The 56,536-nt window shown below is 62.7% G+C and carries 52 protein-coding genes and 2 pseudogenes (2 of these 54 cut by a window edge); 41 read left to right on the top strand and 13 right to left on the bottom strand.

The window, feature by feature from the left end:
- The 3 genes from HDC32_RS06450 to HDC32_RS06440 all read left to right on the top strand — a co-directional run.
- Positions 1-721, top strand: the 3' portion of a protein-coding gene (locus HDC32_RS06450; protein ID WP_145336257.1) for an iron chelate uptake ABC transporter family permease subunit. Its footprint begins 248 nt before the window's first position; only the last 721 of its 969 coding nucleotides appear in the window; its start codon lies off the left edge, out of view; it ends in the stop codon at positions 719-721.
- Positions 722-725: 4 nt separating this feature from the next.
- Positions 726-1,517, top strand: coding sequence for a Fe(3+) dicitrate ABC transporter ATP-binding protein FecE (gene fecE / locus HDC32_RS06445; protein WP_131698257.1), 792 nt, complete (start codon positions 726-728; stop codon positions 1,515-1,517).
- A 62-nt stretch (positions 1,518-1,579) separates the two neighbouring features.
- Positions 1,580-2,194, top strand: coding sequence for a TetR/AcrR family transcriptional regulator (locus tag HDC32_RS06440; protein WP_131698256.1), 615 nt, complete (start codon positions 1,580-1,582; stop codon positions 2,192-2,194).
- A 49-nt stretch (positions 2,195-2,243) separates the two neighbouring features.
- Here the strand turns inward: HDC32_RS06440 and HDC32_RS06435 are convergent, their stop codons facing one another.
- Positions 2,244-4,994, bottom strand: coding sequence for a glycoside hydrolase family 3 protein (locus HDC32_RS06435; RefSeq protein WP_184743043.1), 2,751 nt, complete (start codon positions 4,992-4,994; stop codon positions 2,244-2,246).
- Between the two features lie 507 nt (positions 4,995-5,501).
- On the opposite strand from HDC32_RS06435, the gene HDC32_RS06430 reads away from it, so the two are divergent.
- From HDC32_RS06430 to gspD, 12 genes are all read left to right on the top strand, one after another.
- Entirely contained in the window at positions 5,502-5,726 is a 225-nt protein-coding gene (locus tag HDC32_RS06430; RefSeq protein ID WP_027607412.1) for a hypothetical protein, read from the top strand.
- A gap of 93 nt (positions 5,727-5,819) precedes the next feature.
- On the top strand, positions 5,820-7,550 hold the full coding sequence (gspE, locus tag HDC32_RS06425) for a type II secretion system ATPase GspE (protein ID WP_184743040.1): 1,731 nt from the start codon (positions 5,820-5,822) through the stop codon (positions 7,548-7,550).
- Complete coding sequence (gene gspF / locus HDC32_RS06420; protein ID WP_145336251.1) at positions 7,547-8,749, top strand: type II secretion system inner membrane protein GspF; 1,203 nt, start codon at positions 7,547-7,549, stop codon at positions 8,747-8,749. Before gspE ends, gspF begins: the two co-directional genes overlap by 4 nt.
- A 20-nt stretch (positions 8,750-8,769) precedes the next feature.
- Complete coding sequence (gspG, locus tag HDC32_RS06415) at positions 8,770-9,195, top strand: type II secretion system major pseudopilin GspG (protein ID WP_024076412.1); 426 nt, start codon at positions 8,770-8,772, stop codon at positions 9,193-9,195.
- A 9-nt stretch (positions 9,196-9,204) separates the two neighbouring features.
- Positions 9,205-9,636, top strand: coding sequence for a type II secretion system protein (locus HDC32_RS06410; RefSeq protein ID WP_184743037.1), 432 nt, complete (start codon positions 9,205-9,207; stop codon positions 9,634-9,636).
- Complete coding sequence (locus HDC32_RS06405; RefSeq protein WP_131698251.1) at positions 9,633-10,001, top strand: type II secretion system protein; 369 nt, start codon at positions 9,633-9,635, stop codon at positions 9,999-10,001. Before HDC32_RS06410 ends, HDC32_RS06405 begins: the two co-directional genes overlap by 4 nt.
- Positions 9,998-10,627, top strand: a complete 630-nt coding sequence (locus HDC32_RS06400; RefSeq protein WP_167656342.1) for a prepilin-type N-terminal cleavage/methylation domain-containing protein — start codon at positions 9,998-10,000, stop codon at positions 10,625-10,627. The genes HDC32_RS06405 and HDC32_RS06400 overlap by 4 nt, the downstream gene beginning before the upstream one ends.
- On the top strand, positions 10,624-11,349 hold the full coding sequence (locus HDC32_RS06395) for a general secretion pathway protein GspK (RefSeq protein WP_184743034.1): 726 nt from the start codon (positions 10,624-10,626) through the stop codon (positions 11,347-11,349). Before HDC32_RS06400 ends, HDC32_RS06395 begins: the two co-directional genes overlap by 4 nt.
- Positions 11,346-12,389 (top strand): type II secretion system protein GspL, encoded by a 1,044-nt coding sequence (locus HDC32_RS06390; RefSeq protein ID WP_184743031.1) that lies wholly within the window; start codon positions 11,346-11,348, stop codon positions 12,387-12,389. The genes HDC32_RS06395 and HDC32_RS06390 overlap by 4 nt, the downstream gene beginning before the upstream one ends.
- Positions 12,364-12,975, top strand: a complete 612-nt coding sequence (gene gspM, locus HDC32_RS06385) for a type II secretion system protein GspM (protein ID WP_024076406.1) — start codon at positions 12,364-12,366, stop codon at positions 12,973-12,975. The genes HDC32_RS06390 and gspM overlap by 26 nt, the downstream gene beginning before the upstream one ends.
- Complete coding sequence (locus HDC32_RS06380; RefSeq protein ID WP_184743028.1) at positions 12,972-13,496, top strand: general secretion pathway protein GspN; 525 nt, start codon at positions 12,972-12,974, stop codon at positions 13,494-13,496. Before gspM ends, HDC32_RS06380 begins: the two co-directional genes overlap by 4 nt.
- Positions 13,493-15,715 carry a type II secretion system secretin GspD gene (gspD, locus tag HDC32_RS06375; RefSeq protein ID WP_131698245.1) on the top strand — a complete coding sequence of 741 codons (2,223 nt, stop codon included), beginning with the start codon at positions 13,493-13,495 and terminating at the stop codon, positions 15,713-15,715. Before HDC32_RS06380 ends, gspD begins: the two co-directional genes overlap by 4 nt.
- Positions 15,716-16,002: 287 nt before the next feature.
- Here gspD and HDC32_RS06370 read toward each other — a convergent pair whose 3' ends face one another.
- The 4 genes from HDC32_RS06370 to HDC32_RS06355 form a co-directional block, all read right to left on the bottom strand.
- Entirely contained in the window at positions 16,003-17,466 is a 1,464-nt protein-coding gene (locus HDC32_RS06370) for an aldehyde dehydrogenase family protein (protein ID WP_184743026.1), read from the bottom strand.
- 143 nt (positions 17,467-17,609) lie between these two features.
- A complete protein-coding gene (locus HDC32_RS06365) occupies positions 17,610-18,782 on the bottom strand; it encodes an FAD-binding oxidoreductase (protein ID WP_184743023.1) in 1,173 nt (390 codons plus the stop codon).
- Positions 18,779-19,186: a RidA family protein gene (locus HDC32_RS06360; RefSeq protein ID WP_184743020.1), complete on the bottom strand. Its 408-nt coding sequence runs from the start codon at positions 19,184-19,186 to the stop codon at positions 18,779-18,781. Before HDC32_RS06360 ends, HDC32_RS06365 begins: the two co-directional genes overlap by 4 nt.
- On the bottom strand, positions 19,176-20,312 hold the full coding sequence (locus HDC32_RS06355; protein WP_184743017.1) for a DSD1 family PLP-dependent enzyme: 1,137 nt from the start codon (positions 20,310-20,312) through the stop codon (positions 19,176-19,178). Before HDC32_RS06355 ends, HDC32_RS06360 begins: the two co-directional genes overlap by 11 nt.
- A gap of 95 nt (positions 20,313-20,407) precedes the next feature.
- Between HDC32_RS06355 and HDC32_RS06350 the strand changes: the two genes are divergently transcribed.
- Positions 20,408-21,292 (top strand): LysR family transcriptional regulator, encoded by an 885-nt coding sequence (locus HDC32_RS06350; protein ID WP_167656334.1) that lies wholly within the window; start codon positions 20,408-20,410, stop codon positions 21,290-21,292.
- 1 nt (position 21,293) lies between these two features.
- On the opposite strand, the gene HDC32_RS06345 is transcribed toward HDC32_RS06350, so the two are convergent.
- Both HDC32_RS06345 and HDC32_RS06340 read right to left on the bottom strand, forming a co-directional pair.
- Positions 21,294-22,007, bottom strand: a complete 714-nt coding sequence (locus HDC32_RS06345) for a cupin domain-containing protein (RefSeq protein WP_184743015.1) — start codon at positions 22,005-22,007, stop codon at positions 21,294-21,296.
- A gap of 22 nt (positions 22,008-22,029) precedes the next feature.
- Positions 22,030-22,881: a GNAT family N-acetyltransferase gene (locus HDC32_RS06340; RefSeq protein WP_184743012.1), complete on the bottom strand. Its 852-nt coding sequence runs from the start codon at positions 22,879-22,881 to the stop codon at positions 22,030-22,032.
- 1,375 nt (positions 22,882-24,256) lie between these two features.
- Here HDC32_RS06340 and HDC32_RS06335 point away from each other — a divergent pair.
- From HDC32_RS06335 to HDC32_RS06280, 12 genes are all read left to right on the top strand, one after another.
- Positions 24,257-24,925 carry a haloacid dehalogenase type II gene (locus tag HDC32_RS06335; RefSeq protein ID WP_065924408.1) on the top strand — a complete coding sequence of 223 codons (669 nt, stop codon included), beginning with the start codon at positions 24,257-24,259 and terminating at the stop codon, positions 24,923-24,925.
- Between the two features lie 23 nt (positions 24,926-24,948).
- Positions 24,949-26,223, top strand: a complete 1,275-nt coding sequence (locus HDC32_RS06330) for an FAD-binding oxidoreductase (RefSeq protein ID WP_184743009.1) — start codon at positions 24,949-24,951, stop codon at positions 26,221-26,223.
- A 95-nt stretch (positions 26,224-26,318) separates the two neighbouring features.
- Positions 26,319-27,956, top strand: a complete 1,638-nt coding sequence (locus HDC32_RS06325; protein WP_131698236.1) for an ABC transporter substrate-binding protein — start codon at positions 26,319-26,321, stop codon at positions 27,954-27,956.
- Between the two features lie 13 nt (positions 27,957-27,969).
- On the top strand, positions 27,970-28,926 hold the full coding sequence (locus tag HDC32_RS06320; protein WP_090406235.1) for an ABC transporter permease: 957 nt from the start codon (positions 27,970-27,972) through the stop codon (positions 28,924-28,926).
- Positions 28,923-29,798 (top strand): ABC transporter permease, encoded by an 876-nt coding sequence (locus tag HDC32_RS06315; RefSeq protein ID WP_131698235.1) that lies wholly within the window; start codon positions 28,923-28,925, stop codon positions 29,796-29,798. The genes HDC32_RS06320 and HDC32_RS06315 overlap by 4 nt, the downstream gene beginning before the upstream one ends.
- A gap of 1 nt (position 29,799) precedes the next feature.
- The gene (locus tag HDC32_RS06310; RefSeq protein ID WP_184743006.1) at positions 29,800-31,641 is read left to right on the top strand and encodes an ABC transporter ATP-binding protein; all 1,842 of its coding nucleotides are present in this window, start codon (positions 29,800-29,802) and stop codon (positions 31,639-31,641) included.
- Positions 31,638-31,946 carry a (2Fe-2S)-binding protein gene (locus HDC32_RS06305; protein WP_184743003.1) on the top strand — a complete coding sequence of 103 codons (309 nt, stop codon included), beginning with the start codon at positions 31,638-31,640 and terminating at the stop codon, positions 31,944-31,946. Before HDC32_RS06310 ends, HDC32_RS06305 begins: the two co-directional genes overlap by 4 nt.
- Entirely contained in the window at positions 31,928-33,307 is a 1,380-nt protein-coding gene (locus HDC32_RS06300; protein WP_167657071.1) for an NAD(P)/FAD-dependent oxidoreductase, read from the top strand. Before HDC32_RS06305 ends, HDC32_RS06300 begins: the two co-directional genes overlap by 19 nt.
- Positions 33,304-34,458 carry an FAD-binding oxidoreductase gene (locus tag HDC32_RS06295; RefSeq protein WP_167657070.1) on the top strand — a complete coding sequence of 385 codons (1,155 nt, stop codon included), beginning with the start codon at positions 33,304-33,306 and terminating at the stop codon, positions 34,456-34,458. Before HDC32_RS06300 ends, HDC32_RS06295 begins: the two co-directional genes overlap by 4 nt.
- Positions 34,455-35,612 carry an acetylornithine deacetylase gene (gene argE / locus HDC32_RS06290; RefSeq protein ID WP_167657069.1) on the top strand — a complete coding sequence of 386 codons (1,158 nt, stop codon included), beginning with the start codon at positions 34,455-34,457 and terminating at the stop codon, positions 35,610-35,612. Before HDC32_RS06295 ends, argE begins: the two co-directional genes overlap by 4 nt.
- Positions 35,613-35,729: 117 nt before the next feature.
- Positions 35,730-37,190 carry an NAD-dependent succinate-semialdehyde dehydrogenase gene (locus HDC32_RS06285; protein WP_131698230.1) on the top strand — a complete coding sequence of 487 codons (1,461 nt, stop codon included), beginning with the start codon at positions 35,730-35,732 and terminating at the stop codon, positions 37,188-37,190.
- 20 nt (positions 37,191-37,210) lie between these two features.
- On the top strand, positions 37,211-38,296 hold the full coding sequence (locus HDC32_RS06280; RefSeq protein WP_184743000.1) for a tartrate dehydrogenase: 1,086 nt from the start codon (positions 37,211-37,213) through the stop codon (positions 38,294-38,296).
- 683 nt (positions 38,297-38,979) lie between these two features.
- On the opposite strand, the gene HDC32_RS06275 is transcribed toward HDC32_RS06280, so the two are convergent.
- Positions 38,980-39,906: a glyoxylate/hydroxypyruvate reductase A gene (locus HDC32_RS06275; RefSeq protein WP_184744116.1), complete on the bottom strand. Its 927-nt coding sequence runs from the start codon at positions 39,904-39,906 to the stop codon at positions 38,980-38,982.
- A 193-nt stretch (positions 39,907-40,099) separates the two neighbouring features.
- Here HDC32_RS06275 and gabT point away from each other — a divergent pair, with 193 nt between their 5' ends.
- The 6 genes from gabT (at position 40,100) to HDC32_RS06245 (ending at position 46,460) form a co-directional block, all read left to right on the top strand.
- Positions 40,100-41,392, top strand: a complete 1,293-nt coding sequence (gabT, locus tag HDC32_RS06270; protein WP_184742997.1) for a 4-aminobutyrate--2-oxoglutarate transaminase — start codon at positions 40,100-40,102, stop codon at positions 41,390-41,392.
- A 48-nt stretch (positions 41,393-41,440) separates the two neighbouring features.
- Positions 41,441-42,085, top strand: a complete 645-nt coding sequence (locus HDC32_RS06265; protein ID WP_131698227.1) for a 2-haloalkanoic acid dehalogenase — start codon at positions 41,441-41,443, stop codon at positions 42,083-42,085.
- A gap of 45 nt (positions 42,086-42,130) precedes the next feature.
- Complete coding sequence (locus HDC32_RS06260; RefSeq protein ID WP_010449292.1) at positions 42,131-42,619, top strand: Lrp/AsnC family transcriptional regulator; 489 nt, start codon at positions 42,131-42,133, stop codon at positions 42,617-42,619.
- Positions 42,620-43,045: 426 nt separating this feature from the next.
- The gene (locus HDC32_RS06255; RefSeq protein WP_237683117.1) at positions 43,046-43,816 is read left to right on the top strand and encodes a DUF4198 domain-containing protein; all 771 of its coding nucleotides are present in this window, start codon (positions 43,046-43,048) and stop codon (positions 43,814-43,816) included.
- A gap of 28 nt (positions 43,817-43,844) precedes the next feature.
- Entirely contained in the window at positions 43,845-45,050 is a 1,206-nt protein-coding gene (locus HDC32_RS06250; protein WP_167655757.1) for a DUF1624 domain-containing protein, read from the top strand.
- A gap of 69 nt (positions 45,051-45,119) precedes the next feature.
- Positions 45,120-46,460: an OprD family porin gene (locus HDC32_RS06245; RefSeq protein ID WP_221461918.1), complete on the top strand. Its 1,341-nt coding sequence runs from the start codon at positions 45,120-45,122 to the stop codon at positions 46,458-46,460.
- 7 nt (positions 46,461-46,467) lie between these two features.
- Here HDC32_RS06245 and HDC32_RS06240 read toward each other — a convergent pair whose 3' ends face one another.
- From HDC32_RS06240 to HDC32_RS06230, 3 genes are all read right to left on the bottom strand, one after another.
- A complete protein-coding gene (locus tag HDC32_RS06240; protein WP_145336238.1) occupies positions 46,468-47,292 on the bottom strand; it encodes a 5'-nucleotidase, lipoprotein e(P4) family in 825 nt (274 codons plus the stop codon).
- A gap of 135 nt (positions 47,293-47,427) precedes the next feature.
- Positions 47,428-48,636, bottom strand: coding sequence for a DUF1835 domain-containing protein (locus HDC32_RS06235; protein WP_184742991.1), 1,209 nt, complete (start codon positions 48,634-48,636; stop codon positions 47,428-47,430).
- Between the two features lie 310 nt (positions 48,637-48,946).
- Positions 48,947-50,023, bottom strand: a complete 1,077-nt coding sequence (locus HDC32_RS06230; protein ID WP_145336234.1) for an aldo/keto reductase — start codon at positions 50,021-50,023, stop codon at positions 48,947-48,949.
- A 164-nt stretch (positions 50,024-50,187) separates the two neighbouring features.
- Between HDC32_RS06230 and HDC32_RS06225 the strand changes: the two are divergent.
- The 6 genes and pseudogenes from HDC32_RS06225 to HDC32_RS06200 all read left to right on the top strand — a co-directional run.
- A pseudogene (locus tag HDC32_RS06225) lies at positions 50,188-50,402 on the top strand (ABC transporter ATP-binding protein); the annotation flags it as partial.
- A pseudogene (locus HDC32_RS06220) lies at positions 50,399-50,648 on the top strand (ABC transporter permease); the annotation flags it as partial. The pseudogenes HDC32_RS06225 and HDC32_RS06220, both read left to right, overlap by 4 nt.
- Positions 50,649-50,782: 134 nt before the next feature.
- On the top strand, positions 50,783-51,742 hold the full coding sequence (locus HDC32_RS06215; RefSeq protein WP_184742988.1) for a cysteine synthase family protein: 960 nt from the start codon (positions 50,783-50,785) through the stop codon (positions 51,740-51,742).
- Positions 51,729-52,295 (top strand): phosphoribosyltransferase family protein, encoded by a 567-nt coding sequence (locus HDC32_RS06210; RefSeq protein ID WP_167655754.1) that lies wholly within the window; start codon positions 51,729-51,731, stop codon positions 52,293-52,295. Before HDC32_RS06215 ends, HDC32_RS06210 begins: the two co-directional genes overlap by 14 nt.
- Before the next feature lie 58 nt (positions 52,296-52,353).
- On the top strand, positions 52,354-53,235 hold the full coding sequence (locus HDC32_RS06205) for a DMT family transporter (RefSeq protein WP_311771961.1): 882 nt from the start codon (positions 52,354-52,356) through the stop codon (positions 53,233-53,235).
- Positions 53,232-54,485, top strand: coding sequence for an ATP-grasp domain-containing protein (locus tag HDC32_RS06200; RefSeq protein ID WP_184742982.1), 1,254 nt, complete (start codon positions 53,232-53,234; stop codon positions 54,483-54,485). The genes HDC32_RS06205 and HDC32_RS06200 overlap by 4 nt, the downstream gene beginning before the upstream one ends.
- A gap of 3 nt (positions 54,486-54,488) precedes the next feature.
- Here HDC32_RS06200 and HDC32_RS06195 read toward each other — a convergent pair whose 3' ends face one another.
- Both HDC32_RS06195 and HDC32_RS06190 read right to left on the bottom strand, forming a co-directional pair.
- Positions 54,489-55,541 (bottom strand): L-idonate 5-dehydrogenase, encoded by a 1,053-nt coding sequence (locus HDC32_RS06195; protein WP_184742980.1) that lies wholly within the window; start codon positions 55,539-55,541, stop codon positions 54,489-54,491.
- A 14-nt stretch (positions 55,542-55,555) separates the two neighbouring features.
- On the bottom strand, positions 55,556-56,329 hold the full coding sequence (locus HDC32_RS06190; RefSeq protein WP_145336225.1) for a glucose 1-dehydrogenase: 774 nt from the start codon (positions 56,327-56,329) through the stop codon (positions 55,556-55,558).
- Positions 56,330-56,464: 135 nt separating this feature from the next.
- Here HDC32_RS06190 and HDC32_RS06185 point away from each other — a divergent pair, with 135 nt between their 5' ends.
- Positions 56,465-56,536, top strand: partial view of a LysR family transcriptional regulator gene (locus tag HDC32_RS06185; protein WP_184744113.1) — the beginning only. Its footprint extends 801 nt past the window's final position; only the first 72 of its 873 coding nucleotides appear in the window; the start codon lies at positions 56,465-56,467; its stop codon lies off the right edge, out of view.

Below are 56,536 nucleotides of genomic sequence, written 5' to 3'. Positions count from 1 at the left end.
CTCGCCGGAGATCCTCGGTGTCACCCAAGGTGCGGGGCTCGCGCTGACGGTGGCAATCATCAGCTGGCCGCATTTGCCGATTGCCTGGCTGCCCCTGGTGGCCTGCCTGGGCGGCGCGGGTGGTGCGTTGCTGTTGGCGCTGTACAACACCGGCGTGAGTTTTTCCGGCGTGCGTTTTGCGTTGTCCGGGGTCGCGATTGCGGTGACCTTGTCCAGCGTTACCGAGTTTCTGATCCTGTCCCACCCGCTGGACATCAACACCGCCTTGCTCGCGCTCACCGGCAGCCTGTGGAGCCGCAACTGGCACCATGTGGCGCTGGTGCTGCCGTTCCTGGTGTTGATCCCGCTGGGGCTGTGCCTGGCCAAGCCGTTGAACCTGATCGCCCTCGGTGATGAGGCGGCCCACAGCCTGGGCACCGCACTGAACCGCACGCGCTGGCTGGCGATGGCCTGCGCGGTGCTGCTCACCAGCCTGGGCGTGGGCGTGATCGGGCCGATCGGCTTTATCGGTTTAGTCGCACCGCATATGGCACGGCGCCTGGTCGGTGGGCATCACCAGTACCTGCTGCCGGCGGCGATGCTGATCGGCGCGCTGTTGCTGGTGCTGGCCGACACCCTCGGGCGCACGCTGATCGCGCCCAGCGAAATCCCCGCCGGGGTGCTTACAGCGGTGATTGGCGCACCTTATTTTCTTTGGTTACTGGCACGGTTCAAGGGCTGATCACATGAGTATTCTTCAAGCACGCGCGCTGGATATCGGCTACGGCGCCACCCCCATCGTGCAGGGGTTGTCGTTCACGCCACCGGCGGGCAAGGTCACCGCGTTGATCGGCCCCAATGGCTGCGGCAAGTCCACCTTGCTCAAGGCGTTTGCGCGCATCCTCAAGCCCACGCAAGGCGAGCTGAGCCTGGACGGCCAGCCCTACGCCAGCCTGTCCGCCCGCCAACTGGCCCGACACATTGCATTCCTGCCCCAAGTGCTGCCGGTGCCCGAAGGCGTCAGCGTGCGCCAGTTGGTCGCCTATGGCCGCAGCCCGCACAACTCGCTGTGGGGACGCCTGAGCGGTAATGACCAGGCCCATGTGACCCAAGCCATGCAACGCCTTGAACTCGACAACCTGGCCGACCGCGCCCTGGCGGACCTGTCCGGCGGCCAACGCCAACGCGCCTGGCTGGCGATGGTCCTGGCGCAAAACGCACCTGTGGTATTGCTCGACGAACCCACCACCTACCTCGACATCAGCCACCAGGTCGAACTGCTCGACCTGATGGGCGAACTGGCCGCCGAAGGCAAGACCGTGATCACCGTGCTCCACGACATCAACCAGGCCTGCCGCTACGCCGACCACCTGGCGGTGATGCACGCTGGCAAGCTGGTGGCCGATGGCGCGGCGGGGGAGGTGATCAGTGCGGAGTTGATGCGCCAGGTGTTTGAGGTGCAGGTGCAGATCATGCGGGAGCCGGTGGCCGGCACCCCCATGTGCCTGGTCGAGAAAAGTACCCGACCTCAAGCCTGAGCTTTATTTGCGGCCCAGGGGCAATTTGGATACGGTGCAAGCCTGCCCACAAGGATGTCCCCATGACCGAGCCCACCCCCAAGACCCGCCGCGCCCCCAAAGGTGAAAAACGCCGCGAAGAGCTGCTGGACGCGGCCTTGCAGGTATTTTCCCTGGAGGGCTACAGCGGCGCTTCAGTGGCAAAGGTGGCGGCCATCGTCGGTATTTCCGTGGCCGGTGTGCTGCATCACTTTCCCAGCAAAATTTCATTATTGATGGGCGTGCTGCAACGTCGCGATGAGGTCAATCAACGAATCGCCGATGAAGTGCGCGCCGAAAAGTCCCTGACCGGGTTGCTCGGCAGCCTGCGTGCGATCAACCGTTCGAACGCCACCGCACCGGGGGTGGTGCGCGCGTTTACCATTTTGAATGCCGAAAGTCTGCTCGACACCCAACCGGCGTGGGCGTGGTTCCAGGAGCGTTATGCGGGGATCCAGCGGCGCTTGCAGGGGCAGTTTGCCGACCTGGTCGCAGCGGGGGAGGTGCGCAGTGATGTGGACATCGCCGGGCTGGTGGAAGAAATCCTGGCCATGATGGACGGCCTGCAGATCCAGTGGCTGCGCTTTCCGGAGCAGGTGGACCTGGTGGCGCGGTTTGACAGCTACATCGCACGGGTCGAGGCAGCCATCAGAACCTGAGTCGAACACAGTCAACATGTGGGAGGGAGCAAACCCCCTCCCACAAGGATCAGTTGCCGGTGGCACTGCCCTGGCTGCTGTCATCGCTCATGTCATAGCCATCACCGTCGCTGGTGCCGCTATCCCCTTCATTTTGATGCAGCACACCGCCGGTCTTCACCGTCGATTCACGCAGCGTCGAGTTGAGCGCCGAGCGCGGCAGCGGGTTGCTCGTGGTGGTCGACAGTTCCTGGCGGAACGGGTTGACCAGCTTGGCGTTCAGGCGAATATCCTGGGACGACGCGCCCACCGACAGGTTGAAACTGTCGGCATCCACGACCCATTGCTTGCTCGCCACGTCGTAGTAGGCCAGCGAGCGATCGTTGAGCTCGATGGTCACGCGCTTGCTCTCGCCCGGCTTGAGGAACACCTTCTTGTAGCCCTTGAGTTCCTTGATCGCACGTTCGACTTTCGGGTTGTTCTGGCCCACGTACAACTCGGCCACTTCGGCGCCCGCGACCTTGCCGGTGTTGGCCAGGTCGAACGACACCTTGATCGGCGCACCGGCCACCGCCACCCCAGGGGTCACGCTGATGTTGCTGTAGCCGAAGGTGGTGTACGACAAGCCGTAGCCGAACGGGTAGAGCGGCTTGATGCCCTTTTTCTCATAACCGCGATAGCCCAGGAACAGGTCGTCCTTGTAGCTCATCTCGGCCAGGGTTTCCTGGTTGTCAAACTTGGGGAAGGTCGCGTAGATCGGGTTGTCTTCGATGTTGCGCTCGATGCTGATCGGCAGCTTGGCCGACGGGTTGACCTTGCCCAGCAGGATCTCCGCCAAGGCCTGGCCGCCGTTCTGCCCAGGGTAGAACGCATGCAGCGCGGCCGGTACCTGGTCGATCCAGTCGCTCATCTTCAGGCCGGTGCCGCCGTGCAGGGTAACCACGGTATTCGGGTTGACCTTGGCGATGCTCTGGATCAGCAGGTTCTGGTACTCGGGCAGGTCGAAGCTGTGGTCGAAGCCTTCACCTTCGTATTCATTGCTGTTACCGGCCGCGACCAGTACCGCGTCGTACTTGGCCAGGTCCTGCGGTGCCACCAGCGAGGCCCAGCTCATCTGCACGCCGACCAGGCCGCCCATGGTCGAGAGGTAGCCGTTGCGGCGTGAATATTCCAGCTTGATGTCGACCGGTTTGCCGGCTTCCAGGTTGACCTTGGCAAACACCGGGATGGTCGGCGGAATGCTGTTGTTCGGCAGCGGCTTGCCGTCGCCGTTGTCGAGGACTTTCTTGCCGTTGACGTAGAGGCGCACGGCGCCGTCGGCACGCACCTTGAACACCTGCTCGCCGCTGACCGTCGGGGTGATCTGGCCGCTGTAGCGGATCGAAGTGGCGGCGGTATCGCCGTTCACCGGCAGGCTGTCGGTGGACCAGTCCAGGTCGACATGGGTGTCGGTGCGGCTGGCGGCCGGGTCGCCGGACCAGTTGGTGTTGCTGAAGAACTCGGTCTTCAAGCCTTTGACGCTGTTGCCATTGCTGTCGGCATGGGTCCAGGTCGAGGTGGCCGGGTCCAGGGACAGCCCGTCGATGAAATCGACCTTGGCGCCCGGCGCCAGTTGCTGCAAGCCGCTCAGCTCACTGATGTAGTTGGCGGCCATGACGTTGGCGCTGCCAAAACCGGTAGGCGGCGCGTACTTGGCCAGGGTGCCGACCACGGCGATGCGCTTGACCTTCTTGGCGTCCAGCGGCAGCAGGCTGTTCTGGTTTTTCAGCAGCACGATGCCTTCGCGCGCGGCGTTCAGGGCCACGCGGTTGCTGGTGGCGCTGTTCATGTTGTGGCTGGTCAGCGGCGCCTTGCTGTCGAACTTGTACAGGTAGATCTGCTTGAGGATGCGGCGCACCTTGTCATCGATGGTCGCGCTGCTCAGCTCGCCGCTGTCCAGGTACGGCTTGAGGATGGTGCTGTTCATCTGGTAGCCCATCATGTCCAGGTCGGTACCCGCCTGTGCCGCCGGCAAACCGTCGACCACCGCGTTGTAGTCGCTCTGCACGAAGCCTGGGTAGCCCCATTCGGTCTTGAGGATGTCACGCATCAGGTGCTTGTTCTGGCACGCGAACTCGCCGTTCACCTTCTGGAACGCACACATCATCATCGCGACCTTGCTGTTCTTCGAGGCGGACTCGAACGGCGGCAGGGTCATCTCGCGCAGCACGCGCTCGCTGATGATTTCATCGAGGTGGAAGCGGTTGCTTTCCTGGTCGTTGGCGGCGAAATGCTTGGCGTTGGCCCACACGCCACGGGACTGAATGCCGTTGATCAGCGCCGGCCCCAGGCTGGCGCCGAGGAACGGGTCTTCACCGGACAGGTACTCGAACGCCCGGCCGCTGTATGGCATGCGGTACAGGTTCACGCCTGGGCCGGTGACGAACTGATAGCCGCCACTGGCGGTGTCATAGCCCAGGGCGCGGCCCAGGTCGATGGCGCGACGCGGGTTCCAGCTGGCGGCCAGGTTCGGCCCCGACGGATAGACCACGCCCTGGGCGTTGCCTTCGCTGGTGTAGCGCACGCCCACGCCGCCATCGGCGCCGTGGATCTGCGGGATACCGTACTGGGTCAGTGGCTTGACGTCCCAGCCCCCGGTGCCGCCGATGTAGGCGAGTTTTTCTTCCATGGTCATCTTCGCCAGGGTCTTGTCCGCGGCTTTTTCCGCGCGGCTGACCCGGCCTTCATCCAGGGCCGGGCTGGTGGCTGCATGCACTTGGGACACGGCCAGTGCCAGCAGGGCGAATGCCGACTGTGCACCGATCATTTTGCGTTTATTCATGGGTCTCTCCGACAACAGTTCAGTAAACATGGCGCGCCGAGAAGTGCGAGTTGCACCGCACCTCGTCACTTTTTTCTGGGCAATAGTTGCCCGTGATCGCAATTTTTAACCGATGGCTAATTGCAACTATTTGGCGAATTTCGCAGTTCTATTAGTGTAAAAATTGTATTAGTTATTGTTGTGGGTAGTGTCTAAGCGATATCACGATATGGCATTTTGAACCGCGAAAACCGCATAATTAAGGCAATTCTTGCGCTTGGAAGTCAAACAAAAGCTAATTTTTGCGTGAAATAAGAAATAATTTCTTACGTTCAGGAACTAAGACTAAACCTACCAGTCGATTGGTTTAAGGAAATTTGTCGAGTCATGGCCAACTAGTGGCATTGCTCGATAGTTCTAAAGTGCCATGTTTACACAAGCTGTCATACACAACGCTTTGGTGTAGGGTCTTGATCGAGTTCAAGGCGCCACTTGGGCTATCTGCTGTTTTTGATCTGGAGAAAGTTGATGAAGATTTCCCTGTTGGGTGCCGGTGTTGTTCTGGGTGTTGCGCTAAGTGGCGCGGCGATGGCGGCGGAGTCCACCGACGCCGATGCGAAATCCGGGGCTGCCGATTCCACGGTGTTGACCCAGGCTCACGATGCCAAGGCGGTTAAAAAGCAGAAGGCTGAAACCACCAAGGGTGGGCGGCCGCTGAGCAGCAGCCAGGCCGCGCCGAAGACCTCGAACTAACGGGGAAATGCGCTCCCCTGTGGGACGGGGCTTGCCCCCTCCCACAAGAGTTTCCCATAGCCCTTTAGAGCATCGCCCCTCAGATTTTTACCCATGCCCAGCCCTTCAACGCCCATCGATGCCTGCCAACTGCACATCCCGCACACCGAACAGGTCTGCGCGTGGCTGATGCAACACGCTGGGTTGAAAACCGTTGACCTGGAGCGTGCCCGGCGCCTGTCCCAGGAGGGCGGTGACACCGAATTACTGGGTCTGCTCACGCGCCTGGGGCTGGTTTCCGAAGTGGAACTGGCCCGTGCCTGGGCCGACCTGCTCGGCGCACCGCTGCTGTTGGCCGATGCTGCGCCGCCGCTGCTGGACCCATTGCCGGTATTGACCGAGCGTTTCATGCGCCACTATCAAGTGGTGCCCGTGGGCTGGAGCCAGGGCGGCCTGCGGGTGCTGGCGGCCAACCCGTCGCTGGTCTACCCGTTCCAGGCCATGGCCTATGCCTGCGGCGTGCCGGTGTGGCTGGCGGTAGGGCCGCGCAACGAAGTCGAAACCCTGATCGAGCGTTACTACGGCCAGGGCCGTTCGGCCATGGGCACCCTGATCGAAAACCTCGACGAGCAGGGCGGCGCCCTCGAAGACATCGAACACCTCAAGGACATGGCCTCCGAAGCGCCGGTGATTCGCCTGGTCAACCTGATCCTGCAGCGAGCAGTCGAGAATCGCGCCTCGGACATTCATATCGAACCCTTCGAAAACCAGCTCAAGGTGCGCTACCGCATCGACGGCGTGCTGCACGAAGCCGAAGCCCCACCGTCCAGTTCTTCGGCGGCAGTGATTTCGCGGGTGAAGATCATGGCGCGCCTGGACATCGCCGAGCGGCGCCTGCCCCAGGACGGGCGCATTATGCTGCGCATCCAGGGCAAGGAGCTGGACTTGCGGGTGTCTACCGTGCCCACCAGTTTTGGCGAATCGGTGGTGATGCGCCTGCTGGATCGCCAGACCGTGCAGTTCGATTTCCAGAGCCTGGGCTTTGATGGCCAGCGCCTGGAAACCTTCCTCGAAGTGCTCGAACGGCCCCACGGCATCCTGCTGGTGACCGGGCCCACCGGCTCGGGCAAGACCACCACCCTGTACACCGCGCTGTCGCGGCTCAATACCGCCGAGCGCAAGATCATCACCGTCGAAGACCCGGTGGAATACCAGCTTGAGGGCATCAACCAGATCCAGGTCAAACCGGCCATCGGCCTGGACTTCGCCGGCGCGCTGCGCTCCATCGTGCGCCAGGACCCGGACGTGATCATGATCGGTGAAATCCGCGACCTGGAAACCTGCCGCATCGCGATCCAGTCGTCCCTCACCGGCCACCTGGTGCTCTCCACCCTGCACACCAACAGCGCGGCGGCGAGTATCACGCGCTTGCTGGACATGGGCGTCGAAAGCTACCTGATTGCCTCGACAGTCAACGGCATCCTCGCCCAGCGCCTGGTGCGGCGTCTGGACCCGGCCACCCGCGAAGCCTTCGAAGCCCCTGCGGAGTTGATTGCCGAACACGGCCTCGACCGGTTTACCGAGCAGCGCCCGATCATGCTTTATCGCCCCCGCGCCGATGCGCCGGGCGGTGGCTACCACGGCCGCAGTGCGATCACCGAACTGCTGGTGATGAACGACGAACTACGCAGCTTGTTGATGCGCCAGGCCGACGCCGCCACCCTCGAACAGGCCGCCCGCCGTGGCGGCCTGCGCACTTTGCATGAAGAAGGCCTGCGCCAGGCCGTGGCCGGTGTCACGTCACTTGAAGAAGTGCTGCGCGTCACCCGGGGAGAGGGCGCATGAGCCTGTTCAAATACCGCGCCCTCGACAGCCAGGGCCAGGCGCAAAACGGCACCCTCGAAGCCAAGGACCAGGACGCCGCCGTCGCCGCGCTGCACAAGCGCGGCTTGTTGCTGTTGCAGATCGAGGTGGCGGGTGCCCAGGGCCTGCGCAAGGCCTTCGGTCGGGGCCAGTTGAACGGTGCGGCGCTGGTCAGTTTCACTCAACAGTTGGCCACCCTATTGGGTGCTGGCCAGCCGCTGGAGCGCTCTCTGGGCATCCTGCTCAAGCAGCCCGGCCAGCCGCAGACCCGTGCGTTGATCGAGCGCATACGCGAACAGGTCAAGGCCGGCCAGCCGTTATCCAAGGCGCTGGAGGCGGAGGGCGGCCAGTTCTCGCCGCTGTACTTGAGCATGGTCCGCGCCGGCGAGGCGGGCGGCGCCCTCGAAGACACCCTGCGCCAGCTCAGCGACTACCTGGAGCGCAGCCAGTTGCTCAGGGGCGAAGTGATCAACGCGCTGATCTACCCGGCGTTCCTGGTGGTCGGCGTGCTCGGTTCGCTGGCCTTGCTGCTGGCCTACGTGGTGCCGCAGTTCGTGCCGATCTTCAAGGACCTGGGCGTGCCGATTCCGCTGATCACCGAGGTGATCCTGGGCCTCGGCCAATTCCTCGGGGCCTACGGCCTGGCGGTGCTGGCCGGGTTGATTGTCGGCGCATGGACCCTGGCCGCGCGGTTGCGCGATCCCCAGCGCCGCGAACGCTATGACCGCCGCGTGCTGGGCATCCGCATCATCGGCCCGTTGCTGCAACGGGTCGAAGCCGCCCGTTTGGCCCGCACCCTCGGCACGCTGCTGAGCAACGGTGTGGCGCTGCTGCAAGCGCTGGTGATTGCCCGCCAGGTCTGCACCAACCGCGCCCTGCAAGCCCAGGTCGCCCAGGCCGCCGAGTCGGTCAAGGGCGGCGGCACCCTGGCCAGCGCCTTCGGCAGCGAGCCGCTGCTGCCTGATCTGGCGTTGCAAATGATTGAAGTCGGCGAACAGGCCGGCGAACTCGACAGCATGCTGCTCAAGGTCGCCGAGGTGTTCGACGTCGAAGCCAAACGCGGCATCGACCGCCTGCTCGCCGCGCTGGTGCCGTCCCTGACCGTGGTCATGGCGGTGCTGGTGGCGGTGATCATGCTGGCGATCATGCTGCCGCTGATGAGCCTGACCAGCAATATATGAACCCTTAAGGAAACACGCTGATGCGCCATACCCGATTCAAGCCCGCCCGCCGCCAGGGCGGTTTTACCTTGCTGGAAATGCTCGCCGTGATCGTGCTGCTGGGCATCGTCGCGACCATCGTGGTACGCCAGGTCGGCGGCAATGTGGACAAGGGCAAATACGGCGCGGGCAAGGCCCAGCTGGCCAGCCTGAGCATGAAGATTGAAAGCTACGGCCTGGACGTCGGCTCGCCGCCCAAGACCCTGCAGCAACTGGTCGACAAGCCGGGCAACAGCGCCGGTTGGGCCGGGCCGTATGCCAAACCGTCGGACCTCAAGGACCCGTTCGGCCATGCCTTCGGTTATCGCTTCCCCGGTGAGCACGGTGCGTTCGACCTGATTTTCTACGGCCAGGACGGCCAGCCCGGCGGCGAAGGCTACAGCGCCGACCTGGGCAACTGGGAATAACCCACGACCATGGCCAACGCCCAACGCGGCTTTACCTTGATGGAAATGCTGGTGGTGATCGTCTTGATCAGCATCGCGGCCGGGTTGGTAGGGTTTGGCCTGCAACAAGGCCTGCGCGCCGCCAAAGAGCGCCAGGCCGTCGGGCAGGTGGTCGAGGCATTGCGCAGCACGCGGGCGCGGGCGATTGTCAACGGCACCACCGAAAGCACCGTGTTCGATTTGCGCAACCTCAGCGTGCAGGCGCCGGGCCGTCCGAAAAAGTATTGGCCGGCCGGGCTGCAAGTGACCCTGCACACCGCCGAGCAAGCCGGCGCTGCGGTGGATTTCTACCCCGATGGCAGCTCCACCGGCGGCCACGTGTTACTGGCCAACGGCAGTCGGCGTTGGCGTATCGACATTGGCTGGCTGACCGGCAGCGTGCAGTCCAAGGCCTTGCCATGAAGCGCCAGGCGGGTTTTACCCTGCTGGAAATGCTCGCCGCGCTGACGCTGATGGCGATCTGTAGCACGGTGCTGCTGGTCGCCTTCGGCCAGAGCGCACGCTCGTTGTTGCAGGTATCCCACAGCGACCGCCTGACCCATGCCGCCTTGAGTGTGATGGATCAGGAAGGCATGGGCCCGTTGGCCAGCGGCACACGCCAGGGCGAGTTGGACGGTATCGCCTGGCAACTGCGCATCGCCCAGCAGCCCAGCCGCGTCGGCCAGGCGCATCTGTTTCGCCTGGACCTGACCGTCAGCGAAGGCCCGCGCCAGGCCAGTTTCAGCACCTTGAAACTGCGCGCTGCCGGCGTCGGGGCCGGCTTGTGAAGGCGCGTCAGCAGGGCTTTACCTTGCTTGAGATCATGATCGTACTGAGCCTGCTCGGGGTGTTGCTGACCCTGGTCGGCGGCGCCTTGCTGGGGGCCAATCGCGCCGTGCTCAAGGCCCAGCGCTACACGGTCAGCCTGGATGAAATGCGTGCCGCGCAGCAGTTTTTGCGCACGGCCATCAGCGAGGCGTTACCGCTGGATGTGACCGAGGACGACAGCCAGACCGATGGCTTTTTTGCCGGTGGGCCGCAGCGTATGCAGTTTGTCGCGACCTTGCCGGGTGTGCTCGGCGGCGGTATCCAGCGCTTCACCTTGGAGTTGGTGGGTCCCGAATCGCAGCGCGACTTGCAGGTGGCGTTCGCGCGGTTTGAGTCTGAGGCACAGGTGAGTGTTCCGGCGGCGCGCAGTGAGCCGCAGGTGTTGTTGAAGGATGTCGAGGACCTGCAATTCAGCTATCGCGGCGTGTCGCCCAAGGGCCAGGCCACCGGCTGGATCAGTACGTGGCCGTGGACCAAGCGCCTGCCTTACACGGTGCGGATTGACGCACGGGTGAATGGCCCGGTGCCGTGGGTAACCCAGGTGGTTGCCTTGCGCCTGAACCTGTCCGGCGGGGCGCCCGAATGATCCGGCATCAACGCGGTGTGGCTCTGCTGCTGGTGCTGTGGGTGCTGGCGTTGCTCAGCCTGTTGCTCGGCGGCCTGGCCGGCTGGGTGCAACTGGAAACCCGCCAGGCCGCCTGGCACCGCCAGCATACCCAGGCGGTGCTGGCGGCCGAGGCCGGGGTGGCGTTGGTGATGCAAGCCGTGGCGGACTCGTTGCAGCGCAAGCAGTGGATTGCCGATGGGCGTGAAATTCCGCTGGTGTTCGACGATGCGCAGCTGCACGTCAGCCTGCACAGCGAGCGCGGCAAGTTGTATTTGAACAGCGCCGAGGTGGGTGATTTTGCCCGCCTGGCCCTGGCCTGCGGTGCGACCCAGGCCCAGGCCAACCAACTCGCCAGAGCCCTGGAGGTGCGGCGTAACCAGGGCCTGGCGCCGTTTCGGGTGGTGGAAGAGGTGCGCCAACTGCCGGGCATGACCCAGGCGCTGTACAGCGAGCTGGTGCCCGAGATCAGCCTGTGGAGCGGCCTGGACCGGCCCGATCCGGCATTCGCCAGTGCCTTGATGCGCCGCGCACTGAACCTGCCGCACCAGAGCGCGGTGGGTGCCGATCCCGGCGACGTGCTGGTGGTCAGCAGCCGTGCCCAACGCCCCGGCGGTTACCACGCCCAGGTGCAAGCCACCGTGTTATTGAGCCCCGCGCAAGGCAGCGCACAACCTTATCGAGTCCTACGTTGGCAAGAATGAACGAACAGTTAACCGCACGGTTTCAGGCGCTGGCGCAGCCCATCATCCAGCGCTGGCGCGGCAGCCTGCTGCAACTGGGCTGGCGCCTGTGGCTCAAGGAGCTGCGTGGCTGCCTGCCGGCGTGGTTGTCGTTTGCCGATATTCCCGAGCATGTCTACGCCTGGCCGCTGACCGCGCCGGTCGAAAAGCTGCCTGGCGAAGCGCGTCAGGTGCTGGTGCTGCCGCCTGAAACGGTGCTGGTGCAAACCCTGCAATTGCCCCCGGCGGCGGCGCGCAACCTGTCGACGGTGGTCGGCTATGAACTGGACCGCTTCACGCCGTTCGAAGCCGCCCAGCTTTACTTCGTCGCGCGCCAGGAGCGCCGTACCCCCACGCACCTGCACGTCACGCTGGTGGCGATCCTGCGTGAGCGCCTCGACCAGATCCTCAATGACTGCGCGGCCCTCGGCTTGCAGCCCCATGCCGTGGATGTCGCCGATAGCGCAGGCAAACCCATGGGCATCGACTTGCTGCCGGCGCCGTTGCGTCCCCGCCAGCGTCCCCAGGGCAAGGGCCTGCAACGCAGCCTGCCGTGGTTGTGCGGCGCCTTGCTGATTGCGGCGATGCTGCTGTGGCTCAACGACCGCCAGCGCGTACTCGATGCCATGCAACACAGCGTGCGCGAGCAGAAAGCCCAGGTCGCCGAGATCCAGGCCCTGCGCCAGCAACTGCTCAATACCCGTGGCGCCGCCCAGTACCTGATTCGCCGCAAGGCTGCCCAACCGCCGTTGGCGGCGCTGCTCAACGAGCTGACCGCGTGCCTGCCCTCGGACACCTGGCTCGACCAGTTGGAAGTCAATGACGGCGCCGACGTGTCCTTTTCTGGGCAGAGCGCCAAGGCCAGCGCCTTGATCACCCGGATCAAGGGCTGCCACAGCCTGGAAAACGCCCAGTTCGAAGGGGTGATCCAACCCGATGCGCAAACCGGCAAGGATCAATTTTCCTTGCGCGCCCACCTGCACCAGGAGGCCGCTGATGCGCCGACCACTGACACCCCGTGAGCGCCGTGGCGCGGCCCTGATCGCCCTGGCCCTGGTGCTCGGCGCTGGTTACTGGCTGTTGATCGACAGCTGGTTCGCCGGCCCCTTGCGCAGCATGGGCGAGCAAGCCGAGCAGCTGCGTGAACAGCAGCAACGCTACGCCGGTGTGTTGCGCCAGGGCGACAGCCTGCGCCAGCAGTTGGAACAGGCGCGGCAGGATCCGGCCAGCAGCACCAGCCTGTTGCCCGGCGACGACCCGAGTGCGGTGGCGGCGGACCTGATGCAACGCATCGCCGACCTGATCAACAGCCGCGCGGGCCTCGGTGGCGGTTGCAGCCTGACCCAGCGCATGCCCATCACCCCGGAGCAGGACGACGCCGAGCCCTATCGCCAGGTCAAGGTCAGCCTGACCCTCAATTGCGCCATCGAACCCTTGACCGCGATCCTGCATGAGCTGGAGTACCAGCGGCCGTTTCTGTTCGTCGATGAGATGAGCATCCGCCGCCCACCGAACGCCCCCGCCAGCGGCGGCGCCGGGCAACTGGTGGTGCACTTGTTGGTGCGCGGTTACCTGCAACCGGCCGCCGCCCGGCAGGTGCAACGATGATCAATGCATTGCGTCCCCTGGAATGGCTGTTGCTCGGTGTGGCCGGGCTGTTGGGCCTGCTGATGGTCGGCATCCTCAGCAGCATCGGCGATGCGCCGCAGTGGTTGCCGGCGCCGGACCCCGATGTGCGCGCCAACACCGCCGCCAAGGTGCTGGTGGCGCCGAGCGCGACCCTCGAAAGCCTGGCCGGCACCTGGCAAGCGCCGCTGTTCAGCCCCGACCGCAGCCCCGACCGTGCGGTGGGCCAAGCCGCCGTCTCCAGCCTGTCGAGCCTGGTGCTGACCGGGATCGTCCTCGACGGCGACCTGCGTGTGGCGCTGCTCAAGCGTGCCGATGGCCCACCGCTCAAAGTCCACCAGGGCCAGACCCTGCCCAACGGCTGGCGCCTGGAACACCTGACGCCCCGCGATGCCCGCTTTGTACTCGACGGCCGTACTCAAACCCTGAGCCTGCGGGCCCTGCGTTTGCCGCCGCCGTCCACCACCCCCCCGATTACCCTTCCTCACGAGTCCACCCCTTGATCGATACCTTCCCTGGCGCCTTGCGCACCACCGCGTTGTGCCTGGCCACCGCCGTTTCCCTCGGTGGCTGCGGCACATTTCCCGAGCATCTCGACCCGGACGAGGCCCTGCTGCATGAGGCGATGCAGGGCACCGGTTCGCAACGCCCACCCGTGGACCCGGCCAGCGAACAGGCACCGGTCGACAGCGGCCAACCCCAGGCGAAGACCCCGCCCCAGCGCCAGTTGATACGCGGCAATCAGCAGTTCGTGCGCCAACCGGCAGCGGTCTCGGCCGCCAAGGAGGAGGGCAGCGGCGACATCGTGTTCAACTTCGCCGATCAACCGATCGAAGCGGTGATCAACAGCGTGATGGGCGACCTGCTGCACGAGAACTACAGCATCGCCCAGGGCGTGAAGGGCAATGTCAGCTTTTCCACGTCCAAGCCGGTGAACAAGCAGCAGGCCTTGTCGATTCTGGAGACCCTGTTGTCGTGGACCGATAACGCGATGATCAAACAGGGCAACCGGTATGTGATCCTGCCGGCCAACCAGGCCGTGGCGGGCAAGCTGGTGCCGGAGATGCGCGTGTCACAGCCGTCCAGCGGTTTGTCGGCACGCCTGTTTCCGTTGCGTTATATCTCGGCCACCGAGATGCAGAAACTGCTCAAGCCGTTCGCCCGCGAGAACGCCTTCCTGCTGGTGGACCCGGCGCGCAATGTGCTGAGCCTGGCCGGCACCCCCGAAGAACTGGCCAATTACCAGGACACCATCGACACCTTCGACGTGGACTGGCTCAAGGGCATGTCGGTGGGCGTGTTCGGCCTGCAGCGCGCGTCGGTGGCCGAGCTGATGCCCGAACTGCAAAAAATGTTCGGCCCCGACAGCGGCATGCCCCTGGCGGGCATGGTGCGCTTCTTGCCCATCGAGCGGACCAACTCGGTGGTGGCGATCTCGTCGCAGCCGCAGTACCTCAGCGAAGTCGGCGACTGGATCCACACCATCGACGAAGGCGGCGGCAACGAGCCGCAGATGTACGTCTACGACGTGCGCAACATGAAGGCCACCGACCTCGCCAAGTACCTGCGCCAGATCTACGGCACGGGCGCGATCAAGGACGACACCCCGGCCAAGGTCGCCCCCGGTTTGCGCACCGCGACCCTGTCCTCGCCGGGCACCAACAGCACCTCCGGCAGCACGCCGGGTGGCCTGAGCAACAACCTCAATGGCAACCCACCCGCTGCTGAGGACGAGGAGCAGGAGCCCGACGCCGAGCAGGACACCGCTGAGCAGGGTGCGAGCGAAGACGCCCCGGCCAAAAGCCTCGACGCCGGCACCCGCATCACCGCGCAAAAAAGCAGTAACCAACTGCTGGTCCGCACCCGCCCGGTGCAGTGGAAAGAGATCGAATCGGCGATCAAACGCCTCGACAACCCACCGCTGCAAGTGCAGATCGAAACGCGCATCCTCGAGGTCAAGCTCACCGGCGAACTGGACCTTGGCGTGCAGTGGTACCTGGGCCGCCTGGCGGGCAATTCCACCAGCACCACCGTGGGCAACACCGCCGGCAGCCAAGGCGCCTTGGGCGGCGGCGGGGCAGGGTTGGGCGCGACGGATTCGTTGTTCTACTCCTTCGTCAGCTCCAACCTGCAAGTGGCCCTGCACGCTCTCGAAACCAACGGCCGCACCCAGGTGCTGTCGGCGCCGTCGCTGGTGGTGATGAACAACCAACCGGCGCAGATCCAGGTGGGCGACAACATCCCGATCAGCCAGACCACGGTTAACACGGGCACCTCCGACACCACCTTGAGCAGTGTTGAATACGTGCAGACCGGGGTGATCCTCGACGTCGTGCCACGCATCAACCCGGGGGGCTTGGTGTACATGGACATTCAGCAGCAGGTCAGCGATGCCCAGGACCAGCAGGCGTCCAGCAACGACACCCAGGCCAACCCGCGTATCTCCACGCGCTCGGTATCCACCCAGGTCGCGGTGCAGAGTGGGCAGACGGTGTTACTGGGCGGGTTGATCAAGCAGGACAACGCGGAGAGCGTCAGTGCGGTGCCTTACCTTGGGAAAATTCCGGGGTTGCGCTGGTTGTTTGGCAATACCAGCAAGTCCAAGGACCGCACGGAATTGATTGTGCTGATTACCCCGAGGGTGATTACCAGCAGCAGCCAGGCGCGGCAGGTGACGGATGACTATCGCCAGCAGATGCAGTTGTTGAAGCCGGCTAACTGAAATGTGGGAGGGGGCTTGCCCCGATGGCGGCCTGACAGCCGACCAGGATGTTGGATCAGATCGAGTACATATCCGTTGCTTCGGTAACGGCGGCTAAACCGGCATCCCTGCCGGTTTACCCCCCAAAATCACTATCGAATTCCGGCCAGCGTGGTTTAACGGGGGGCCCCTGATGAAGACGAATGCGGTGTATCAGGCACTCCTCTGTGCCTGGTTTTGGGGCTGCTACGCAGCCCCGCGCGGGCGGTGTGACGATTCGACAAGCCCGCTCGCCACAGGCCCATCACTTATTCACCAAACCCAATAATCGCCTTGGTTTCCAGATACTCCTCGAACCCCTGCACACCATACTCCCGGCCATTCCCTGAGCGTTTGTAGCCCCCAAACGGCGCCATCGGATTCCACGCCGGATGGTTCAGGTGCACCTGGCCCGCCCGTATACGCGAGGCCACCGCCCGCGCAAGATCAAGGTCCTGCCCCTGAACGTGGGCGCCCAGTCCGTAGACCGTATCGTTGGCGATGGCGACGGCTTCATCCACCGTCTCATAGGCAATGATGCACAGCACCGGCCCAAATATTTCCTCCTGGGCAATGCGCATGGCGTTGTTCACTTCGGAGAAAACCGTCGGTCGCGTATAGAAACCCTTGTCAAAACCCGCCGCCCGTCCCGGCCCACCGCACAGCAGTTTGGCGCCCTCGTCGAGGCCGGCCTGGATCATGGCCTGGACGCGATGGAACTGGGCTTCGTTGGCAATCGGGCCCAACTGCGTTTCTTCCGACTGCGGGTCGCCGACGATCAGTGCATTCGCGGTGGCCGCTGCCAGGGCTTCGACTTCGGCCAGGCGGCTTCTTGGCACGATCATACGGGTCGGCGCGCTGCACGACTGGCCGACGTTGCGAAACGCCGACATCACGCCCAGCGGCACAGCCTTGGCGAAGTCCGCGTCGGGCAGCAGCACATTCGGCGACTTGCCCCCCAGTTCCTGGGTGACCCGCTTGACCGTCGGCGCGGCTGCCTGGGCAACCAACGCGCCTGCGCGGTTGGAACCGGTGATGGAAATCATGTCGATATCCGCATGGGCCGCCATGGCCGCGCCGACTTCGGCACCGCTGCCGTTCACCAGATTGAACACCCCAGGCGGCAGGCCGGCGTCATGCACCAGTTGGGCAAACAGCAGGGCGCTCAATGGCGACAGTTCGCTCGGTTTCAACACCACGGTGCAGCCGGCAGCGATGGCCGGGGCGACTTTCGCGGTGATTTGATACAGCGGCCAGTTCCACGGCGTGATCAGTCCGCACACGCCGATGGGCTCGCGCTCGATTGCGGTACCGCCTTCCACGGTCTGGAAGCGATAGCTGGACAGCAGGTCACGCGCGACCCGAACGTGTTCGGCTGCCAGCGGTACCTGCATCGCGCGAGCGAAGCCGATGGCCGCGCCCATTTCCAGGGACAGCGCCTGCGCCAGTTGCTCCTTGCGTTCAAGGATCAGTTCGTGGATTTTCCCCAGCACCTGCGCTCGCGCTTCAGCCGGGGTCGCAGACCAACCGGCAAACGCCCCGCGTGCTGCCGCGACGGCCCGGTCGACATCCTCGGCAGTCCCGCGCGCCACCTGGGCAACCACGGCTTCAGTGGCCGGGTTGACCACCGGCAGCGTTGCAGGGATCGCCGGGGACGTCCAATGACCGTTGATGTAAAACTGGTGAGCCGTTTGCGGATCAACGCTGTAGCTATTTGAAGAGTGGGTGGTCATCCAACTGGCTCCCTGGAGCGGTAATAGGCGCTGCGAACGGCACGGCCCGGTGTCTGGATACGCTAGCAAAAGCCTCCCGCGCAAAGATGCCGTTATTCAGCGCTGCAAGGGATAATCTGCTGAATCTGGCGGGCAGGCGTGGCTCATATCAGTTTTCCTGTGGTGGGGGCATTTGCCGGCACCGTCGAAGGTTGGGTAAACCGTCGGATATCGAACGGGCTGATCAAGGTGCTGGTGCTGCCGGTGCTGATCAGTTCGGCCATCACATCCCCCACGCCAGGGCCGAGCTGGAAGCCGTGGCCGCAGAAACCGAAGGCATAAAACAGTCCGTCCACGCTGCCGCTGGGTCCCATCACCGGCAGGGAGTCGGGTGTGTAGCTTTCGATGCCGCTCCACACGCGGATGATGTTCAGTTTCTCGGCGCCCGGTAATAGCCGTTTCATCTGGCGCATCTGGTTGAGCAGGCTCTCGGGCTTGAAAAACGCGCGTCGGTTGAGCATGTCCGGCGTGCAGCGGGCGCCGCCACCGATGATGATGTTGCCGCGCGGGATCTGGCGGAAGTAGATCACCTCTTCCTTGATCTTGGTGAACACGCCGATCACGGTGGGCAGGGCGTAGGGCACCGGTTCCGTGACCGACATCTGTGGGCCGTTGGGCTCCAGTGGTACCGGTTCGCCGAAGCGCTCGGACAAGCGCGCGGCCCAGGCGCCGGCGGTAATCAACAGCTGCTCTGCGACAAACAACTGCCCGTCGGTGGTGGTGACATGGAACAGGCCATTGACCTTTTCCACATCGGCCACTTCGGTCTTTTCCTCGATTCGTGCACCGAGGCGCCGAGCTGCGCGAGCGAATGCCGGTGCGGCCAGGCGAGGGTTGGCGTGGCCGTCGTGGGGCGCGTAGGAGCCGCCTTTCACCTCCGGGCCGAGGAAACCAAAACGCTGGTGCAACTCGGCTCCGCGATAGATTTTCAGGTCCAGTTGCGCAGCTTCCGGCGCGGCGGCGTAGGCCTCCAGTTCAGCGATTTCATCTTCGCGATAGCACACGCGCATGTGGCCGCTGGGGATAAATTCCAGGTCGTCGTCGATCAACTCCGGCAGGCGTTTCCACAGCGCCCACGAACGATTGGCCAGCTCCAGTTGCCCCAGGTAGCGGCCCTGGCGGCGCACATTGCCGAAGTTCACACCGCTGGCGTACTGACCGATCTGGTCGCGTTCCAGCAGCGTGACCGAACAGCCGCGGCGGCGCAGGAAAAACGCCGACGATGCGCCCATGATGCCGCCGCCGATGATCAGCACGTCGCTTTTTTGCGAGGTCATGTGGGCTGCTCCTGTGCGGTACGGGCCACGGCGTCGATTTCGATCAGGTAGCCATGGTGCAACACCGGCACGGGCACCACCGCGCGGGCCGGTTTATGTTCACCGAGGTAGCGCGCGTAAATCTGATCAAAGGCGGGCCAGTGTTCTATGCCGACGACGTACACCGTCACTTTGAGCAGGTCACGGGGGCTCAGGCCCGCTTCACCCAGGATCGCCACCAGGTTATCCAGGGCAATCGACGCTTGCACTGCGAACGGTTGCCCGGCGCTGTGCTCGCCATTGGCGCGTACCGGCAGTTGCCCCGACACATACAGCACGCCGCCGTGCGCCACCGCCTGGGAATAGTGCCCGCCCGGCGGTGCCGTGTGGGGGCTATGAATCGAGTGGATGCGATTACCAGCCATGCAGGCGACTCCAGGTGTGCACGCTGCCATCGGCATCCACTGCGTGATAATCCGGGAACTGCGCGCCGGTGGCACAGGCATGGTTGGGCAGGATGCGCAGCCGACTGCCGATGGGGAAGCGCGTGACAAGCGCGTCACTGTGGGCAGCGCCCAGGCTGACGATGCCATGTTCCTGGTTGGCAGCGGTGACCAGCGCGCCGTCGATCCAGTCGCCCGCTTCGCTGCACACTTGGCCATAACCGAAGTCCTGACGCTGGCGCTGGGTGCCACGGTCACGACTCATGGCCATCCAACCGGCGTCGATGATGATCCAGCCTTTGTCCGGCTGATGACCGATCACGGTGGTCAGTACGCTCAGCGCCAACTCATCGGCCTGGCACACGCCGATGTTGCGCATGACCAGGTCGAAGAACACATACACACCTGCGCGTACTTCGGTGACGCCGTCCAGGTTCAGCGCCGAGAGGGCCGTGGGGGTGGAGCCGATACTGACCTCGGGGCACGCCAGCCCGGCTGCGCGGAGGGTGTCTGCGGCACTGACGCAGAGCGCACGCTCCTGTTCGGCCAGCGCTTGCAGGGGTTCAAGGCTGTCCAGCTCGTAGCTCGAGCCGGCGTGGGTCATCACGCCACACAGGTGCAGGCCGCCCTCGTTGAGGAGGCGTGCGACGTCGATCAGTACAGGGTCCTGTGCGGCCAGGCCGGAGCGATGGCCGTCGCAATCGATTTCGATCCACACGTCGAAGCGTTCGTCATGCTGCTTTGCGAAAGCGACCATGGCCTCGGCGCCTTGGACGCTGTCGGTGAGCAGGCTCAGGTTGCAGCCTTTGCGCCGCAGGGCCAGGGCCTGGGGCAGTTTGCCCGGGGCGATGGCCACGGCGTAGAACACATCGCGGATACCGGCAGCGAAACAATGCTCGGCTTCCTTGAGGGTGGAAACCGTCACGCCGCTGGCCCCTGCGGCGATCTGGGCGTGGATCACCGGCAGGCACTTGCTGGTTTTGATATGCGGGCGCAAACGCACGCCCAGGCTGCTCATGCGTTGTTGCATACGCTGGATATTGCGCTGCATCTGTGGGATGTCGACGAGCGCGGCGGGCGTGTCGAGGGAAGCAATCGGCGTGGACATGGCGGAGCTCGCGTGGCTGGGTACAGGCTGCACTCTACTCAGCCGTTGTTAACGTGTGGTTCAATCAGCGTTCATCAATCATTAAGTAAAATTGAATGATTTCCATCGAAGACCTGCGACTGGCCGTCACCCTGGCCCGCTCCGAATCGCTGAGCGCCGCCGCCCGAACACTGAATGTCTCGCCGCCGGCGCTGTCCATGCGCCTGCGCAAGTTGGAGACGCTGCTGGGGCTGACCCTGGCCAATCGCGACGCCCGGCGCCTTAGCCTGACGGCGGATGGCGAGCGGTTCTCGCGGGAAAGCGCGCTGTTGCTGGAACAGTTGGAAGCGCTGCCGGAGTCGTTCCGGCAACAGGACGAAACCCTGGTGGGCACCTTGAGGTTGGCGGCGCCGTTTGGCTATGGTCGCCAGCGCATCGCACCGTTGTTGGCGCGGTTTGCCAAACTGCACCCGCAGCTGCGCCTGCACCTGGATTTACGCGAGACGCCCTGGCCCGATCGCCATGACAGCGATGCGGTGATTCACATCGGCCAGCTCAATGACAGCCTGTGGACCGCGCGGCCACTGACGCCAAACGAGCGCTGGTTGTGCGCCAGCCCGGCCTATCTGCACGCGCACGGCGTGCCGACTTCGCCGGACGAGCTGGCGTCTCATCGCTGCATTTGCATTCGCGAAAATGATGAAGACGTCACCCTGTGGCACCTGCGCAAAGGCCAGGGCCGCAAGACGCTGCGCGTGGAGCCTGCGTTGTTGAGCAACGATGGCAGCGTTGCCCGACGTTGGGCCGAGCAAGGCTTGGGGTTGGTGCTGCGTTCGCAGTGGGACGTGAGTGACGCCGTAGCCAGCGGCAGCCTGGTGCGCGTGCTGGCGGACTGGAGCTTCGACAGCGCGCCGATCCTCCTGCTGGTGCCGTCGCGCAAACTGCGCAGCCCGCGTGTACAGGCGTTGGTGACGTTTCTGGAAGAGGCGTTGAAGGCCTGAGTTATTTCACCGCGTAGACCTTGCGCACGTACGCCGTGCTGGTCCAGGCGCATGGCGCGCCCTTGGCCACGAACACCGTGTCCCCGGTTTTTACCGTGACCTCGCCACCCTCGTTGTCCTGCAGGGTGACGCTGCCTTCGAGCAGGTGCATCAACTCATGCAGTTTGTGCGGGCGGCCGTGGCGGGCGTAGGGCGTCGAGTCCCAGATGCCGACGCGCAGCTCGGTCACGGCATCGTCGACCAGGTTGAATGCGCGGCACTGCGGGGTGGGGCCGATCAGTATCTGGGGTTCCGGCGCGGCGGAGGGGTTGAGCAGGGTGTGCGGGGCGAGCAGGGTCAGGCCGGGGCAGAGGGGGGCATCGGCCTGGTCGACCGCGCAGAACGCCCATTCGCTGCCTGCGCTCGCCTGTACCGTGAGGCGTGTGCCACGGCCGATCACGGCGCTGCTGCCGACGCCCAGTTCCAGTGTCTGTTCTGCGCTGCTGAGCACTACATGGCCTGCATGCACCACCAGGGTTTCGCTGTGGGGGAAATCTTTGATCACCGCTTCGCCGCTGAACGGTACAATCCCTGCGGACACGCCATCGTCGCCCATCCAGGCGACTTGGCGGCTGTCGCCGAACGGGTCCAGTGCGCTCAGAGCGGCCGTGTTGAAGGACGTGGCAACGCGGCTGCCGTCGGCACGCGCCAACAGCAGGATACGGGGAGATGACATGGGGAGTGCTCCGGGAGGAAAGTCAGCCGATCGCCTGGGTGATCAGGGCAAAGGGGTGGACGCCTTGGCTGGCCTGGGGCGGAGTGCCCAAGGCCATCTGCGCGACGGTGTCGATGTTCTTCAGGCCGGCCTGTTCGAGCCAGTCGCTGAGGCCGCAGGCGACGGGAATATCGATGCGCACAAAGGTGTCCGGCACCTGGGCCAGCAAGGTGGCGATCAGGTGCTTGGCCTGCTCGATATTTTCCGCCACCACCGGGCCGATGCAGCGTCCACGGCCGAACGGCCGCAGCAGGGCGAAGCCGCGTAACTGGCCATCGCGCTCGATACCCACGGCGTGCTCCACCTGCAGGTCACGCAGTACCTCACGACGGTCCAGGCCGCTGGCGGCCTTGGCCAGCGCGAGCAGGCTGGCGTGGTCATCGGCGTTAAGCGCCCGGCAGGTTTCGCCAGCGGCCAGCGCCGGCAGGGCAGGCACCAACGCCTGGCCCTGATGTTGCTGCACCCGCCCGAATTCGACGAACCCTTGGCTGGCGTACAGCGGCGCGCCGGCGAGGGTGGCATTGAGGACCGGCGTGCGCGTGCCGCAAGCGGCGAGGGCCTTTTCCATCAAGCGCCGGCCTATGCCCTGGCCCTGGTAGTCATTGCTGACGATCACCAGGCCGATGGTGGCGTAGTCGCCCTGGGGGCAGGTGAAGGCGCTGCCGATCAGCCGCTCGCCATCCATGACCACGAAGCCGTCGCTGACCCGTTGCAGCATTGCCCAGTCTTCCAGGCGGTGGGGCCATTTGAGTTGCACCGACAAGGCGTGGGCGGCCGGCAGGTCGGCCACGGTCATGGGGCGGTAGGTGTAAGCGGGGTGTGGCAGGGCGGACATGGCAAGCCTCCGTAGAGCGTTGTTTTTTGTGGCGTCAGGGTGCTTGTATCCCACCTGGGTCAGGGGCTGGCAAGGGGGGCGGGAATATTCGGTAGATTCCTCGTAGTGTGTGGGGCGAGACCACAGTTACTACTTAATTGGGGTTGGGGGGCAGCAGCAAATGCCATGAGGTTGGCGTTGGAGCCAACTGGAGTAGGGCGGGTGTACTCGGTAAAAAATGTGGGAGGGGGCTTGCTCCCGATGAGGCCGTGTCAGTGGATACATCTGTAGCTGACCCACTGCCATCGGGGCATAAGTATCTACACATTTTTTTCAGCGGTCTGTGGCGAGGGCACTTGCTTCCGTGGCGGCCTTCGGGCCGACCGCTTTTTTTGGGGGGTGAGTACATATCCGTTCCTGTGGTAACGGCCACTTATGGTTCCGCCCTTACGGCGGCCCACTTTTGGAAAGGCCCAACACTCGGCACCTCGCCTAGGCTCGGTGTGCCCTCACTCCGGCTTTGGAGCGTGGGCCGCCGCGATGGGCCATCCATGGCCCAGCGCGGCTAACCCGGCGTCCTGCCGGGTTACCCACGCTCCAAAGCCTGCGTTCGGCCAGCGTGTTTGACGGGGCGATCTGAGATCAAAAGCCAAAGCGAGGCGGCCTTAAAGCCGACCTGATCTTTGAAGCGTACGCGGTGTGGCTTCTACTTCCTTAACCGCTGACGAAGTCAGCAATCTTTTGATCTGCTCTGGCTCTGGCTCTGGCTCTGGCTCTGGCTTTTGATCTCAGGCGCCCCGTTAACCACGCTGGCCGAACGCAGGGTTGAATCCGTGGGTAACCCGGCAGGACGCCGGGTTAGCCGTCCTGGGCCAAGGATGGCCCATGACGGCGGCCCACGGATTCAAGCCTTCGTTCGGGCATACCGAGCCTAGGCGAGGTACCGAGTGGTGGGGCAAGAGCCCTTTGGTTACTTTGGGGCTTTTCCAAAGTGACCCGCCGTAAGGGCGGAACCCATAGCGGCCGTGACCGCAGCAACGGATATGTACGCGCTCAAAGCCAACGACATGGTCGGCCCGAAGGCCGCCACGGAACCAAGCTCCCTCCCACACTTCAACCCGCCACACTTTCTGCCGCCCCCACCCCCGTGCTTAAGCCTCTCCACCCCTAAAAGCCCCCTAAAAGCGCACAAACACTGGCCCTGCCCAAGCCTGGCGCGCACCGCAAAGTCTGCTGAGCCCGGCCACCAAAACGGTGGTTTGTATTGAGCGCAGGTCGTTTTAGACGGCATATGCTGATTTCACAGTGGTGTAATGAACCTGTGCTGCAACGAGGCCGACGCGCCGCCAGGGCAGCGAACGCTTGTCACACTCAACGAACTCCAGGACCGCACTCAATGAGCTTTCTTCGTCCCAAATTCATCACGTTCGACTGCTACGGTACGCTGACCAACTTCCATATGGGCACCATGACCCGCGAGCTGTTCGCCGATCGCATCAAGCCTGAACAAATGGACCAGTTCGTCAAAGACTTCTCGGCTTATCGCCTCGACCAGGTCATGGGCGACTGGCGCCCCTACGATGAAATCCTCAAGACCGCCCTGGCCCGTACCTGCAAACGCTGGGGTATCGACTATCGCGAGGAAGGCCAGTTGTATTACGACGCCGTGCCGACCTGGGGGCCTCATGCCGACGTGCCGGCCGGGCTGTCGAAAATTGCCGACAAGATTCCCCTGGTGATCTTCTCCAATGCCAGCGACAGTCAGATCATGTCCAACGTCGACAAGCTCGGCGCGCCGTTCCATAAGGTGTTCACCGCCGAGCAGGCCCAGGCCTACAAGCCGCGCCTGGCCGCGTTTGAATTCATGCTCGACAACCTCGGCTGTGGCCCGGAAGACATCTTGCATGTGTCTTCCAGCTTCCGTTACGACCTGATGCCGGCCCATGACATGAAGATCAAAAACAAAGCCTTCGTTGCCCGTGGCCACGAAGTGCCGGGCAACGCGTTCTACGGTTACCAGCAGATCACCGATATCGGTGGGCTGCCGGCGCTGGTCGGTCTGTAAGCGCACACCTCTGAGGGTAAGACATGGGCAGTGAATCCTATTGGCTCGACACCGCACCGGCGTTTACCGGTGCCCAGCTGGGCGGCTTGCCCAAGCAGGTCGATGTGGCTGTGGTCGGCGGTGGGTTCACCGGCCTGGCGGCAGCGCGGGCGTTGGCGCTCAAGGGCGCCAGTGTGGTGGTGCTCGACGCCGGGCGGGTGATCGGCGAGGCCTCCGGTCGCAACGGTGGGCAGTGCAACACCGGTGTGGCCCAGGATTACGCCGGGTTGCACGCCAGCCTCGGTGCCGCCAAGGCGCGTGCCTATTACCAGGCCTATGAAAGTGCCGTGCAGACGGTGGTGTCACTGGTCGAGCAGGAAAGGATCACCTGCGACCTGGTGCGCAACGGCAAGCTCAAGCTGGCGGCCAAGCCGATGCACTACGAAGGCCTGGCCCGCACCTGCGAGCTGATCCGCCAGGAGGTGGATGCCGATGTCGAGTTGCTCAGCGCCGAGCAGACCCACGCGGAAGTCAATTCGACGCAGTTTCATGGCGGCCTGCTGCAACGCAACGGCGTGCAGATGCATGTCGGCCGCTTCGGCGTCGGCTTGGCCGAAGCGGCGGCGCGGCGTGGTGCGATGATCTACGAGCACACCCAGGTCAAGGATTGGAAGGCCCAGGCCGGCGGCTACCAGGTCAACACCGCCAAGGGTTCATTGCACGCCGGGCAAGTCCTGCTGGCAACCGGTGCCTGCCAGCATGGCGACCTGGGTTGGTACCGCCGCAGGATTGTGCCGGTGGGCAGTTTTGTCATCGCCACCGAAGTCTTGCCCCAGACGCTGATCGACCAGTTGCTGCCGCAACATCGCGCCTACGTGACCAGCCGCATGATCGGCAACTACTTTCGCCTGACCCCGGACAACCGCCTGCTGTTTGGCGGGCGTGCTCGGTTTGCCATGTCCGACAGCGTCTCCGACGCCAAGAGCGGCAAGGTACTGCAAGCGGCGATGCTGAACATGTTCCCGCAGTTGGCGCACGTGAAGATCGACTACTGCTGGGGCGGCCTGGTGGACATGACGTCCGACCGCCTGCCCCGCGCCGGCCAGCATGGCGGCGTGTTCCACTCCATGGGCTACAGCGGCCATGGCGTGCAGATGTCGGTGCACATGGGCCAGGTGATGGCCGAGGTCATGGCCGGTAATACCGCGGCCAACCCCTGGCGCGAACTGGAATGGCCGGCGATCCCCGGGCATTTCGGCAAGCCGTGGTTCTTGCCGTTCGTAGGGGCTTACTACCGCTTCCAGGACTATTTGCACTGAGTTGCCGTTGTTGCGTCACCGTCGTTTGTGTTTCCAGGACGCTCCGGACATCCGTGAGCACTCGATTCTTCCGATTATCGACAGGTAGCCTTGCTATGACTGACAACAAAAATACCCCCGAACTCATCTCCGGCCAGGACAGCCTGCGGGTGTTCGAAAGTCTCAACCGTGGCATGTCGCGCCGCAACGCCCTTCAAATGCTGGGCGTGGCCGGTGTTGCCGCCGCCGGTGCCGGCAGCCTGTTCGGCGCCGCCGGCAAGCTGTTCGCCGACGAGGCCGCCGTGGCCGGCAAAGGCAAGCCAGGCGGCAAGATCCGCGTGGCCGGCATGTCCAGCTCCACCGCCGATACCCTCGACCCGGCCAAGGGCGCGCTGTCCACCGACTATGTGCGCCACTACATGTTCTACAACGGCCTGACCCGCTTCGATAAGCACCTGGTGCCGCAACTGGAACTGGCCGAGCGCATCGACAACACCGACGCCACCGTCTGGACCATTACCCTGCGCAAGGACGTGACCTTCCACAACGGCAAGGCCCTGACCGCCGCCGACGTGGTGTTCTCTCTGAACCGCCACAAAGACCCGCTGACCGGTTCCAAGGTCATGCCGTTGATGGAGCAGTTCGCCGAGATCAAGGCCAGCGGGCCGAACGAAGTGCAGATCCGCCTCAGCGCGGCCAACGCCGAGTTGCCGTCGATCCTCGCGGTGTCGCACCTGTTGATCGTCCCCGAGGGCACCAGCGACTTCAGTAAAGGCATCGGCACCGGGCCGTTCACCGTGGGCGAGTTCAAGCCAGGCGTGCGTTCGATTGCGGTGCGCAACAAAAACTACTGGAAACCGGGCCTGCCGTACCTCGACGAGATCGAGTTCATCGCGATTGCCGACGAGCCGTCCCGGGTCAATGCGCTGCTGTCGGGCGATGTGCACATGATCAACGAGGTCAACCCGCGCTCCACCACGCGCATCAAGGCCAGCGCCAAGCACCGCGTCGTCGACGCGCCGTCGGGCAACTACACTGACTTGATCATTCGCCAAGACCAACTGCCCGGCAAAAGCCCGGAATTCACCCAGGCCATGAAACTGCTGCTCGACCGTGAACAGGTCAAGTCCGCGGTATTCCGTGGCTTTGCGGTGGTGGGCAACGATCACCCGATTGCGCCGGGTTCGCGCTACTTCAACACCGACTTGCCGCAGACGGTCTACGACCCGGAAAAAGCCAAGTTCCTGCTGAAGAAAGCCGGCATGGAAAGCATCACCATGCCCGTGATGGCCTCGCCGGCCGCCACCGGTTCGGTGGACATCGCCGTGCTGTTGCAGCAATCGGCCAAACAGGCCGGGCTCAAGCTCGACGTGAACCGCCTGCCGAGCGACGGCTACTGGTCCAACCACTGGATGAAGCACCCGCTGAGCTTCGGCAACATCAACCCACGGCCGAATGCCGACGTAATGTTCTCGCAGTTCTTCCAGTCCAAGGCGCCGTGGAACGAGTCCGGCTGGCAGAACGAGCAGTTCGACCAGTTGCTGATGCTGGCCCGTGGCGAAACCGACGACGCCAAGCGCGCCAAGATGTATGGCGACATGCAGACCCTGGTGCACGACCACTGCGGCATCGGCGTGCCGGTGTTCATCAGCAATATCGACGGCGTTGACCAACGCATCAAAGGCTACGACAGCAACCCACTGGGCGGTTTCATGGGCTACATGTTTGCCGAGCAGGTGTGGTTGGACGCTTGAGGAGGGTCGTGGGATGAATAGCAATACACTGTGGTTGATCGGCCGGCGCTTCGGTGCCGGGGCCTTGACCTTGTTGATCGTGTCCATGGTCGTGTTCGCGATCACGGCGGTACTGCCGGGGGACGCGGCGCAACAATCCCTGGGCCAGTTCGCGACCCCTGAACAGGTGGCGGCCCTGCGCCTGAAACTGGGGTTGGACCAGCCCGGTGTGTTGCGTTACCTGCACTGGTTGATGAGCCTGCTCACTGGCGACATGGGCGTGTCGGTCTCCAACGCCATGCCGGTCGGTGAGCTGATGGCGGGCCGGGTGCCCAACACCCTGATGCTGGCCGGCGCCACGGCGCTGGTCTCGGTGCCGGTGGCGCTGGTACTCGGTATCGGCTCGGCGATGGGCCGGGGCGGGCGCATCGACAGCTGCCTGAGCTTCGTCACCCTGGCGATGGTCGCGGTGCCGGAATTTCTGGTGGCGACCCTGGCGGTGCTGATTTTCGCGGTCAACCTCGGTTGGTTGTCGGCCCTCTCGTATGCCAGCGACATCAGTTCACCGCTGCAATTTCTGCGCACCTATGCCTTGCCGGTGATGACGCTGTGCTGCGTGATCGTGGCGCAAATGGCGCGCATGACCCGCGCCGCCGTGATCGACCAGCTCGACAGCCCCTACGTGGAAATGGCCCGGCTCAAGGGCGTCAGCCCGATTCGCATCGTGCTGCGCCATGCCTTGCCCAATGCGATCGGGCCGATTGCCAACGCCATCGCCCTGAGCCTGTCGTACCTGTTGGGCGGGGTGGTGATCGTCGAAACCATCTTCAACTACCCCGGCATTGCCAGCTTGATGGTCGATGCCGTGACCAACCGCGACATGGCGCTGGTGCAGGCGTGCACCATGTTGTTTTGCGCGGCCTACCTGGGCCTGGTGCTGCTCGCCGACCTGTGCGCGATCCTGTCCAATCCGAGGCTGAGAAACCAATGAACAACCTCATTGCGAAATCCAAGCCTGTTTCTTCCGCCCTGGCACTCGCCAAGGTGTCCAGCGGCCCGTCGTGGCTGGGGCTGCTGGGCGGCGTAGTGTGCGTCGCCTGGCTGCTGGTGGCGCTGCTCGGCCCGTGGCTGGCGCCTCACCCGGTGGGGGAGGTGGTGTCCGATAACATCTTCGAAGGCTTCAGCCTCGCGCATCCATTCGGCACCGATTACCTGGGCCGCGACATGCTCAGCCGGGTGCTGGTGGGCGCGCGGTTCACCGTCGGGCTGGCGCTGGTGGCGGCGTTACTGGCCAGCATCTTCGGCACCGGGTGTGCGCTGTTGTCGGTGGTCTCGCCCAAGTGGCTGGACGAGATCATCAGCCGCATCATGGACGCCTTTATTTCGATCCCGAGCAAAATGCTTGCGCTGATCATGGTCTCGGCCTTTGGCTCATCGGTGACGTTGCTGATCTGTACGGCCGTGATCAGCTATATCCCCGGCTCCTTCCGCGTCGCCCGCAGCATGGCGGTCAATATCGAAGCCCTGGAGTACGTGCAGGTCGCGCGTACCCGTGGCGAGCGCCGGTTGTACGTGGCGTGCATGGAGATCCTGCCGAACATGCTCAACCCGGTCCTGACCGACCTGGGCCTGCGTTTCGGCTACATCGTGCTGTTGCTCAGCGGCATGAGTTTTCTTGGCCTGGGCGTGCAACCGCCGGATGCCGACCTCGGCTCGCTGGTGCGGGAAAACATCGGCGGCCTTAACCAGGGCGCGCTGGCCATCATCATTCCGGCGCTGGCCATCGGCACGCTGACCATCGGCGTGAATCTGCTGATCGACTATCTGTCGTCGCGACGTAGTCGACGCACGGGAGGCCATTGAAATGACTGAATTGATTCGCGTCGAAGACCTGCGCGTGGTCGCCTGTGGCGAGCGCGGCGAGGTGGAAATCGTCAAGGGCGTGAGCTTTGCCCTGAAAAAAGGTGAAGTGCTGGCGTTGATCGGTGAGTCCGGCTCGGGCAAGACCACCATCGCCCTGGCCTTGCTGGGGTATGCACGGCGTGGCTGTCGTTTGTCCGGCGGGGTGGTGCAGGTCGGCGAGCACGACATGCTTACCCTGAGCGAACACCAACTGCAAGGCCTGCGCGGCAACCGCGTGTCCTATATCGCGCAAAGCGCCGCTGCAGCGTTCAACCCGGCCAAAAGACTCATTGACCAGGTGATAGAGGGCGCGTTGATCCATGGCCTGGGCACTCGGGCCGAGCTGCACGCCAAGGCCATCGGACTGTTCCGCGACCTGGCGTTGCCGGGCCCGGAGCGCATCGGCCAGCGCTACCCGCACCAGGTCTCCGGCGGGCAACTGCAACGGGTGATGGCGGCGATGGCGCTGATCAGCGACCCGCTGCTGGTGGTGCTCGACGAGCCGACCACCGCACTGGATGTGACCACCCAGATCGACGTGCTGCGCGCCTTCAAACGCGTGGTGCGCGAGCGCGGGGCCACGGCGGTTTACGTGTCCCACGACCTGGCGGTGGTGGCGCAAATGGCCGACCAGATCGTGGTGCTCAACGGTGGCCAGATCCTCGAACAAAGCGCCACCGCACCGCTGCTCAACGCCCCGACCCACGCCTACACCCGCAGCCTGCTGGCCGCCGCACGGCCCGATACCACCATTCGCCCGCCCTGCGGCGTCGCCGGGGAGGTACCGCTGCTGACCATCACCGGCCTCACCGCTGGCTACGGCAACAAGAACCTGCACGGCATGCCGTCGATTCGGGTGCTTGAAGACATCGACCTCACCGTGCGCCGTGGCCAGGCCATCGGCGTGATCGGCGAGTCGGGCTCGGGTAAGTCCACCCTGGCCCGGGTGGTGGCGGGGTTGTTGACCCCGGCCCTCGGTGGCCTGGCCTTCGACGGGCAACCCTTGGGCGGCAGCCTCGCCGAGCGCACCCCGGAGCAATTCCGCCGGATCCAGATGGTGTTCCAGAACGCCGACACCGCGCTCAACCCCATGCACAGCGTGGCGGCCATCATCGGTCGGCCGTTGAAAATGTATTTCGGCCTCAAAGGCGCGGCGCTGCAAACCCGCATCGGCGAACTGCTCGACCTGGTGCGCCTGCCCCGCGACCTCGCCGAACGGCGCCCGAATGAGTTGTCTGGCGGGCAAAAGCAGCGGGTCAACCTGGCCCGCGCGCTGGCGGCCAAACCCGACCTGATCCTCTGCGACGAAGTGACCTCGGCCCTCGACACCGTGGTGGGCGCGGCGATCCTCGAACTGCTGCGCGACCTGCGCCAGCAACTGGGGGTGTCGTACCTGTTTATCAGCCACGACATCTCCACCGTGCGTGCGCTGTGCGATGACATTGTGGTGATGTACAGCGGCCGCAAGGTCCAGGCCGGCAGCCGCGAGTCGTTTGCCGAGCCGCCGTTCCACCCCTACACCGACCTGTTGATTCACTCGGTGCCCGAGTTGCGCCAGGGCTGGCTGGAAAGCTGCGGCACCACGTCCGAGGCGCTGCCAGCGATTGGCGAGCGGGCCAACGTGCCGGAACTGTGCACCTTCCTCAATCGCTGCCCGGTGCGCGTCGACGGCCTGTGCAACCGCACCGCGCCGAGCCGCCGCAGCCTGGACAACGGTGGTGAAATCCTTTGCCACCACGACAGCGCCCACTTGCTGAATACCCAGCAGGGCGTCACCACCATGACCTTGGGAGCCTATGCATGAACGGGCGTTTTGTGAGGTTGGCCGAACAGGGCCGGCCGACGGTCAGCCTGACCGTGGATGGCGCCGCCGTCGAAGCCCTGCAGGGCGACACCTTGATGGTCGCGCTGCTGACCCAGGGCAATGCACTGCGCCAATCGGAATTCGACAGCGGCCGCCGTGCCGGTTTCTGCCTGATGGGCGCATGCCAGGATTGCTGGGTGTGGACCCGCAGCGGCGAACGCCTGCGCGCCTGCTCCAATGAAGTCCGTGAAGGGCTGGACATCGTTACCACACAACCGGAGGCGACATGGCCACTGCACGGGTAGTTATTGTGGGCGCCGGACCGGCCGGGGTGCGCTGCGCCGAAACCCTGCTGGCGGCCGGAATCAAACCGATCCTGATCGATGAGAACCGCCGCGACGGGGGCCAGATCTACCGGCGTCAGCCAGAAGGCTTCACTCGCAACTACGCGACCCTGTACGGCAGCGAAGCCGGCAAGGCCCAGGCCCTGCACCAGAGTTTCGACCGCCTGCGCGACGCCATCGACTACCGCCCCGACACCCTGGTGTGGAACCTCACGCCGGGGCAGCTGTGCTGCGTGAGCCAGGGCCGCCACACCACGGTGGATTACGACGCACTGATCCTCTGCACCGGCGCCACCGACCGCCTGATGCCCATCGAGGGCTGGCAACTGGCGGGCACCTACAGCCTGGGCGGTGCGCAGATCGCCTTGAAAAACCAGGCCGTGTCCATCGGCCATCGCGTGGTGTTCATGGGCAGCGGGCCGTTGCTGTACCTGGTCGCCAGCCAATACGTGAAGGCCGGCGCCGAAGTGGCGGCGGTGCTCGACACCTCAGCCTTGAGCCTGCGTCTGAAAGCCTTGCCCAAACTGCTGGCGCGGCCTGGCGTGCTGTTCACGGGGATCAAGCTATTGGCGCAACTGTACCGCGCCAAGGTGGCGGTGCACCTGGGGGTCAAGCCGCTGCAAGTGATGGGCGACGCGGCCAATGGCGTGAGCGGTGTGCGTTTCACCACCGGCAACGGGCAGACTGTCACGGTGCAGGCCGATGCCGTTGCGCTGGGTTACCACCTGCGCCCGGAAACCCAGCTGGGTGACCTGGCCGGTTGTCGCATGGCGTTCGATGCCGCATCGAGCCAATGGTGGCTGGCCACGGATGACGCCGGACGCACCTCGGTGAAGGGCGTGTACGCGGCCGGTGACGGAGCGAAAATTCGCGGCGCCGATGCCGCCGAGCACGCCGGGCGCCTGGTGGCGCTGGCGCTGCTGGAAGACCTGCAACACCCGGTCGACGCCGGCCTGCGGGATGCACAACAGCAGGCCCTGGCGGTGATGGATCAATTCCGCCTGGGCCTGGCCCAGGCGTTCCCCTGGCCGAGCGAACAGGCCAAGGCGTTGCCGGACAGCGCCATCGTGTGCCGCTGCGAGATGATCAGCGCTGGCGAGCTGCGCCGCACGGTGAAAGAGAAGGGCGCCTGCGAAGTCAATCGCGCCAAGGCGTTCAGCCGCGTGGGCATGGGCCGTTGCCAGGGGCGTTACTGCTCCCAGGCCGGGGCCGAAGTGATCGCCGCCGCTGCCGGCGTGCCGGTGCAGGAGGTCGGGCGCCAACGCGGCCAGGCGCCGGTCAAACCGTTATCGATGTTGATCACCGAGGAGGTCTCGTCATGAGCGTGCAAAAAGCCGATGTGGTGATTGTCGGCGGGGGTGTGATGGGCTCGGCGACCGCGTTTTTTCTGCGTAGTCGTGGGCAGTCGGTGATCCTGCTGGAGCGCGACCAGATCGGTCAGTACGCCAGTGGTGTGAACTTCGGCAATGTGCGCCGGCAAGGGCGCTTCCTCGGCCAGTTGGCCCTGGCCAACCGCTCGTGGGAGCTATGGAAGCGCCTGCCGGAACTGATCGACGACGACCTGGAATTCATCCCCAGCGGGCATATGCGTGTGTGTTACCGCGAAGATGAAATCGCCGAGCTTGAGGCCTACGCGGCCGCACCGGAAGCGGAACAACTGGACCTGAAGATTTATCGTGGCGCCGAACTGCATCAACGCTTCGGCTTCCTTGGCCCGGACGTCAAGGGCGGCTCCTACGCGCCCCACGATGGCCATGCCAACCCGCGCCTGGCCGCGCCGGCGTTTGCCCGTGCCGCTCGGCGCCTGGGCGCGCAGATCGAAGAACGCACCGAAGTGGCCGAGGTGCAGAAAGTCGGCGACGACTTCCAGGTCACTACCACCGACGGCCGCCAGTTCCACGCCGCGCAACTGTTGATCACCGCCGGCGCCTGGGGCCAGAAGCTCTCGGCGCAGTTCGGCGAACCGGTACCGCTGGACACCCACGGCCCGCAAATGGCCGTGACCGAGCCGGTGCCTTATGCCTTGCCCACCGTGATCGGCGTGTACACCAAGGTGCCCGAAGAGGTGATCTACTTCCGCCAGATTCCCCGTGGCAATATCGTCATCGGCGGCGGCTACCGCAGCAAGCCGGATATGCTCAACCGCCGCGCCTACGTGGAACCGCGCAGCATCCTCAACCAGGTCAGCCAGATGCGCCGCCTGCTGCCGGGCGTCGGCAACCTGAACATCATCCGCGTGTGGAGCGGCATCGAAGGCTACCTGCCGGACTCGTTGCCGGTGATGGGCCCCAGCGGTACCGTCGACGGGCTGTTCTATGCCTTCGGGTTTTGCGGCCACGGTTTCCAGCTTGGCCCGGGCGTCGGCGATGTGATGGCCGAACTGCTTGCCACTGGCAGCACCAGTACCCCGATCGAGCCATTCTCCATCACCCGGTTCGCCCTACCTGCCGAGCAACGGAGCCAGGCCTCATGAAACCCCGCGTATTGGAGATTCTGAAACAACTGATGGCCTTCGACACCGTGTCATCGGAGTCGAACATGGCCTTGATTGAATATGTGCGCGACCTGCTGCTGACCAAGGGCATCGAGTCGCTGATCGTCAAGGACCCAAGCGGCAAGAAAGCCAACCTGTTCGCCAGCACCGGGCCCAAGGAACAGCCGGGCGTGCTGCTGTCCGGACACACCGACGTGGTGCCGGCGGCGGGGCAGGCCTGGACCTTTCCCGCCTTCGCCGCCACCGTGCAGGACGGGCGCATTTATGGGCGTGGCAGCTGCGACATGAAGGGCTTTATCGCCCTGGCCATCGACGCCATGCTGGACGCCGCCGACCACAGCTTGAACCGCCCGCTGCAACTGGCCCTGTCCCATGACGAAGAGATCGGCTGCGTCGGCGTGCGGCGTTTGCTCGACGTGCTGCACCTGGCGCCGGTGCGGCCGTTTCTGTGTGTGATCGGTGAGCCGACCAACATGCAGTTTGTACTCGGCCATAAGGGCAAGGGGTCCTACCGCACGTACTGCCGAGGCCTGGAGGCGCATTCATCGCTCGCGCCGCGCTCGGTCAACGCCATCCACGTGGCCTGTGACTTTATCGCCGCCCTGCGTGACAGCCAGCAACAGTTGCAGCGCCATGGTGCCCAGGACAACGACTATGACGTGCCCTACAGCACCGTGCATGTCGGCCAGATTATCGGCGGCAAGGCGCTGAATATCGTGCCCAACCTGTGCACCCTGGATTTTGAAGTGCGCAACCTGCCGGCGGACGACCTGGACGCGTTCCTGGAGCAGATGCGCGAGCGCGCCGAGGTGATCGTGCGGGAGGCGCAGAAGCTGTCCAGCGTGGCGGCCATCGAGATCGAAACGATCAACGTCTATCCCGGCCTCGACACCCATCCCAGCGTCGAGGCGGTGCGCTTTCTCAAGCAATTCGCCGCGCCGGGCACCGGCACGTCCAAGGTCTCGTTCGGCACCGAAGGCGGCCTGTTCAAGCAGCGCCTGGACGTGCCAGTAGTGGTGTGCGGGCCGGGTTCCATCGAGCAGGCGCACAAGCCCGACGAGTTTATCGAGATCAGCCAGATGGACGCCGGCGAGCGCTTTTTGCAAGGCTTGCTCGGTTCGCTGACGGCCTAGCAGAGCCTGCCGTCCTGAGGTGAATTTCAGCACGGCACGCTGCTTTAACCGCGCTTTCGGCATCCTCGTTTGCGGCACCTCCCTAGACTGGAGCGTGTCTCGGATCAGGACTCGACCATGCTCAAGAATCGCTTGCAAGACCCCAGCCTGCTGGCTGAACTCGCCTACGTAGATGGCCAGTGGATCGCTGCCGACAGCGGCGCCACCCTGGACATCCGCGACCCCGCCACCGGCCACTTGATTGCCCAGGTGCCGGCCATGGACGCGGTGGACACCCGCCGCGCCATCGAAGCTGCCGAGCGTGCCTGGCCCGCCTGGCGCGCCCGCCCGGCCGCCGAACGCGCGGCGCTGCTGGAGCGCTGGTATCAGGCGATGATCGACAACCTCGATGACCTGGCGCTGATCATGACCTGCGAACAGGGCAAGCCGCTGAACGAAGCCCGTGGCGAAGTGCGCTACGGTGCCGGTTTCGTCAAATGGTTCGCCGAGGAAGCGCGCCGGGTCTACGGCGAAACCATGCCCGCACCCAGTGGCGATCGCCGTTTGCTGACCCTCAAGCAACCGGTGGGCGTATGTGCCGCCATCACCCCGTGGAATTTCCCCAATGCGATGATCACGCGCAAATGCGCACCGGCGCTGGCCGCCGGTTGCCCGATCATCGTCAAACCCTCGGACCTCACGCCGCTGTCGGCCCTGGCCCTGGCGGTGCTGGCCGAGCGCGTCGGCATTCCGGCCGGGGTGTTCAATGTAATCACCGGCTTGCCCGCCGGCATTGGCGAAGAGCTGACCGGCAACCCGGCGGTGCGCAAGATTTCCTTTACCGGCTCCACCGCCGTCGGCCGCCTGTTGATGCGCCAGAGCGCCGAGCACATCAAACGCTTGAGTTTGGAACTGGGCGGCAATGCGCCGTTTATCGTGTTCGATGACGCCGACCTTGAACAGGCGGTGGCCGGGGTGATGCTCAGCAAATTTCGCAACGCCGGGCAAACCTGCGTGTGCGCCAACCGCATCCTGGTGCAGGACGGTATCTACGCGCGTTTCGCGGCGCGGCTGGTGGAAGAGGTGGGCAAGCTCAAGGTCGGCAACGGTCTGGAAGACGGCGTGACGATCGGCCCGCTGATCAACCCCGCAGCGGTGAACAAAGTCGCGCGGCATATCGACGACGCCCTGAGCCAGGGCGCCCAGTTGCTGTGCGGCGCAGTCCCCAGCGGCGACAGCCAGTTCGTGCAGCCCACGGTACTCGGCGACACCCACGCCGGGATGTTGCTGGCCAATGAAGAAACCTTCGGCCCGGTGGCACCGCTGATGCGCTTTACCGACGAAGCCCAGGCCCTCGCCTTGGCCAACGCCACCCCGTACGGCCTGGGCGCCTACTATTTCACCCAGGACCTGCAGCGCTCGTGGCGCTTTGGTGAGGCCCTGGAGTTCGGCATGGTCGGGCTCAACACCGGGATCATCTCGATGGAGGTCGCGCCGTTCGGCGGCATCAAGCAATCGGGCCTGGGACGCGAGGGCAGCAAGTACGGCCTGGACGAATACCTTGAAGTCAAAGCCTTCCATATCGGCGGCTTGAACTGAATTTTTGCGAGGCACGCACCATGAGCAAGGCATTCAGAATCGCCGCGATAGCCGGCGATGGCATCGGCAAGGAAGTGCTGCCCGAAGGGCTGCGGGTACTGGAACAGGCCGCCAGGATCTGGGACCTGAACCTGAGCATCGAAGTGCTCGACTGGGCTCACTGTGATTACTACCTGGAACACGGGCAGATGATGCCCGAGGACTGGTTCGAGCAGCTCAAGGGCTTTGACGCGATCTACTTCGGCGCCGTGGGATGGCCGGACAAAGTCCCGGACCATATCTCCCTGTGGGGCTCGCTGCTCAAGTTTCGCCGCGACTTCGACCAGTACGTGAACATCCGCCCGGTGCGGCTGTTTCCCGGCGTGCCGTGCCCACTGGCTGGGCGCAAGCCGGGGGACATCGACTTTGTGGTGATTCGCGAAAACACCGAGGGCGAATACTCCTCGGTGGGCGGCAAGATGTTCGAAGGCACCGAGCATGAGTTTGTACTGCAGGAGTCGGTGTTCACTCGACGTGGGGTTGATCGCATTCTCAAGTTTGCCTTCGACCTGGCCCAGACTCGTCCGCGTAAGAAGCTGACGGCGGCGACCAAGTCCAATGGGATTTCCATCAGCATGCCTTACTGGGATGAGCGCACGGCATTGATGGCGGCGAACTATCCCGAGGTAACGTGGGACAAGCAGCACATCGATATTTTGTGCGCGCGGTTTGTGTTGCAGCCTGATCGGTTTGATGTGGTGGTGGCGTCGAATCTGTTTGGCGACATTCTGTCGGACCTGGGGCCGGCGTGTGCGGGGACCATTGGGATAGCACCGTCGGCGAACCTGGATCCGGAGCGGCGGTTTCCGTCGTTGTTCGAGCCGGTGCATGGGTCGGCGCCGGATATCTATGGGCAGAACATTGCCAATCCGATTGCGATGATCTGGTCGGGGGCGTTGATGTTGGACTTTTTAGGCAATGGGGATGGGCGGTATCGGGCGGCGCATGATGGGATATTGCGGGCGATTGAGGCGGTGATTGCAGAAGGGGTGGTCACGCCGGATTTGGGGGGCAGGGGATCGACTCAGGATGTGGGGGTTGCGATAGCTGGGCGGCTTTTTGATTGAGTACATATCCGTTGCTGCGGTAACGGCTGCCTATGGTTCCGCTCTTACAGCGGGTCACTTTTGGAGGGACCCAAAAGTAACCAAAAGGTACAACACTCGGCACCTCGCCTAGGCTCGGTGTGCCCTCACTCCGGCTTTGGAGCGTGGGCCGCCGCGATGGGCCATCCCTGGCCCAGCGCGGCTAACCCGGCGTCCTGCCGGGTTACCCACGCTCCAAAGCCTGCGTTCGGCCAGCGTGTTTGACGGGGCGATTTTAGATCAAAAGCCAAAGCGCGGCGGCCTTAGAGCCGACCGGGGTTGGGTCTGGTGTATTCGGTAAAAAATGTGGGAGGGGGCTTGCCCCCGATTGCAGTGGGTCAGTACCAAATCCATCACATGACACTCCCTCATCGGGGGCAAGTCGAATCGTCGCACCGCCCCTCCCACATTTGGATCTCCATATATCAGATGGACCTCGGTTTGCTTCTGCTCTGCTTTTGCTCCGGCTTTTGATCTTGATCTCAGGCGCCCCGTTAAACACGCTGGCCGGAGTGAGGGCACACCGAGCCTAGGCGAGGTGCCGAGTGTTGGGGCAAGAGCCCTTTGGTTACTTTGGGCTGGGCCGGCATTCCGGCTCTTTTCCAAAGTGACCCGCCGTAAGGGCGGAACCCTAAGTCGCCGTTATCGCAGCAACGGATAGGTACTCAATACCCCCGCAACCGATCCACCTCACCCACCATCTCCTCCCCCCGCTCAAACCGCCGAATATTCTCCAACAACACCCCAAACGCACTTTCCGGCTGCGTCATCGCCGCAATATGCGGCGTCAACAATACCTGCGGGTGCTCCCAAAACGGATGCTCCGGCGGCGCCGGCTCTTCCCGCAGCACATCCAGCACGGCCCCACTCAACTGCCCACTCTCCAGTGCCTCGAGCAAATCCTCTTCAACCAGGTGCCCCCCACGGCCCATATTCACCAACCCCGCCCCCCGTGGCAGTTGCGCAAACAAGCGTCGGTCCAGAATCCCCTGGGTCTGCTCCGTCAACGGCAACACGCACAGCAAAATATCGCACTGGCTAAGAAACGCCGGCAGTTGCGCTTCCCCCGCATAACACTCCACCCCCTGCACCTGGTGCGCACTGCGCGCCCAGCCGGACAGGGCAAAGCCCAGCGGTGCCAAGGTCGCCAGAATCTGCTGGGCCTGGGCTCCCAGGCCCATCACCCCTACGCGCCGGTTCGCAGCCGGCTGCAACAGGTGTGCCTGCCAACAGCGCGCCACCTGCTGCTGGCGGTAGCGCAGCATGTCGCGGTGCAGGCTGAGCACCGCCCAACTGGCGTACTCGCACATGCCGCGGGTGATGCCCGGATCCAGCAGGCGCACCACCGGCAGGCCCGCAGGCAGACAGTCCAGATCCAGTTGATCGACACCGGCCGACAACGCAAACAACACCTTCAGGTTGGGCAGCACGTGCGCCAGATCTTCCGGCGCCTGCCAGGCGGCCAGGTAGTCGACCTCGGAGGGGGTGCCGATGTCGGGCCAGGCGCGCCATTCGATATCTGGCGCGTGTTGGGCAAAGAGTGCCTGCCAGTGTTGGCCGCGCACCGGGTCAGCTTTGTAGAGCAAGGCCATGGGCATTTCCTGCTGGATGAAGGTAGCGATCATCATCCCCCAAGCCCGGCGCAGGATCTGTTGAAACGCGGGGCGAAAACAGTTGATCCGAATTTCTCACGGGGCAAGTTCGGCGTAGTTCGTTGCCCGCAGGTCGTACTCTGGACAGCATCGCAACCACCTTCCGGTTGCCGGACTCACGATGGGAAATGCCATGAATAGCAAAGTCGACGAAACCCCTCATTTGCTCCGTCAGCGCGAGCAGTTCGTGCCCCGTGGCCTGGTGACCGCGCACCCGCTGGTGATCGACCGTGCCCAGGGCGCCGAGTTGTGGGACGTGGATGGCAAGCGTTACCTGGACTTCGTCGGCGGTATCGGCGTGCTCAACATCGGTCATAACCACCCCAAGGTGGTCGCCGCTGTGCAGGCCCAGTTGCAGAAGGTCTCCCATGCCTGCTTCCAGGTGGTTGCCTATCAGCCTTACCTCGACCTGGCCCAGCGTCTGTGTGAAATGATTGGCGGCCAGGAAGCGTACAAAGCGGCGTTCTTCACCTCCGGCGCCGAGGCGGTGGAAAATGCGGTGAAGATCGCCCGCGCCCATACCAATCGCTCGGCGGTGATCGCCTTCCGTGGCGGTTTCCACGGGCGCACGTTGCTGGGCACCACGCTCACCGGCATGAGCCAGCCCTACAAGCAGAACTTCGGGCCGTTTGCGCCGGAGGTGTTCCACACCCCGTACCCGAATGCTTATCGCGGCGTGACCAGCGACATCGCGCTCAAGGCCCTGGATGAGTTGCTGGCGACCCAGGTAGCGCCGGAGCGGGTGGCTGCAATCATCATCGAACCGGTGCAGGGCGACGGCGGTTTCCTCACCGCGCCACCTGAGTTTCTCCAGGCGCTGCGAGCGTTGGCCGACAAGCATGGCATCGTGTTGATCCTCGACGAAATCCAGACTGGCTTCGGTCGCACCGGCACCTGGTTCGGTTTCCAGCATGCGGGTATCCAGCCCGACCTGGTGACCGTGGCCAAGAGCCTGGCCGGCGGCTTGCCGTTGTCCGGCGTAGTCGGCAAGGCGCACATCATGGATGCACCATTGCCCGGCGGGCTGGGCGGCACCTACGGCGGTAATGCGCTGGCCTGTGCGGCGGCGCTGGCGGTGATCGATGCGTTCGAGCAGGAGCAGTTGCTGGCGCGCAGCCAAGTACTGGGCGAGCGTCTGCGCCAGGGTTTGCTCGATTTGCAGGCGCGCTACTCGCGCATCGGCGATGTGCGCGGCACCGGCTTTATGTTGGCGATGGAATTGATCAAGGATGACCCGGCCCGCACCCCGGATGCCGACCTCAACCAACGGCTGATCGATGAAGCCCGGACCGGTGGTCTGCTGGTGATCAAATGCGGGGTGCATCGCAATGTACTGCGCTTCCTCGCGCCGTTGGTGACCACCGAAGCCCAGGTCGACGAAGCGCTGAAAATCCTCGACGGTGCCTTGGCACGGGTCTTGAACTGAGGCTGTGCCCACTATGGGCCAACTGCAGCATTGGAGGCTTGACCCCACATGGGACTGACAGATTATCGAGCGTTGCTGATCGATTGCGATGAAGTGCTGGTGGATCGCGATTCCGGGGTGTGGGCGGCGTTGCAACCGCTGCTCGACAGCCGTGGCGGGCAGCCGGCCAAGGACCAGGTGCTGGCCGAATTCAATGCGCAGGTTGCCCAGCTCTATCCGCGTTTCGCCGAGCTGGGCTTCAGTGGCGTGTTGTGTTTTGCCCATCGCCAACTGGCAGAGGCGTGGGGATTGCACGCCAGTTGGGAGGAGGGCATGAGCTTTGCCCGTTCGGCGGGCAATTGGTCGTTGTTCGAGGATGCCCCGGGGGCGATGCTGTACCTGCGCAAGTTCTACCGATTGCTGGTGCGTGGCGACCGTGATGCCGAGGATCGCGGGGTGTTGTGCGAGCGATTGGGGATTGCACCGGAAGATTTCATTTCCCTCGCCGAAGACCCGCAATGGCTCACGGACCAGGGCGAGCAGTTGCAACCGGTGCTGCATGTGACGCGACCGTCAGTCGGCGCACACGCGGCGCTGGACCGCTGTTTGATCGGCCGCCACCGGGCGCGGCAGCCTTCGCCTTGCGCGGCGGACTACTGCATCAACAGCATGGCGGATCTGGTGGCGCAGCATCAGCTGTCTTTACGGCGCTGATTTTGCTAGAAGATTGTCTTACAAACGGCAGTCAAGAGGTACGCAATGGAAGGGCAAGTCAAGCTGGACCGGATCGACATCAGTATTCTGGTTGAATTGCAAAAAGACGGCCGGATGACCAATGTCAGCCTCGCCGACGCCGTGGGCCTGTCCGCCAGCCCGTGCCTGCAACGGGTCAAGCGGCTGGAGTCGGCCGGGTATATTTCCAGCTACAAGGCGCACTTGAACCTGGCCAAGATCACCGACTCGGTCACGGTGTTTACCGAGATCACCCTCAGCGACCACAAGCGCGAAGACTTTGCCAAGTTCGAATCGAATATCCGCCTGGTGGACGAAGTGCTCGAGTGTCACTTGATCAGTGGTGGCTACGACTATCTGGTGCGTTTCATGACCCGCAGCATCCAGCATTACCAGGAAGTGGTTGAAAGCTTGCTGGACAAGAACATCGGTATCTCCAAGTACTTCAGCTATATCGTGATCAAGTCACCGGTGCTCAAGGATGGCGTGCCGTTGCGCAAGTTGCTGCGGCACTGACACACGCTCGCTTTCCTGTGGGAGGGGGCTTGCCCCCGATGGCGGTCTGTCAGTTGACCCCGCTTTATGGGGTGAGCCGGTTCAAATGTGGGAGCTGGCTTGCCTGCGATGCAGGCACCTCGGTACATCAGGTACACAGCTTTCCGCAGAACGTGGAAACGATCAAAGCTCACTGCTTTTGCACCTCAATTGGACACACCCACTCGTAGTCTTGGCTAAACGCCTCATCTCGACGCAACCCGCATAAAACACTTTTTTGGACCCTTAAACAGTGGTCTGCGCCGATCCGTGGGCGCAATTCGGCGCATACCGCAAAAGGGCCTGCGTTGTAATGCGTGCAGAGTGAGGGAGCGCAGGGCTGTGCGGTGTTTTCCAGCCGCGACAGCCTTGTGTTGAACACCACCAATCGGAGCGAAAAAAATGCGAATGAGCAACGCAAAAGCACTGTTGGGTTATGGGGCGTTCATGCTGGCAACCGCCAGCGAGGCGCATCAGATTTGGTACGAGCAACTTCCCGGCCAGCCCCTGGCCTTGTACTACGGGGAATATGACAAGAACGTGCTGGAGGTCACGCCGGGGGGAATGGACCGGTTCAGGCAACTCCAGGCGTGGTCGATGGCCGACCGGTCGGCACCGCTGCAGCTGAGCCTGCAACGCCAGGCGTTCATGCTGGCTGAGCAGCCCAGTCCCGAGGATTCGTTGCTGGCGCAAGACCTGCACTATCCGATGTTCGATGTGCATGAAGGCGCCAAGACCTTGAAAGCCGCTTGGACGCCGGCCACGCGTTGGGTCGGTGACCTGCGTGCCCGTAGCCCGGAGCTGATCCTGGATATCGTGCCCACCGGCGTTGCCGATGCGGGCCGTGCGCAGTTCCGGGTGTTCTTCGCGGGCAAGCCGCTGACGGGCCAGGAAGTGATGCTGGAAACCGCCTCCGGTGAAGTCTTCAAGCAGCGCAGCGATGCCGCCGGCAACGTCAGCTTCGAGCTGCCCTGGCAGGGCACTTACGTGGTGGCCGTCGAGTACCAGGACAACAGCCCTGGCGAGCGTCTTGATCCGGCGGGTAAACCCGAGCGGTTTGACGTCAAACGCTTCAGTTCGACGTTGTCGTTCCACCGCCAGCAAGGCCAGGCGCCGTTACCTCGCGCGCCGTCGCAACTGCCGGCATCGGAAGTCGCCAGGCTGAAAAAGTCAGCCTGATTCATTGCCTCCTTCATGAGTGATTGATATGACCCTTTCTTCAGGATTGGCCGGTCAGGCGGGCACTGTTGCGCCGACGCTTGCCCGCACGAACGTCACGGCGGCCACGCGCATGCTGGCTATCGATGCGCTGCGTGGTTTTGTGATGCTGTTGATGCTCATCGACCATGTGCGCGAAACCTTCTTGCTGCACCGACAGGTCACCGACCCGATCGATGCCTTGAGTGTCACCCCGGACTTGTATTTCACCCGTATGCTCAGCGAGATCTGCGCCCCGGCGTTTATCTTTCTGACGGGCTTGTCGGCCTGGCTCTACAGCCAAAAACACAGCGCCCGCGAAACCTCGGTGTTTTTGCTCAAACGCGGTCTGTTCCTGGTGTTCCTGGAAATCACCTTCGTGTGCTTTGCCTGGAACGCCGAGTTCCCGCCCAAGACGTTATGGCTTCAGGTGATCTGGTGTATCGGCCTGTGCATGATCGTGCTTGCCGGTTTGCTGCACTTCAAACGTGCCTGGCTGATCGTGCTGGGGGTGGCGATTGTTGCCGGGCATAACCTGCTCGATGGCGTGACAGTCGGGCCGGAGTCGCCGTTCTTCGTGCCCTGGTCGATCCTGCATCAGCGGGTGTTTATCGACATTACCGAATTCACCCGCGCCCGCACGACTTACCCGATATTGCCGTGGATCGGTGTGATCTTGCTGGGCTGGGGCATCGGCCCGTGGTTTGGCAAGGCGATGCCGTCGGCGGAGCGTATCTCCCGCCTGGTCAAGCTGGGTACAGGCTTGCTGGTCGCGTTTGTGTTTATCCGCTACCTCAACGTGTATGGCGAGAAACCCTGGGTGCAGACCGGTGATGCATTGCGCACCTTCATGAGCTTCATGAGCGCGAAGAAATACCCGCCGTCGCTGATGTTCCTGATGCCCACCCTGGGCCTGTCGCTGCTGTTGTTGGCACTGTTCGAGAAATGGCAGTCCCGCTGGGCTACCGCGACCCTGGCGATCTACGGTGGGGCGCCGATGTTTTTCTACTTGCTGCACCTCTACGTGCTCAAGGCCATGTACCTGGTCGCGCTGGCGATCTGGGGCGCTAACCAGGGCACGTACTACGGTTTTGACGACCTGCCGGTGGTGTGGTTGTGGAGCGTGATACTCGGGGTGTTGCTGTTCTTCCCGACGCGCTGGTTCGCCGGCCTCAAACAGCGTCGTCGCGACATCGCGATTCTCAAATACCTCTGACGGAACCAACGGTGTTCTGCGCCCTGCGGAACACCTTTGCCTGACACGTTCTGGAGTCAAACCGTGAAGATGCTATCGACCCGCACCCTGCTATTGGCACTGGGAGGGCAGAGCCTGCTCGCCTTCGCCGCCGAACAAGACACCGCCAAAGGCTTTATCGAGGACAGCCAGTGGAACCTGCTCAACCGCAGTGTCTACGACCGCCGCGACTACCAGCATGGCGCCCTCAGCAACGGCGCTCGCAACGCCTACAAACCGCGATCCCAGCGCAGCGACCTGGCGGAGGAATGGGCCTATGGCCTGATGGCTGACTACGCCTCGGGTTTCACCACCGGCACCCTGGGTTTTGGCCTGGATGCACACGTTTATTCCGCCTGGCAACTGGACAGTGGCGGTGGACGTGCCGGGAAGGCACGGCTATTGGGGGTGGACAATGACGGCCACCCCAAGGAGCAGTTCAGCCGCGGTGGTGCAGTTGCCAAACTGCGCTTTTCCTCAACCGAATTGCGCTATGGCGAGCAGCGGGTGAAAACCCCGGTGTTTGCCTCGTCCGACAGCCGCTTGCTGCCCGAAACCGCGACGGGATGGTTGTTGACCAGCCGCGAGTTGCCGGCCACCACCCTGTTCGCGGGGCACTTCAATGAGAGCACCGACCGCAACGCCAGCAGCCATGACCGAGGATTTGTCGTCAACTATTCCAACGGCAAGCAAGGCGATCGCTTTGACTTGGTGGGCATACGCAATACGGCAATCAAGGGACTGAGCGCCAGCGTGTTCAGTGCTGTCTATGAAGACACCTGGCGCCAGCATTACCTGGGGGCGGTCTACACCCGGCCGCTGTTTCCCGGCCAGGCACTGACCGTTGACCTGAACCTGTATCGCACCCAGGACACCGGCAAGGCGTTGTCCGGGCGCATCGATAACACCACATGGAGCCTGCTCTCGACGTATCGGTTCGGTGCCCACAGTGTGGGCGTGGGCTATCAGAAAGTCAGTGGCGACACGCCGTTCGACTACGTGACGCGCGGGGCGATTTACCTGAGCAACGCCGTGGCGCTGTCCGATTTCAACGCCCCCCGGGAGGCCTCGTGGCAGGCGCGCTATGACTTGGACCTGGCGGGCCATGGCATGCCCGGCCTGAGCCTGGCGGCGTTGTATGTACGCGGCAGTGGTATCGACGGCCGCCATATGGATCCTGGTGGCGGCTACCCATGGCTCGGCTACGGTGATGGGGGCAAGCATTGGGAGCGTGACCTGCAAGCACGCTACGTGGTGCAGTCCGGTGTCGCGAAAAACCTCGCCTTTACCCTGCGCCACGCCGTGCACCGGGGCAATGCGGCGCAGGCGGAGCTGGATGCCAACCAGATCCGCCTGGCGGTCGAGTACCCGTTGGGCGGGCGCTTGCACTAGTCCGGCGTTACTCCTGCAACTGCAACGCCTGCTGCTTGAGCTGGCGTTTCTGCGCGAACGGCAGCTTTTCATCATCCCCATAGGGCGCGCTGTACCAGTTGCCATAGGTCGGGTTGGGCAGCAAAAACCAGCGCTGCCCCAGCCAGTTCACATAGGGTTCGACCGCCTTGCGCTGGGCCTCGAGGGTATTGTGTTCGGCCTGGACGAAATCCCCCAGGGAATCACCGGCCATCAACAGCACGCGAGCCTGGCTGGCGACCCATTGGCGGCGGCAGTTCTTGCCGTAGCCGGCGCTTTCGCAGTGCCCGGTAGGCGTGCTGGCGGCGAGCACCTGTTGATTGCTCTCCACCGGAAAACCGCGCAGGCGCAGGTTGGCCACAGTGGCCGCGACCTGGCTGTGTTCGCGGTTGGTCAGGTAGTAAACCGTGATGCCTTTTTGTTGTGCCGCTTGCAGGAACGCCACGGCACCGGGGAGGGCCTGGGCATTCGCCTGGTCGACCCAGGTGTTCCAGCGGTCGTAGCCATACACCTGGTTATTGATCACGTCGCGGGCATTGAGCGGCACGTTGTCCAGCAGGGTTTCATCAATGTCTACCACCACCGCCGGCGGCAGGCCGCTGAGGTTGCGTGGGGGGAAGGGCAGCGCGTCCCAGCGGGGATCGGCCAGCGCCACGTCGAGCTGGCGGGTGGCATTGGCGAAGACCTGGCGATAGATCAACTCGTGTTCGATGGAGGTCTGGGTCCAGAGTACGGCGTCGAGCTGGTCGTTGGCCGGCGGCGTTTGTTGACAGCCTGCCAGCAGGCACAGGCTGGCGAAGATCAGGGGTCGCATGCAGGGGGCTCGCAGGGAAAGGGCGCGTGGGCGGCACATTAGCCTAATCCCGCGTTGATGCACCACCGTCTTCAGCCTGGGCGCCGATGACTACTAAAACAGCCCGCCGTGGGTGATGCACGGCGGGCTGCTTTTTTACTGCGCTCTGTACTGGGGGCGCAGAGCCTCGTCAATCATCCAGTGCGGTTGGCCGGGCCTGATGCACGTACCGCCCACCCAGCGTTCGTGGCTGGCATGGTCGAGCCAGTACGCCTGTCCGTTGAGCACTTCATGGCCCAAGGGAGTCAGCGCCAGCGGCCGACGCGGCCAGTCCAGATGCGTCTCGGTTTCCGTCAGCAACGGCTGCTCGCCATCGATCAACGGCCGCAACAGCGCATGAAACATCATATCCCCCAGGAACGGCAGCGGGTCGCGCCTGGCCATCAGCTCGGCGAACACACGGCCAAATGGCAGCGTCCCGGCTTCGGCGAGGTAGGTCAGGGCCAGGCGTTCGGTCAGCGACAGGCCGTCCTGGGTGCCCGGCAGTTCCTGCAACTGACGCAACAGCGCCGGGGCCAGCAAAGGCAGGGCGGGGTGTTTACCATGGGCAAGCTTCGCCAACTTCGTCGGTGAGCTGTCGCAATAGGCCGACCAGGCCTGTTTGGCCAGTTGCACCGCATCGTCACCGATCAAGCGCCGCTGTGGCCATAGCCACGCCAATACATCGGGCGCCAACTGGCCGATACCGATAAAACGCTCGACACCGGGGATACGATCCACCTCGATCAGCTCCAGCTTGGGCGGCATCTGCTCCAGGCCGGCCAGGGCACGGATCAGGAACAACTGGTCATAGGCGTCCGCCTCGCACCACAGCACGCTGTGCTCGGCGCTGGCCAAGGAGTGGAGCTGATCGTATTCATCGTCGACGCGGCGCGTGACGTCCGCTGCGGGCAGGGCAAAGGTCTGGCTGATGAAAGCGCTGCGCAGGGCGCGGAATTCTGCGGTGGGTACGTCGCGCACCGGGCCCATGCATAGCGGGTCGCTCAGCATGTGGAAGTGGCCCTTGAACCCGGCAATCTGAAGGCTATGGGCAATGTCATTGCCGCAGCGCCAGTGGGTGGTGCGTGCTTCGTCGCTGGCGGCAAAGTCGGGATGGCGGGCGGCGAAGTCAATGGCGTCGACATGGGCCTTGAGCTTGGGCCAACTGCTGAAACCCAGTTGCCTGGCGATCTCCCACTGAGCCTGGGACAGGGTGGCGCTGGGGTCCTGGGTTTTCAGCTGCCGCAACAATTCCTTGGCGCGCTTGCGCTGCTGCTCAAGGTTGAGACGGCCATCGGTGTTGGAGGATACAGGGCGTTGCGACATACGATCTCCTTGCACAAACCTTTTCCGCTTTAAGGTTGGGAGTCGTAGAAATGAGGTGGAGCCTGACTGTCTTGGGCGCAGCCCTTTCCGCGGAAGGTGGCGTAGAGAGCGCCAGGCGGGAAATATAGGCACTGCGGCGTTTGATTGCAAATCAGGCTTGGGATCAAAGCCGTACTCTTTTTGGGGTTGGTACGGGATTAAATGTGGGAGGGGGATTTGCCCCCATGTCAGTCAGTGAAGACGTAGAAAGGGCCAAAAGTAACCTGTGGTGAGGGAACAAGCGCCCTCGCCACAGGTACGCTGTTCTGGATTATTTGTCCTTGCGTGCATCCATGGTTTTCTGGTGCTCGGCCAGGAACGGCTGCTCTGCCGGATCGAAGCGATCAATCCCGGCAGTAAAACGATGCCAGTACGGATACAACGGTTGGCGCCGTGTCACCGCTTCAATGCGCGCGAACTGTTCTTCGGTGAGTTTCAACTCTGTGGCCGCCAGGTTGTCGCGCAGATGCGCTTCAGTGCGGGCGCCGACGATCAGGGAGGTAATCCCTGGACGGTCCTTGAGCCAGGCCAGGCAGGTGCGCGCCACCGACACGCCCTGTTCATCGCCCACGGCGGCGAGGGTCTCGATGATGTCCAGCGCACGTTCCTGGTCATGTACGTAGGGTTCGGGCCAGCCGCTGCCCTGGCGGGTATTGGCCGGTGGCTGGTGCCCGCGGCGGGTGGAGCCGGTCAGGAGGCCTTCGCCCATCGGCCCCCACACCAGAGTGCCCACGTGCTGGTCCAGGGCCAATGGCAGCAACTCGTACTCGGCCTCGCGGGATTCCGGCGTGTAGTAGATCTGCTGGGTGATGGGCTTGAGCATGCCGTGCAATTCGGCCTTGCCGAGGGTTTTCATCATCTGCCAGGCAGTAAAATTGCTGGTGCCGAAGTAACGGATTTTCCCCGACCCTACCAACAGCCGCAGGGCTTCGAGGGTTTCCTCGATGGGGGTCATGCCGTCCCAATTGTGCAATTGGTACAGGTCGATATGGTCAGTGCCCAGGCGCTTCAAACTGGCCTCGCAGGCGCGAATCAGGTGGTAGCGCGAAGAGCCTGAGTTATTCGGGTTTTTGTCCACCGGGCTGCGGCCCTTGGTGGCCAGCAGGATATCGTTGCGCTTGTCGCCCAAGGCTTTGCCGACGACTTCTTCGGCCAGCCCATGGGAGTAGAGGTCGGCGGTGTCGACCATATTCACCCCGGCGTCGAACGCGATATCGAACATGCGCCTGGCCTGGGGCACGTCTACCGACCCGCATTTTTCAAACTCGGCGCGACCGCCAAAGGGCACGGTGCCGAGGATGATTTCGGATACCAGCAGGCCCGAATGGCCCAGTTGTCGGTATTGCATGTCGTCTCCTACTTAACGTTGAACCTGAAGTTCTGAACGACGTGGGTGACGATAGTTTGAATTTTTTCATGAAAACTTCCCGCGCGGGCCTCACCATTACGCCCAACAGGTTTTAAGAGGAACACCGCGTCCATGCGCGCACTGATCGAGACCCACGCCCTCACAAGGCAGCCGATTTTTTGACGAAGAACGCGTTGGACCTGTCGGGTGGCGAGGCCTAGGTGGTCTCGCTGATCCGCACCCTGCAACTCAACCCCGAGGTGCTGCTGGACGAACCCACCACCGCCCTCGACCCCACGACCTCGACCAGGCCCGGCGCATGAGCGACATCCACTGGCAGATGAGTGCCGGGGTGTTGAGCGAGGCGGCCCAGCCGTGAACTATCAGAACCTCACCGCCCTGGACATGGGCATCGCCGCTTCGCTGATCCTGGTCAACGGTGCGCACCGCGGTGCAACTGTTGGTCATCGGTTACCTGCTGGGATGGGTGTTCGAGTTCGCCTACTGGTATGTGGTACTGCCGTTGATGTGCGCAATGACCCTGATCGCCGGGCTGTCGGCGGCGGGGCGTGGGCGTCGCACGTACCGTGGGCAAAGGGTCGACAGCATCCTAGTTCTTGCAGGGATTGTTTGCAGGAAAATCCTACACTCAGGTCGCTACTTCGAACTTGAAACTACCTATCCGTTCGGCTAGCTATTTGTCTGTGAAGTAATCTGTTAGCGTTCAAGTATTCTATGTCGAGGATAGGGGGCTTCAGAATGGAGCTCGCAGATATTGGTGGTACGCCACTTATAGAGTTGAAAACACTCTCGATAAATGGCAACAAGGTTTTTTCTAAGTGTGAGTTTTTGAATCCCTCAGGAAGTCACAAGGACAGGACTTATCTAAATATTGTTAGCCGATTGGAAGAGGCCGGCGTCATTTGGCCGGGCATGACCTTGATAGATTGTTCTACCGGGAATGGTGGAGCAGCACTTGCGTGGATCGGAAGGCTAAAAGGCTATAAGGTTAAAATCTTTATGCCAGAAGGTATGACTGAGGAACGGAAAGCTCAAATACGCTCTTATGGGGCTGAAATAGTTGAAACGCCAAGAGAAGGTTTTTTATCAGAAGCCGTACTCCGAGCCAAACGTTATCAAGCGGAGAACTCGGCGAGAGAAAGTTATTTTCTGGATCAGTCCAGCAATTTATTGAACAGGCAAAGTTGGAAGGTCTGTGGTGAAGAAATAGTACGGGACCTGAAGGTGCATGGCGTAGTACCTGATTTTTTTGTTTGCTCGATAGGCACGGGTGGAACGTTTTCTGGTATTGCTGAGGTCTTGAAGCGAGAGTACAGCGAAATTAGAACCGTAGGGCTTGAAGTCAATTATTCTGCTCCATTGTTTGCAGAAAGGCATCACTTGGCTTTTGAACATCGCCCTCATAATTTAATGGGGCTCGGTGCCGGAGTCTTGTCAGCTAATACAATCTCTGAACTCGTTGATGAGGTCCGAGTGATTGAAGGCTCAGACGCATGGGCTCGAATGAGGCTCTTTATTGACGAAGAAAAAATCCCAATTGGCCCGACCTGTGGTGCGAACTTGCTGGTCTGCGATGAGTTTGCACGAACATTCCACAAAAAAAATATAGTCACCTTGTTTTTTGATAGTTCATGGAAGTACGCAAGTCGCTGGGATGGTGTTTATCCAGAATACAGTGAGGTGAATGATGTTACTTGAAGAGGTTTATAGGAATGCCAGAGTTGTGAACTCTGGTGCAGCATTGACTACCGTAAACGAGTTTACTGATCAAATTCCGGCATTAAGGCCGGAGGTATTAATGGAGGTGGCTCAAAAAATCGTTAGGCTCATGGATTTTAATGTTTCAAAAATTGTAACTGAAGAAGATAAAGGTGCTGCGCTTGCTACGACGGTCTCTTTGCTTACAGGTATTCCTATGGCAATGGCGAGATGGTATTCCTACAGTCTGGGGGGTATCAATGAGCAGGTGGTTAATGTGCAGTCAGAATATTTTCAAGGAAGTATGTATCTTAATGGCGTTAATGCTGGTGATCGCGTAACTCTTATTGATGATACGTTGAGTACTGGTGGTGCAGTGATTGCGCTGGTCAATGCAGTGAAAGGTGCTGGTGGCGAATTAGTGGACGTTATTTGTGCCGTTGAAAAGGTGGGGAATAATGGCGCTGAAAAGGTTAAAAAACAAACAGGTATTGATGTGAAAACCATTATGAAAATAGTGGTTAGAGACGAAGGTGTGAACGTGATTTCATAGGTCGGTATTTTTTTTTCGGTTGATAGATATGCTTAGGGTGGGCGTAATAATTGGCTTGGTGTTTTGCTTGCTCAGTGCAGCATTCGATGTGTATGTCGCTTATGTCACGCAATCGATCAATACACTGATCGTTGTTTTTTATTGTTTTGTAACGTCGGCAGTGTTTTTTATCGTGTGCGCACTGTATCGCGATGCAGGTTCTTTGGTTTCAAAGTTTAGATCCTGTTGGCCGTTTGTCTTTATCGTCAATATTGCAGTTCTACTCAACTGGGGAGGCCTGTTTTACGCGTTGCGTTATTTAGAGCCAGCAGTGGTCGGAGTCGCCTCAGTAGCCTGCGGCCCTGCCTTCACGTTGATTATCTCGCTGCTGACTAAACGCGGTGCTAAGGCTGCCTTCGCAGATACGCTGGTTTCATGTCTGGTGCTCACGTCGGTAGGGATCATGTTGTTCAATTCATTTGCCGGTGACAGCGGTGTGGTCGCTACTACCGTGGAGGAGCGACTGTTGGGTATTGGCAGCGTCATGGTTTGCGCGTTGGGTACCGTCATTTACACGGTTTTCTCCAAGGAGATGTTCGCTCGCCATTGGTCTGTCCATGAAATACTGGCTGTCAGGAGCGTGGCGATGATTGGTGTCTGCGTCATCGCAATTCCTGCTTCCGAGGTGAGTTTTTCGCTCGACCGCGAATTGATTCTGCCGATGGTGGTTCTGGTTGTGATCGGGCATTTGTTGCCGATTTACCTGATTCAGAAAACCATCTACTACCTCACACCCATCCATGTCTCCCTGGTTTTGCTGACACTTCCTGTCTTTGTACTGTTACTCCAATATCTGGATACCAGAGTGGAGTTTTCCATGACCAGTGTGGTGGCGGTCAGCGTCATTGTGTTGTTGCTTTCGGGTCGGGCGATGTATGCAATCAGGAAGGAGGCAACATGATTAGAGTGGTCGTGGTTGATGGTTTCTCTTCGGGAAAATTTGTGGCGAAGCGGTTGAGTGAAAAGGGTTGTGTGCTCATGCATGTGGCGTCAACGGGAGCCTTGGAGAGTTACTACTACAAGGGCTTCGATCCTTCGATTTATGAGCAGATGACTGTCAATAGCAATATGACGACTACCTTGGCGGGCGTCGAATGCTTCAAGCCTGACTTCATCATCGCCGGTGCCGAAACCGGTGTGCTCCTGGCTGACCTATTAAATGAAGGACTGCAACTGCCCTATCGTAATGACTTCGACAGGACCAATGCCCGCCGAAACAAGTACGACATGATTCAATGTGTTTCCCAGGCTCAGTTGCCCGCACCCCGACAGTTCGTTGCAGGCAGTTGGGCGTTAGCCGACGGCTGGATCAAAGACCATGGGCACTTTCCTGTCGTGGTAAAACCCCTCGACAGCGCAGGCGCCGATGGTGTGTTCATCTGCGCGGATAGGCAGGCCTGCGAGACTGCGGTGGGCAAGCTGTTGGGAGCAACGAATAAGTTGAACCTACCTAATACGCAGGTGCTGATTCAGGAGTACCTGGCGGGGACGGAATATGTGGTGAATATGGTTTCACTCAATGGTCAACAGCTTGTTACCGAGGTCGTGAGGTACCAAAAACAGCGCACAAAAGAGGGCGGCGTACTCTATGACATCGATGAGTTGATCGGACCTGACTCATCGGTTTACCCGGTGCTGGTGGATTACACTCGGGCAGTGGTGCGGTGTCTGGGTATTCGCAACGGCCCCAGTCATGCAGAAGTCATGTTCACCGCAGAGGGGCCGAAACTGGTAGAAGTTGCTGCACGAACCGACGGTATTCTGCGTCCCGGTGTATCCAGGCAAACCACCGGTCTGGGGCAGATTGAAGCTGTGGCTTTATCCATCGCCGAGCCGGAGTTTTTTGCACAATTGCTGGCAAGGGAGGCCGACTATCCACTGTTGCAACATACCTATAATGTCTGCCTGATCAACCGTTCAAATGGCTGTTTCGATAAGGATCTATTTTTGAAAGAGCTGCTCAAACTTGAGTCGTTCTTCGATGCAGTTTTCTACGTCGACAATGGACAACAAATGGGTGCGACGCAGGACGTGTTCAGTCAGCCGGGGACGGTGTATCTGGTTCATGTCGATCCTAAGGTGATCGCCGCAGATTACCTTAGGATTCGCGCACTTGAGGTCGAGGGGGGGTATCTGACCGAAAGCGGGTAGGCCTTACTCCACGTCCGCTACGCCAAAATCCAGCACCACCTTCATCGCCTGAGTCTTGTCCGCCGCCAGTTCAAACGCCTGCACCGCCTGCTCGAACGGCACCGTGTGGGAGATCACCGGGCGCACGTCGATGATCTGGCGATTGAGCAAGTCCACCGCCTGGGCAAATTCGCTGTGGAAGCGGAAGGTGCCGCGCAGGTCGATCTCGCGGCTGACCAGCAGGTTCAGCGGCAGCGACACCTCACCGCCCAAGCCGACGGTGACCAGCACGCCGCGCGGGGCGATGCAGTCCAGGCCGTTACGCAGGGCCTGGGCACTGCCGGAGACTTCGAACATCACCTCGAAGTAACCCTTCTCGGCGGTGTAGCGTTTGAGCGCATCGATGCCGTCGGCGATGTTATGGGTGCGCGTGGCGCCCATTTTTTCCGCGCAGGCCAGGGCGCTGGCGGACAGGTCCACCGCGACGATTTCAGCGGCACCGGCGGCGCGCAGGCTGCCGATCAGCAGGTTGCCGATGGGGCCGCAACCGGTCACCAGCACGCGCTTGCCAAACACTGCGCCGGCCCGTTGGATCGCATGCAACCCCACCGACAACGGCTCGGCCAGTGCACCTTCGGCGAGGCTGACGTGATCGGCCAGCACATGGGCCTGATGCGTCTCGATCACCAGGCGCTGGCGAAACGCGCCCTGGATATGCGGGAAGGGCATCGCGCTGCCGTAGAAGCGCATGTCCAGGCAATGGTTGGGCAGGCCTTGATGGCAATAACGGCAAGCGCCGCATGGACGCGACGGCGATACGGCAATGCGCTGGCCGACCTTGAACCGGCCGGCGTCCGCGCCCACGGCGTCGATCACTGCCGACACTTCATGGCCGAGCACCATCGGCTCGCGCAGGCGCACCGTGCCGAAGCCGCCGTGCTGGTAGTAGTGCAAGTCCGAGCCGCAGATACCGCCGCGGGCGATGCGCACGCGCAGTTGCTCGGGGCCCAGGGTGTGGGGTTCGTCCTGGGGGCTGACCCGCAGGTCTTTTGAGGCGTGGCAGACAATGGCGTGCATAAGGTTCTCCAGGGTTACAGCGACGCGGTGATGCCACCGTCGACATAGAGGATATGACCGTTGACGAAACTCGCGGCATCGCTGGCCAGGAACACCGCCGCACCGGCCAATTCGGCGACGTCGCCCCAGCGGCGGCTCGGCGTACGTTGCACCAGCCAGTCGCTGAACTCGGGGTTGGCCACCAGGTTGGCGTTCAACTCGGTCTTGAAGTAGCCGGGGCCGATACCGTTGACTGTCAACCCGTGCGGGCCCCAGTCGATGGCCATGCCCTTGGTGAGCATCTTCAACGCGCCTTTGCTCGCCGCATACGGCGCGATGCCGGGGCGGCCCAATTCGCTTTGCACCGAACAAATATTGATGATGCGCCCCCGCTTGCGCGGGATCATCGCGCGCGCCACAGCCTGGCCCACGAGGAAGGCGCTGTCGAGGTTGGTGCTGATCAGTTCGCGCCAATGCTGCTCGCTGTAGTCCTCCAACGGCCCACGGCGCTGCATGCCGGCGTTGTTCACCAGGATGTCCAAGGGCCCGAGGCGTTCCTCGATAGCGGCCACGCCGACTTGGATCGCCGCGCTGTCGGTCACATCGAACGCTTGGGTATGCACCTCCAGGCCTTCAAGGGTCAGCAGCGCGGCGGCGTCGCGCAACGTGCTGCGGTTACGCCCGTTGAGCACCACCCGCGCACCGGCCTGGGCCAGGCCTCGGGCGATGGCCAGGCCGATACCGGCACTGGAGCCGGTGACCAGCGCCAGCCGGCCATCGAGGCGAAAGGTGTCTAGAACGCTTGGCATGGGCATATTTCTCCGGGCGTGCTTGTGATAATCAAAACGTTGGCTGATGGGCTTAACTTCACGCCGGTATAGGGCGCAGGTCCAATGTTCATTTATGATCGGCTGATCAATATCCGTGATAACCGGGGAGGCTGGATGGAACTCAAGCACTTGCGCGCCTTTGTGGTACTGGCCCAGGAGCTGCATTTCGGCCGGGCGGCGGCGCAG

The sequence above is a fragment of the Pseudomonas sp. JAI120 genome (assembly GCF_014207255.1).
In the GTDB taxonomy this organism is placed as follows: Bacteria; Pseudomonadota; Gammaproteobacteria; order Pseudomonadales; family Pseudomonadaceae; genus Aquipseudomonas.
The sequence above is the reverse complement of the archived record's forward strand: the minus strand, read 5'-3'. Positions and strand labels throughout refer to the sequence as shown.

Excerpts from the sequence above, each read along its gene's own strand:
- gspE (WP_184743040.1), top strand. The coding sequence starts at position 5,820 with ATGCCCAGCCCTTCAACGCCCATCGATGCCTGCCAACTGCACATCCCG.
- HDC32_RS06380 (WP_184743028.1), top strand. The coding sequence starts at position 12,972 with ATGATCAATGCATTGCGTCCCCTGGAATGGCTGTTGCTCGGTGTGGCC.
- HDC32_RS06365 (WP_184743023.1), bottom strand. The coding sequence starts at position 18,782 with ATGACCTCGCAAAAAAGCGACGTGCTGATCATCGGCGGCGGCATCATG.
- HDC32_RS06255 (WP_237683117.1), top strand. The coding sequence starts at position 43,046 with ATGAGCAACGCAAAAGCACTGTTGGGTTATGGGGCGTTCATGCTGGCA.
- HDC32_RS06350 (WP_167656334.1), top strand. The coding sequence starts at position 20,408 with ATGATTTCCATCGAAGACCTGCGACTGGCCGTCACCCTGGCCCGCTCC.
- HDC32_RS06230 (WP_145336234.1), bottom strand. The coding sequence starts at position 50,023 with ATGCAATACCGACAACTGGGCCATTCGGGCCTGCTGGTATCCGAAATC.
- HDC32_RS06390 (WP_184743031.1), top strand. The coding sequence starts at position 11,346 with ATGAACGAACAGTTAACCGCACGGTTTCAGGCGCTGGCGCAGCCCATC.
- gspG (WP_024076412.1), top strand. The coding sequence starts at position 8,770 with ATGCGCCATACCCGATTCAAGCCCGCCCGCCGCCAGGGCGGTTTTACC.
- HDC32_RS06370 (WP_184743026.1), bottom strand. The coding sequence starts at position 17,466 with ATGACCACCCACTCTTCAAATAGCTACAGCGTTGATCCGCAAACGGCT.
- gspF (WP_145336251.1), top strand. The coding sequence starts at position 7,547 with ATGAGCCTGTTCAAATACCGCGCCCTCGACAGCCAGGGCCAGGCGCAA.
- gspM (WP_024076406.1), top strand. The coding sequence starts at position 12,364 with ATGCGCCGACCACTGACACCCCGTGAGCGCCGTGGCGCGGCCCTGATC.
- HDC32_RS06260 (WP_010449292.1), top strand. The coding sequence starts at position 42,131 with ATGGAAGGGCAAGTCAAGCTGGACCGGATCGACATCAGTATTCTGGTT.
- HDC32_RS06320 (WP_090406235.1), top strand. The coding sequence starts at position 27,970 with ATGAATAGCAATACACTGTGGTTGATCGGCCGGCGCTTCGGTGCCGGG.
- HDC32_RS06360 (WP_184743020.1), bottom strand. The coding sequence starts at position 19,186 with ATGGCTGGTAATCGCATCCACTCGATTCATAGCCCCCACACGGCACCG.
- HDC32_RS06305 (WP_184743003.1), top strand. The coding sequence starts at position 31,638 with ATGAACGGGCGTTTTGTGAGGTTGGCCGAACAGGGCCGGCCGACGGTC.
- HDC32_RS06410 (WP_184743037.1), top strand. The coding sequence starts at position 9,205 with ATGGCCAACGCCCAACGCGGCTTTACCTTGATGGAAATGCTGGTGGTG.
- HDC32_RS06265 (WP_131698227.1), top strand. The coding sequence starts at position 41,441 with ATGGGACTGACAGATTATCGAGCGTTGCTGATCGATTGCGATGAAGTG.
- HDC32_RS06345 (WP_184743015.1), bottom strand. The coding sequence starts at position 22,007 with ATGTCATCTCCCCGTATCCTGCTGTTGGCGCGTGCCGACGGCAGCCGC.
- HDC32_RS06355 (WP_184743017.1), bottom strand. The coding sequence starts at position 20,312 with ATGTCCACGCCGATTGCTTCCCTCGACACGCCCGCCGCGCTCGTCGAC.
- HDC32_RS06240 (WP_145336238.1), bottom strand. The coding sequence starts at position 47,292 with ATGCGACCCCTGATCTTCGCCAGCCTGTGCCTGCTGGCAGGCTGTCAA.
- HDC32_RS06200 (WP_184742982.1), top strand. The coding sequence starts at position 53,232 with ATGATTAGAGTGGTCGTGGTTGATGGTTTCTCTTCGGGAAAATTTGTG.
- HDC32_RS06310 (WP_184743006.1), top strand. The coding sequence starts at position 29,800 with ATGACTGAATTGATTCGCGTCGAAGACCTGCGCGTGGTCGCCTGTGGC.
- HDC32_RS06215 (WP_184742988.1), top strand. The coding sequence starts at position 50,783 with ATGGAGCTCGCAGATATTGGTGGTACGCCACTTATAGAGTTGAAAACA.
- HDC32_RS06325 (WP_131698236.1), top strand. The coding sequence starts at position 26,319 with ATGACTGACAACAAAAATACCCCCGAACTCATCTCCGGCCAGGACAGC.
- HDC32_RS06340 (WP_184743012.1), bottom strand. The coding sequence starts at position 22,881 with ATGTCCGCCCTGCCACACCCCGCTTACACCTACCGCCCCATGACCGTG.
- HDC32_RS06285 (WP_131698230.1), top strand. The coding sequence starts at position 35,730 with ATGCTCAAGAATCGCTTGCAAGACCCCAGCCTGCTGGCTGAACTCGCC.
- HDC32_RS06315 (WP_131698235.1), top strand. The coding sequence starts at position 28,923 with ATGAACAACCTCATTGCGAAATCCAAGCCTGTTTCTTCCGCCCTGGCA.
- HDC32_RS06330 (WP_184743009.1), top strand. The coding sequence starts at position 24,949 with ATGGGCAGTGAATCCTATTGGCTCGACACCGCACCGGCGTTTACCGGT.
- HDC32_RS06275 (WP_184744116.1), bottom strand. The coding sequence starts at position 39,906 with ATGGCCTTGCTCTACAAAGCTGACCCGGTGCGCGGCCAACACTGGCAG.
- HDC32_RS06250 (WP_167655757.1), top strand. The coding sequence starts at position 43,845 with ATGACCCTTTCTTCAGGATTGGCCGGTCAGGCGGGCACTGTTGCGCCG.
- HDC32_RS06300 (WP_167657071.1), top strand. The coding sequence starts at position 31,928 with ATGGCCACTGCACGGGTAGTTATTGTGGGCGCCGGACCGGCCGGGGTG.
- HDC32_RS06405 (WP_131698251.1), top strand. The coding sequence starts at position 9,633 with ATGAAGCGCCAGGCGGGTTTTACCCTGCTGGAAATGCTCGCCGCGCTG.
- HDC32_RS06440 (WP_131698256.1), top strand. The coding sequence starts at position 1,580 with ATGACCGAGCCCACCCCCAAGACCCGCCGCGCCCCCAAAGGTGAAAAA.
- HDC32_RS06190 (WP_145336225.1), bottom strand. The coding sequence starts at position 56,329 with ATGCCAAGCGTTCTAGACACCTTTCGCCTCGATGGCCGGCTGGCGCTG.
- HDC32_RS06245 (WP_221461918.1), top strand. The coding sequence starts at position 45,120 with ATGCTATCGACCCGCACCCTGCTATTGGCACTGGGAGGGCAGAGCCTG.
- argE (WP_167657069.1), top strand. The coding sequence starts at position 34,455 with ATGAAACCCCGCGTATTGGAGATTCTGAAACAACTGATGGCCTTCGAC.
- fecE (WP_131698257.1), top strand. The coding sequence starts at position 726 with ATGAGTATTCTTCAAGCACGCGCGCTGGATATCGGCTACGGCGCCACC.
- HDC32_RS06235 (WP_184742991.1), bottom strand. The coding sequence starts at position 48,636 with ATGTCGCAACGCCCTGTATCCTCCAACACCGATGGCCGTCTCAACCTT.
- HDC32_RS06210 (WP_167655754.1), top strand. The coding sequence starts at position 51,729 with ATGATGTTACTTGAAGAGGTTTATAGGAATGCCAGAGTTGTGAACTCT.
- HDC32_RS06295 (WP_167657070.1), top strand. The coding sequence starts at position 33,304 with ATGAGCGTGCAAAAAGCCGATGTGGTGATTGTCGGCGGGGGTGTGATG.
- HDC32_RS06430 (WP_027607412.1), top strand. The coding sequence starts at position 5,502 with ATGAAGATTTCCCTGTTGGGTGCCGGTGTTGTTCTGGGTGTTGCGCTA.
- HDC32_RS06280 (WP_184743000.1), top strand. The coding sequence starts at position 37,211 with ATGAGCAAGGCATTCAGAATCGCCGCGATAGCCGGCGATGGCATCGGC.
- HDC32_RS06395 (WP_184743034.1), top strand. The coding sequence starts at position 10,624 with ATGATCCGGCATCAACGCGGTGTGGCTCTGCTGCTGGTGCTGTGGGTG.
- HDC32_RS06195 (WP_184742980.1), bottom strand. The coding sequence starts at position 55,541 with ATGCACGCCATTGTCTGCCACGCCTCAAAAGACCTGCGGGTCAGCCCC.
- gabT (WP_184742997.1), top strand. The coding sequence starts at position 40,100 with ATGAATAGCAAAGTCGACGAAACCCCTCATTTGCTCCGTCAGCGCGAG.
- HDC32_RS06335 (WP_065924408.1), top strand. The coding sequence starts at position 24,257 with ATGAGCTTTCTTCGTCCCAAATTCATCACGTTCGACTGCTACGGTACG.
- HDC32_RS06435 (WP_184743043.1), bottom strand. The coding sequence starts at position 4,994 with ATGAATAAACGCAAAATGATCGGTGCACAGTCGGCATTCGCCCTGCTG.